Below are 57671 nucleotides of genomic sequence, written 5' to 3' on the forward strand. Positions count from 1 at the left end.
CACCCCGCGCTTCCGCGCGACCTCGGCGATCCGCGGCAGGTACTCGGCCGGCGGGATGAGGACGCCGTTCGTGCCCACGATCGGCTCGATCAGCACCGCCGCCACGTTCTCCTCGTGGTCGATCATGTAAGCCAGGTAGTCGGCGCACGCGACGCCGCACTCGGGGTAGCTCCGGCCGAGCGGGCATCGATAGCAGTTCACCTCCGGGCCGAACACCACGCCCGGGATCTTGCCCGCCGGCTCGATGAACCAGCGGCGGAAGTCGCCCGTCGCGGCGATCGAGCCCGCCGTCGAGCCGTGGTACGACGTGTAGCGCGCGATGATCTTGTGCTTGCCCGTGTAAAGCCGCGCCATCTTGAACGCCGCCTCGTTCGCCTCCGTGCCCGACGTCGCGAAGAAGAACTTGTCGAGCCCCTTCGGCATCACCTCCAGGAGCTTCTGCGCCGCCCTGACCCGCACCTCGCACGTATGCGCCGGGCTGATGTAGGCGAGCTGCCTCGCCTGCGCGCAGATCGCCTCGATCACGGCCTCGTTCTGGTGTCCGAGGTTCGAGCAGATGAGCTGCGAGGACAGGTCCAGGTAGCGCTTGCCGGACGCATCCCAGAACGCGCAGCCCTCCGCGCGGGTGACGTGGATCGGCTTCCAGCCGCGCTGGGCGCGCCAGGTACCGTACGTGTGCTTCGTGGTCAGCTCGACGATGTCATCGCTCATGGCAACCTTCGCGGTTCGAGGAGGTGCCCAGCGTAGTGGGTGATCCCGCCTCCCCGCACGCGAATTTCCCGGCGCCGCTCGCCCGGTTCCGCGCGGCGCATCCGCGATTCCGTGCGGCGCGTCGCCGTCGCCCCGCGATGTCCGGACCGCACGAGCGCGCTCGTGGCGCCTCGCGAGATCGCGTGAGCAAGGACGGTCGTGATCCGTCCTTGTCGCCTCGCCTGCACGTCGGTCTCCCTCTCGCTCGCGCTCCTCATCTTCCGCTCTTCCGCAGCCGGCGCCCAGATCGTCCATGTCCGCCCGCGGAGTCGCGCGGCGGCTTCAGCCCGCCGCGCCGCTCTCGGCGCGCGCCACGTCCCGCAGGCGCGCGACGCAGTACTCGAGCCGGGAGATGACCTCCTCCTTCGTCGCCCCCTCGCCCACATCCATCAGCACCTTCTGGCACATCGCGCACATCTGCAGGAGGTGGGACCGGAGCTCCTCCGGGGTGCACCGCCCACTCCTCAGCTCGTCGAGCCGCCGCGCGAGGCCCTCCCTCTCGTGGCCTGCCTCGGCAGGATCCCTGGCGGCCGCCGGATCGTTCCAGCGCGCCGCGCCGGTCTCGCACAGGAAACACGCGCCTTCGATGGGCTTTTGCAGCATGGCTCTCCTCGTACAGCGGGTATGGAAGGACAACCTGGAGCCGTTCGCCCGGATCACAAGCCGGCCCGGCCTCTCCGGGCCGGGATAGCCCGCGTCGGCCGGCCTTGACCGGCCTGGCGAGCTCAGCCCTCGGCGGCTCGCCTCATGCGCCTGGCAGGTCCAGCTGGCGTACCACGCGGCACGGGTTGCCGGCGGCGAACACGCCTCCCGGGATGTCGCGGGTGAAGACGCTGCCGGCGCCGATCACGGTGCCGGCGCCGAAGGGAGGAGCGGCTGCGCGAGTTGCGCGAGCGCTCGCGCAACTCGCGCGAAGGCGCGCGCAACGGGCCCCGCAAGGGCCGCCCCCATCGGCCATTTCGCGCGCCCGCGGCGCTGGCGCGGGACCTGCTCTGGGGATGCGAGACGACGGACCGCGCGCGGCACACCGCCGCCACGGTTCCGTGGCCTCAAGAGACCCTGAAGGAGGTCTTGCGCACATGGACGGACAACTCGCTACGACCGGTTTTTCGAGCATGAACCAGGGGCTGAGGGCAGGAGACGCGAAGAGGAGCGGCGCGCGCGCGTTCCTGGCGCAGGTCGAGGTGGACGAGCGCCTCGCGGAGAAGATGGCCGAGGCGGACGGGGACATGACGCGCATCCTCGCGATCGCCGCCGAGGCGGGCTGCGCGTGCACCGCGCAAGAGCTCACGAGGGCTTACGAGGAGCACGTGCGCGCGGAGCCCGGCGCCTCGGCCTATGACTTCGGGGTTCCGGTGGTCTATCTGAGCCTCCGCGCGCCCTCGGACCTGAGCCACGCGGCGGTGTACCTGAGCCTCCGCGCGCCCTCGGACCTGAGCCACGCGGCGGTGTACCTGAGCCTCCGCGCCCCCTCGGACGCCGGCGCTCTGCTGCCTTCCTGAACACCACGCGCGCTCTCGAGCGAGGAGAACTGGCCATGATCCGATCCCCCGGTCCGAAAGGGCACCCTTTGCACGGCTCCTGGCCGGAGTTCCGTGCGGATCCAGTCGCCTTCCTGCTCGACGGCACGCTGGCGCACGGCGATTTCTTCCGGTTCCGGCTGGGGCTACAGGCGTGCTTTGCCGTCTCGGATCCGGCCGCGATCCAGAGGGTGTTCTCGGACCGGGAAGGCTTCACGGACAAGACGCCGCCGCACCGGATGCAGGACGCCTATCCAAAGAGCGTCGCCCGCCTCGAGGGGAGCGAGCACCTGGAGCGCCGGCGAGCCCTCGCGCCGGCGTTTCAGCGGGAGGCGCTCCTCGCGCGCGCCGACGGCGCCGGGCGCGTCGTGCGCGAGGCGCTCGGGCGCCTGCGCGCAGGCGAGGCGCGCGCGGTGCTGCCGGTGCTCGAGGACGTCGCCCTGCGAAGCGCGTCGATGCTGCTCCTCGGGGATGCGGGAGAGCGGGTCGTGGAGCACATCGCGACCGAGCTGCCCCGGGTGGAGGCGTGGCTCGGGCACGCCGCGGACGACGAGGCGGCGTATGACCGGGCCAGGGAGGCGCTCGCGGCGTCCATCCTGAAAGCGGCGGAGCATCGCAGGGCCGCAGAGAACCTCGGCTCCATCGATCTGCTGGATCCGCTCGTGCGCGCGGTGGACGCCGGCCAGATGGACGAACAGGCCCTGATCGACGAGATCGTCATGATGCTGGTGACGCACGTGCCGACGGCCGCCGCATCGGCGTGGGCGCTCTGCGAGCTCGCGCAGCGCCCGGAGGTACGGAGTCGCCTCGAGGAGGAACTCGACGCGATCGGCGCGCGGGGAGCCGAGGTGGCGCGCGCCCCGCTGCTATCGGCGGTGGTGCAGGAGACGTTGCGGCTGCACCCGCCGGTATGGGTGCTGGCGCGCGAGGCGCGGAGGGCGTTCCGCCACGGGCCGCACGCGGTGAGCGCGGGAAACGAGGTCCTCGTGAGCCCCTATGTCGTGCAGCGGCTCCCTCAGTACTGGAAAGATCCAGAAACGTTTCTCCCGGAGCGCTTTCTGCCGGGCTCGCCGTGGCACGTGGAGCGCCCGTCGGCGGCGTACCTTCCGTTCGGGCTCGGGATGCGCAAGTGCATCGGCGAGCGGACCGCGGTTCTGCAGATGAAGCTCATGCTGGCGGCGCTGGTGCGGGATTTCCGGTTCAAGCTGCCGGCAGGGTACGAGGCGGGCGTCGGCGGCCGGCGGCCGCTCGTGCCGCGGGACGGATTGCCGCTCCTCGTGGAGCGGCGCCGCAGCGCGGGCCTTCGTGACCGGGACCCGGCGATCGTTCGATGAGCGTCGCGGCGCGCCCTCGGCCCGCGACGCGTGGGGGAGACCGACGAGCGGCGCTCAGGAGAAGCCCATGGGGCACCGCGCTCCAGACTGCGACACGCGCGCCGGCGATCGGTTCCGGGAGATCGCCGGCGCGCGCTCAGGCCTGCGGCTCACACCGCCGCACGACCTCGACGACCGCCTCGTCGAGCGGGAGCTCGCGCTGCTGTCCGCCCTCGCGCTCCCGGAGCGCCACGGAGCGGCGCTCGGCCTCGCGCTTGCCGACCACCGCCACGAGGGGGATCGAGGCCGCGTGCGCGAGGGCGATCTTCCGCGACAGCGTATCGTCGCCCGCGTCGAGGATCGCGCGCACCCCCTTCTGCTGGAGGCGCTGGAGGACCTCCTCGGCGTAAGCCCGCTGCGCGCCTGTCACCGGCGCGACGACGACCTGCTCGGGCGATAGCCAGAGCGGCAGCGCGCCCCGGTAATGTTCGAGCAGGATGCCGAGGAAGCGCTCCACGCTGCCGAACAACGCGCGGTGGAGGATGGCCGGTCGCCGGCGCGCGCCCGACGCGTCGACATAGGTGATATCGAAGCGCTCCGGCAGCACGAGATCGAGCTGGATCGTCCCGCATTGCCAGCTCCGCCCGAGCCGGTCGCGCAGCACGAACTCGAGCTTGGGCCCGTAGAAGGCCCCTTCCCCGGGCTGCAACCGGTACTCGAGCCCAGCGCTCCTCGCCGCGGCGGACAGCGCCGCCTCCGCCCGGTCCCACACGGCGTCGCTCCCGTGGCGCTCGGCGGGGCGCGTCGAGAAGCCGACGGCCATGTCGTGAAAGCCGAAGCCAGCATAGAAGTCGCGGAGCGCGCTCGCGAAGCGCACGACCTCGGCCTCGATCTGCTCCTCGACACAGAAGATGTGGCCGTCGTCCTGAGTGAACTGCCGCAGGCGGAAGAGGCCGTGCAGCGTGCCGCTCGGCTCGTCCCTGTGCACCATGCCGAGCTCGCCGATCCGCAGCGGCAGATCCCGGTACGACGGCGCCATGCGCGCCACGATCTGCATGTGACCCGGGCAGTTCACGGGCTTGATGGCGGCGGCGTGATCCTCCTCGGACAGCCGGAACATGTTGGAAGAGAAGTTGTCCCAGTGGCCGCTGATCTTCCAGATCGCCTGCCGCAGGATCAGCGGGGTGCGGACCTCTCGATAGCTGTCACGCATCATCTGGCGCCGGACCGCCTCCTCCAGGAGGCGATAGAGCGTGAAGCCGCGCGCGTGCCAGAACACCATGCCGGGCGCCTCCTCCTGCAGGTGGAACAGGTCGAGGCGCTGGCCCAGATAACGATGATCGTCTTCGTCGAGCATGTCAGTCTCCGTCGGCGGTGGCCGGCCAGACGGAGCGCTGCAAAGCGACGTGCCCCGTCCGGATCCCGGCGGGGCTTGGTTTCTCGTGTGTTCGTCAGCTCACCGCATGCACACGAGACCCAGCCCGCCGGTGCGGGTCGTGGTCGTCGTGGTCGCGGTGAGATGGTAGCTCACGAGGAGAGTCGTATCGCGGCGCGCCGAGCTCGTCAAGCGGGACGCACGCGCGGCTCCTCAGCGCGAGGGCGCCGGCGCATCCCGCGCGGCCTCGGGGCCGGCCGGCCGGCCGGCGAGGGCGCGGGACAGGAGCACCGCCCCGGTGAAGAGGTAACCCGAGCAGGACCGGAAGACATCGTAGGAGCGGCCGATCAGCGGGGCGTTCCGGAGGATGTCCCCGATGCGCCAGCTCTCCTCGTGGCGCGTGACCTTGAAGCTCTCGCCTCCATCGATCATGTCGAACTCGTAGGTCAGGATCATCCGCATGGCGTACGCGCATCGCGGGAACAGCCTCAGGTAGAGGGTGCTGTCCACGAGGGCGCGGCCCGCGCCGCGCCGCTCGCAGAGCCGGATGCTCAGCTGGGAGATGTCGAGGTCGAAACGGGCGCCGCCTCGAGCTCCGGAGAGGTCGACCTGGTACGTCTCGACGCCGCGCACTCGCCGCCACGGATTGACGAACTCGATGCCAGGGGCGAGGTAGGGATAGACCTCCTTCTCCAGCGTCGCGAGCGGAACGCTCGTGTCGTACATCAGGAGCGAAAGGCGCCTGAAGCGGTCCTCGAGGTCGGCGAGCCCGAGGCGCGGCATCGCGGGAATCGTGAACGGGATGCAGTTCCCTTTTGTCGCCATGTCGTGACTCTCCATCTCGGTGCGTTCCCCGCCGGGTGTGAAGCGACGGCTCGGACGGGGAAGATGAAGGCCAAGACGCAATGGACGGGCCGAGGCGGCGCGCGCTCCGGGCGTGGGCTCGGCGACGCATCGCTCCGCCTCACGCGCCGCGTGTGGTCCGCCGCGCAGGGCGCTCGAAAGGCCCTGATCTCCGCGCGGTTCAGGGCGAGAATCGGCGCGCTCGCCGCGGATTGGCCTGGTCCCGGGGGTGCACGCCGCTATCCTCCCGCGCCGTTCGGCTCGCCGAGGTGCGCGGCGCTTCGCGTCGTCTGCTGCCATCGGCTCACGAAGGAGAGGGAGTGTCACGGGTGCTGAAGCGCGCAGCGAAGGCCGCCGGGAGTTTCACGGGACCGCGCAGGGGGGCGGCGCGGCGGCTCGCCGCCGTCGCGGCGCTCGCCCTCGCCTCGGCGGGGTGCGCCGCGCAGGAAGCTCCGGCGCGCGCCGGCGGAGGCGCGGCCCCGGGCGCGCGCGCAGCCCCCGGCCCGGCCACGGCCCCGGGCGCGGGCGCGGCGGCGGAGCAGCTCTTCCGCGAAGCGGAGTCGCTGGCGAGCCGCCGCCGCGTGATCGGCGTGCAGCTCTTCGTGCTCGATGAAGCCGCGGAGGCCGGCGCCGCGGGCGAGCGCGCCGAGGCGCGGCGGGCGGCGCTCGAGGCAGAGGCGGCGCGGGTGCTGACGAGGACCGTGGCGGCCTACGCCGCGCTCGTCGACGCGCCGGCGCTGCGCGCGGCGAAGCAGCGGCCCCCGGCGCTCCTCGAGCTCGCGCTGACGCTCCAGGACAGCGGGGACCTGCGCGGCGCCGAGGCGCGGCTGCGCCAGCTCGCCCTCGAGCACCCGGCGTCGCGGGAGGCGCCCGAGGCCCACCTCGCGCTGGCCAACCTGGCGTTCGCGGCGGGGCGCCTCGACGAGGCCGTGGGCGCCTGCGACGGCGCGCTCGGCGGCGTCGCGGGCGCGGCGCTGCGAAAACGCGCGCTCTACGTGAAGTCGTGGAGCCTGCGGGGGCTCGGCGGCAGAGACGCCGTCGAGGAGGCCCTGGAGGCGCTGCGCGCGATCGTGCGGCTCGGCCCCGCGCCCGCGGGCTCGATCGAGGCGACGATCGACGAGGTCGCGGAGCGAGAGCTCGTCGAGCTCTACGCGGCGCACGGCGACCTCGCCCGCGCCCGCGCGTTCTTCGCAGGCGCGGGCGAGCGCGCGGGCCCGCGCCTGCTCGGCGAGGTGGAGGCCCGCGCCGCGCAGCGGAGGCGCCCCGAGCCGCTCGACCGGCCGGCGCTGTGAGCGCCGGGAGCGTCACCCGCCGCCGGCGTCGACCCGGAAACGCGGCGCCTCGATGCGCTCCCCCCGGCACGCCGGGCAGCGGCTCGGCTTCGCGAGCGAGCGCCGCTCGTCGAACGCGTAGCCGCACCGCAGGCAGTGCGCCGGCGTCACCGAGAGCCGCTCGCCGCGCGCGCGCAGCGAGCGCGCGAGGTGATCGAGGTGCGGCGTCACGTCGCGCTCGCGCAGCCCGAGTCGGGTGGAGAGCTCCCATGCGGTCACGGCGCCCCTGCGGAGCTCCTCCAGGAGTGTCTGCCGCACCGTCTCCGACCGCGGCGCAGGGCTCGGCGGTGCCTTCGGCTCGCTCATAGAATTCCGGATCGTGACACCCCGGCGGCGCCAGTCCACAGCCGACCCTCCCTGACGTGCGCTCCGCCAGCGCGATCCAGGGCCGGTCCGCGCCGCGCGTCGACACGGCGCGGCCGGGACAGACGGGCTCCGTCGCTCGACGGCAGCGGCGCGGCGCGGCAGAGGCCGCGCGGCCATTGCGCAGACCACGGCGCGCATGGAGAATGCCGCTCCGGAGAACCGCAGCAGATGAGCCCGTGCCCGTCCGAAGACGCCCTGGCCGCCTGGCTCGAGGGCAACCTCCCGCACGAGGCCGCGGAGGAGGTCCGCGGGCACGTGGACGGCTGCGCTGACTGCCGCGCCCTGATCGCGGTGCCCTCGAGCGAGAGCGACGTCGGCGCGGCGCTCCTCCCCACCACGCAGCGGTGCTCCGCCGAGGAGGAGCCGCCGCCGTCGTCCTCGGAGCCGTGGGCGCCGCCCTCCGCCTTCGGCGACTACCGCGTGATCAGGCCGCTCGGCCGCGGGGGCATGGGGCAGGTGTACCTCGCCCACGACGAGGTCCTCGACCGGCCCGTCGCGCTCAAGTTCGTCGCCGCGGACAACCCCGATCCGAAGACCATCGAGCGGCTGCGCGTCGAGGCCCGCGCGATCGCGCGCCTCCAGCACCCCAACGTCGTCGCCGTCTTCCGGATCGGCGAGGTGCGCGGGCGGCCGTACATCGCCTACGAGTTCGTCGAGGGCGAGCCGCTCGAGCTGCTCTCGAAGCCGGTCCCGTGGCCGGCCGCGCTGCGCATCGCGCTCGGCCTCGCGCGCGGGCTCGCCGCGGCGCACCGGCGGGGCGTCCTGCACCGCGACATCAAGCCGGCGAACGTGATGCTCGACGCGAGCGGCGAGGTGAAGCTGCTCGACTTCGGGCTCGCCAAGCTCGTCGACCAGCCCGCCGAAGGCGGCCTCGGCGCGGGCCGGCGCCCCGCGCCGGGGGTCCCCGCCGCGCCCGCGCGCTGGGCGCCCGCGGACGCATCGGCGGTGACGACCGCCATCCCCGTGGAGGCCCGCGCGTTCGGCGCGCTGGAGACCGTCGGCCTGACCGACGGCGGCATGATGATGGGCACGCCGCTCTACCTCGCGCCGGAGCTCTGGACCGGGACCGCCGGCACGCTCCACTCCGACGTCTACGCGCTCGGGCTGGTCCTCTACGAGCTGTGCGTGGGCCGGCTGCCCCACGCGGGGCTCGACGTGCACGCCATCGCCAGCTGGGTGACGGCGCGGGCGCTCCCGCCGCTGCGCTCGCTCTGCCCCGACATCCCGGAGATGCTCGCGGCGGTCATCGATCGCTGCGTCCTGCGCGAGCCCGGGGCGCGCTTCGCGTCGGCCGAGGAGGTGCAGGCCGCGCTCGAGGAGACCGAGGCGCTCTGCCGGGCGTTCCAGATCGTGCGCTCCGGGCCTGCGAGCGCGGGGGCGCGGGAGACGGACGCGGACGTCGTCAGCGCCTCCTTCGCGCGCCTCGCGCCGCGCGCCGAGGAGCTCGTGACGCGCTTCTACGAGCGGCTCTTCTCGGGCGAGCCGGCGCTCCGGGCGCTGTTCCCGTCGGACATGCGCGAGCAGCGGCTCAAGCTCGCCGCGGCCCTGCAGCTCGTGATCGCCAACCTGCGCGCGCCCGACAAGCTGGTCGAGATGCTCGAGGCGCTCGGCCGCCGCCACGCGTCCTACGCCGCGCTGCCGGAGCACTTCGACGCCGTGGGCCGGGCGCTGCTCGAGGCGCTCGAGGAGCTGGAGGGCGACGCGTGGGCGCCCGCGACCGCGCGGGCGTGGGCGGGCGCGTACGCGCAGCTCGCCGAGGCGATGCGGCGCGGGCTCGAGGTCGCGCGGGAGGCGGCCGTCTCCTCCACGCGGGCGCCGGCGCAGCTGCGCGCGGCGGAGACCCGGTTCGCCACGAGCGCGGACGCGAGCCTGGCCTACAGGGCCGTGGGCGACGGGCCGCTCGATCTGGTGCTCGTCCAGGGGTGGGTGACGCACGTGGAGGCCGCGTGGGAGGACGCGCGCATGTCCCGGTTCTTCGCCGAGCTCGGCGCGGGGGCGCGGCTCATCGTGCTCGATCAGCGCGGCACCGGCATGAGCGAGCGCGAGGGCGCCGGCGCGCCTGCCGAGCAGCAGGCGGAGGATCTGCTCGCCGTGCTGGACGCGGCCGGCGTGGAGCGGGCGGCGCTCCTCGGCGTCGGCGGCGGCTTCGCGCCGTGCGCGCTGCTCGCGGCGGCGCACCCGGCGCGGGCGCGCGCGCTTGTCGCGCTCGGGAGCGCGGCGCAGATGGCGGCCTGGCCCGGGTGCCTCTTCGGCCTCGCGGGCGACGGCGTCGAGGAGGCCGAGCGCGCGCTGCGGAGCGGCTGGGGCGAGCCGCTCTTCCTCGATCGCCTCGCCCCCTCGGCCGCGCAGGACGGCGCGTTCCGGCGCTCCTGGGCCGCGTACCTGCGCCACGGCGCGAGCCCGAGCGGGGCGGCGCGCATGCTCCGGGCCCACGCGGCGGCCGACATCCGGTCCGCGCTGGGCCAGGTGAGCGCCCCGTCGCTTGTGCTGCACCGGGCCGGCGACCGGGCCGTCCCCGCGGCGGCCGGGCGCGATCTCGCCGGCCGCCTCCGCGGCGCGCGCTACGTCGAGCTGCCGGGCGACGATCACCTGCCCTTCGTGGGCGCGTCGCGGCCGCTGCTCGCCGCGCTGCGGGCCTTCCTCGACGCGGAGGCCGCCGGGGGGAGCCCCGTCTCGAGCCTCGTGCCCGCCGCGGCGCTCGACACGGCCGGCGCGGCCTCAGGCGGTTGACGCGCTGTCCCGAGCACGTCGTGAGTCGCTGGACGGCCGCCGGCCGCGCGCCGCGGAGTTCGTGTGGGGGATACCCCGCTCGCACGACGCGCCACCGGGCCGGCGCTCGCGCCCGCTCAACGAGCGCTCACGCTTGCTCAACGAGTGTTCGAGCGCATTTGAGCGCCTCGCGGAGCGCTCGAGTTCAGCGCGCGGCGCTGCTGTCTCCGGTTTTGCCCGACGCCACTTGAGAGATCTCCTTATCTAACTATCTTGTTATTCAAATAGGGTATCCGCCTTGCCGCTGCAGGAATGGCCCGCTAACTTGAATAGATGATCCTGTGGACACGCGCATTGACCTGTGGCTGCGCCGTGATCGGCGCGCTCGCGAGCGCTTGCTCCGGGACGGAGCCGAGCGTCGCCGCCGCAGCGTCGGGCGCGGCGGGGGCCGGTGGTGAAGGCGGCGCCGAGAGCGCGGGCGACGGCGGCGCCGAGAGCGCGGGCGACGGCGGCGCCGAGGGCGCGGGCGACGGCGGCGCCGAGAGCGCGGGCGACGGCGGCGCCGAGGGCGCGGGCGGGGAGGCGGGCGGCGCGGGCTGCCCTCCCGGCGAGGAAAGCTGCCCGTGCGGGCCTCTGGATGGGTGCGACGGCGAGCTCCGCTGCGTGGACGGCGTGTGTATCTCGGGCTGTGCCTGCACCGATGGATACGCGATGGTCGAGGGCGAGTGCGTCTGGCAGGGCGGCCCGCTGGATCCCTCGTTCCAGAGCGCGGACACCTGGAGCACCACGGGCGCTGCGCTCGTCCACCCCGAGGCCGAGGGCAACGGCAACCCGGGTGCCGGTGTCATCGGGAGAGACGCGGTGTGCCAGATGGCGGGCTTCACTCAGCAGCTCACGATGCCGGACCTCGCGTGCGCCGAGCCGCTGCTCCTCACGTTCGCCGCGCGCATCGGGTGCGACGCCGCGATGGACTGCCTCGGCCCCCCGGGCGTCGGGGTCCGCATCAACGGGGGTTTCAGCAACCTCGATCTCATGCCCTCTTCGTCCTTCGCCCCGCAGCGCGTGTGCCTGGGGGAGCGCGCCTATGGCGGGCCGATCGAGCTGCTCCTCGGGCCGTCCCGGAGGTCTCCCCTGTGCGATGAGGCGGCCGGGCAGGGCTATACGCTGGCCTTCGATGACGTCGCGATTCGGCCGGATGAGATGAGCGAATGTCCCCTGCCGGGCCAGGTGCTGAACGGCGACTTCGAGGGAGGCGCCGCCGGCTGGACGGCCACGCCGGAGAACGGTGTTTCCGGGATCATGAGCGGCCTGGGCCAGGGCGGCGGCAAGGGCGGGCATATCGGCACCACGCTGTTCTGCCAGTATCCCTCGCTCGAGGGCGCGGCCTCGGCGCCGTTGCCCTCCGCCGCGCTGCCGAACCCGGCGCTCCGCATCTGGAGCCAGGGCAGCCCGGGCGCGGTCGTCAACGTGACGCTGAGCACGCACCAGCTCACAACCCTGTCGGGCACGGGCGAGGCGCAGGTCGCGCATGTCTGCTTGCCCCGGTGGGCGCTCGGCATGGCGCACCGGCTCGCCTTCACGTATCGGAACCGGAACAGCCAGCCGTGCACGGCCGAGAACAAGCGCGATTTCACGGTGGATGACCTCGCCTTCGTCTCTGACGATCGCTGCCCCGGCGACACACCGCTCTTCGACCCCGGCTTCGAGAACGCCAGCGCCGGCGCGAGCCTCTCGCCGACATGGGTCCTGACCGCGGACGATCCCGCGCGCGGCAGCGCAAAGCTCGCCGTCGACGCGGCGACCGCCCACTCCGGCGATGTCGCCCTCTCGCTCTCCGTGAAGAAGCCGTGCCGGGAGCCCTCGGCCTCCACCGTGTTCACGGTGCCCGAGCCCGAGGCGACGGCCGGCCCGGCGCTGAAGTTCTGGTACCGCACGAGCCACCTCCGCGAGGCGACCGCCTCCTCGACCCCGGGCGCCACCCTGCCTGCCAGTGAGCGCTGGGTGCAACAGACGATCTGCCTGGATCCGCGCACGGCGGGCAGACCCCAGCACCTCTCCTTCAAGATAGGAGCCAGCGGCGTCTGCGATGAGCCGCTCGACCATGAGACCTTGCACGTCGACGACGTCGAGGCGACGACCGACGCCTCCTGCCCGGCCGCGCCGCTCCCCTGAGCTGCGGAGCCCCCGCGTCATGAGCGCCAGGGGCAGCCGCGCGCCTGGCGGCCGAGACGCCGCTCGGCGCCGCGCTCTCCCTGCGGCGCGCGCTCTCCCTGCGGCGCGCGCCGCGCGATCCCGGGCTACTGCGTGATCGCCTTGAGGTCGAGCATCTCCTCGACGCTCGGGACCACGATGAGATCGCACCGGCGGTTCTTGCGCCGCCCCTCGTCCGTGTCGTTCGTCGCGACCGGGTCGGTCTCCGCGAAGCCCGCGGCGCTCCATTTCGCGACCGGGAGCGCGCCGCCGCCGCCCTTCACGTCGGGCGGGCTGACGAGGAACAGCAGCACCTCGCGGGCGCGCATCAGCGACAGGCCCCAGTTGTCGCGGAACTGGCCGCCCGCCAGCGGCTTGTTGTCCGTGTGGCCGGCGACCTGGTAGTCGCGCTGGAGCAGCGACTTGTCGTTCGTGATGACCGTCGCCACCTTGAGGAGGATCTCCTTACCCTCCTTCTTCAGCGACTCGCGCCCGGAGTCGAAGAGGACGTCCCCCGGCAGCGAGATGACCATCCGGTTGTTCCGGATGTTCACCGCCAGGCCGAGCTTCGTGAGCTCGTCCAGCTTCTTCCTGAGCGTCTCGAACCGCGCCTTGATCTGCTCCAGCTGGCGGGCGCGCGCCTTGAACTCGGCGAGCGCCTTCTCGCGCTCCTCGAGCGTCGAGCTCAGCTGCGACACCTGCGTGCTCGTCGCCTGGAGGTTCTCGCTCAGCTTGCCGATGTCGACGCCGGCCGCCTCGAGCTGCCTCGTCAGCTCCGCGATCTTCGCCTGGGCGGCCTCGAGCTCCTGCTGCGTCTGGGCGAGGCGGCCTTCCGTGGTCTGGTGCTGGCCCTGAAGGCGGTTGTACTTGTCGAGCTGGGCCTTCCACTCCTCCTCGGAGTAGCCGCACCCCAGCGAGGACGACGCGATCACGACAGGCAGGAAGGCCGCGAAAGCGGTTCGGCGACCTTTCAAGACACGAGGGTGCATGAGCACGCTCCTTCAATCTAGTTGGTGAACATGAGCGGGGGCCGGTGGCCCGGCCCGCGCCCGGTTCCGGGTGACAGCGGCCCGTCAGGCCGTGCGGGGGCGTACCCTAGCGAGGTCGCGCGCGGTTGTAAAAGGGCGCATCGCACCACGTTGCCCTCCCGCGCGCTTCCCCGGCGCCGCGCCTCTCTCTACCGGCGCGAACCGGCGCGCGGCGCGCGGCGCGCGTGCGCCCTCGCGCTCGAGCTCGCTTGCCCATTGTTCCCGCCCGCGCACCTGCTAAGGGGACGGCCCATGGCCTATCGCATCACGCTGATCCCCGGCGACGGCATCGGTCCGGAGGTCGTGAACGCGACTCAGGATGTGATCTCCGCCGCCGGCGTCACCGTCGACTGGGAGATCCACCACGCGGGCATCGAGGTCGCGAAGCTGACGGGCTCGCCGCTCCCCCTCCCCGTCCTCGACGCCGTGCGGAAGAACCGGATCGCCCTGAAGGGCCCGGTGACCACGCCGATCGGGGGCGGGTTCCGGTCGGTCAACGTGACGCTCCGGCAGACGCTCGACCTCTACGCGAACGTGCGGCCCATCCGCAGCCTGCCGGGCGTCGAGCCGCGGTTCGACGTCGACATGGTCATCGTGCGCGAGAACACCGAGGGGCTCTACGCCGGGCTCGAGCTCATGATCCTGCCCGGCGTGGCCCAGAGCATCAAGCTCACGACCGAGCGCAGCTCGACCCGCATCGCCGAGTTCGCGTTCCAGTACGCGAAGCAGCACGGCCGGAGCAAGGTGACGATCGTCCACAAGGCGAACATCATGAAGCTCTCCGACGGCCTCGCGCTCGACTGCGCGCGGCGCGTCGCCGTCAAGCACCCCGAGGTCCACCTCGGCGAGATGATCGTCGACGCGGCGGCCATGACGATGGTCCGCGATCCGAACAAGCTCGGGGTGCTCGTGACGGAGAACCTGTACGGCGATATCCTCTCGGATCTCGGCGCCGGCCTCGTCGGCGGGCTCGGGATCGTGCCCGGCGCGAACATCGGCGACGAGGCCGCGGTCTTCGAGGCGGTGCACGGGTCGGCGCCGGACATCGCGGGCAAGGGCTACGCGAACCCGACGGCGCTCGTGCAGAGCGCCGTGATGATGCTGCGGCACCTCGGCGAGCACGAGGCAGGCGACCGGATCGAGCGGGCGCTCACCTCGGTCTACCGGGCAGGCCAGGTGCGCACACGCGACCTCGGCGGCACCGCGAGCACCGACGACTTCACCCGGGCGCTCTGCGCCGAGATCGAAAGGCCTCGCGCGGAAGCGTAGCGCCAGGCATCCTGATCCTGCGGACGTGGGATCTGCCTGGACGTGGCTGCTCGAGCGGTGCGCCGAGGTCGTCGGCGCGACGGACGGTGCTGCCCGCTCGGCGGGCGGCGTCGCGAGGCGACGGCGTCGCCTGGTGCTCGTTCTCCTGCTCTCGCTCCTCGTCGCGGCGAGCTGCTTCCTCGGCGAGCTCTGGGGCGCGAAGGGCCTGCTCCCTGCGGTCGCGCTCTTCCTGCTCGCGGTGCAGGCCTCGCGCGCCGTCCTCGACGCGCGCGCGTCGCTGTGGCGCGCCGCCGCCCTCGATCTCGACGACCCCGCGCAGCGGCCGAGCGGGTGCGCGGATCCGTGGTTCTCACCGCCGACGGCGAGGGTCCTGCGCGCGCTGGCTGCCGTGGTCGACGCCGCGCGCCGCGAGCGGTACGCGCTCGCGCTGGAGCGGCTGCCGTCCGTGGATCGGGCCGCGCTCCGGCCCGACGAGGCGCGGCTGCTCGAGGCGGCGCGGGCGCTGCTCTCGCTCGGCCTCGGCGATCCGGCGCGCGCGGCGCAGCAGGCGATCGTCGCGCTGCCCACGGGGATCGACGCCATCGACGCGCGGCTCGGCCGCGTGGTGCTCGCCGACGCCTGGAAGAGCCCCGCGCGGCTCGAGGCGATCGATCACGCGTGGCGGAGGGAGCTCCAGAGCGGCGTGACGTCCGAGGCGCTGGAGCGCCTCCTGTCGCTGTCGCGGCTGCGCTTCGTGCCGCACGCGGTGGAGGCGCTCAAGCCCGCCGAGGCGCGCGAGCTGTCGGCCGAAGCGTGGTCGATCGGCGAGGAGGAGCTCGCCGCGGCGCTCGAGTCCCGCGCCCGCGGGGGCGTCTACCGCTGAGCCTGGGGTTCAGGGCGGCGGCTCGCGCGGCACGGCGGGCGCCATCTCGCGCACGAGGCGGAGGCCGCCGAGCGAGATCTCGACCACGGCGGCGAGCCGCTCGGCGACGAGCCGCTCGGCGGAGGGCCCCGCGGCGCGCGTCTCGGCGATGAAGGCGAAGCAGCGCCGGCCGGAGCCGCCGAAGGCGACCGCGAAGCCGTCGAGCGGCGCGCCGGGCGGGGCGTCGGCGACGCCGATCGCCACGACGGTGTCGAAGCCCTCGGGCACGTCGATCCGGCGCTCCACGGCGGTGAGGCGGAGGTCGGGGCGCGGCAGGTCGCGCCAGAGCCGCGCGCGCGCCTCGCACGCGGCGCGGCTCGCGCGGCCGTCCGCGCGCCAGGTGCGCACGAGCAGCGACGTCGACGACGCGGCGTGGGTCGCGACGAGCCAGGGGCCTCCGCCGTCCTCGACGCGGAAGCCGCGCGCGTCGGGCAACGGAAGCCGGAGATCGAAGCGCTCGGAGCGGTACTCGCCGAGCTCGCCGTCGCCGAGCGTCGACGGCGGCGGGGGCGGCGCGGGCCTCGGCGGCGGCGACGGCGCCGCGGCCGGGGCCGGCGCGCACGCGGGCAGCAGGGCGAGCAGCGCGGCGGCGGGCAAGAGACCGCGGCGCATCGCGCGCGCGGCCGGCACGAGGCCGCGGCAGACCGCGCGCACGGCGCGCAGCAGGGTGCAGCGCGGCGCGTGCCGCGGCGCCTCGGTGGGCTCGGCGCGCGCCTTCGGCATCATCGCGCGAGCAGCACGAGCACGGCGCCGGCGCCGCCCTCGACGTCCGGGGCCGTCGTGAACGCGGCGACGTGGCGGGCGACGCGGCCGTTGCCGAGCCAGGCGGCGATCTCGCCGCGGAGCACGGCGTGCCCGCCGGGCGAGTGGTTGCCCTTGCCGTGCACGATGGCGACGACGCGGTCGCCGTCGCGCTGGCGCTTGCAGACGAAGGCCTCGACGGCCTCGCGCGCCGCCTCGAGCCTCAGGCCGTGCAGATCGAGGGTGCCGTCGACGGCGTAGCGGGCGCGGCGGAGCCGCCTGAGCTCGCGCGGATCGACGTCGAGGCGCCTGCCTTCGATGCGCTCGCTGTCGTCCGTGGTCTCGAACTTGATGCCCTCGATGACGAGCGAGCGCATGCGCGAGCGCGCCTCCTCGTCCGGATCGGCGACGATCGTCGGGGGCGCGGCGCGCTCGACGCGGCTCGCGGTGATCGGGATCCGGTTCGCGCGGTCCTCGAGCACGCGGACGCCTGCCATGTAGATGGCGAAGGTCTCGGGGTCGACGGGCCGCGGCGCCGGCTCGGCGCCTGTCCGTGCCGCCGCGCCGGCGCCCGGCACCGCGGCCGCCTTCGCCCTGGCCTTCGCTTCGGGCGCCGCGGCCGCCCTGGCCTTCGCTTCGGGCGCCGCGGCCGCCCTGCCCTTCGCTTCGGGCGCCGCGGCCGGCTTGGGCTTCGTCAGCTGCCGGAGCGTGGCGAACGGCTGGTAGAACGCCTCACTCGCCTTGCGTGCCGCCGCCTTCGCGGCTCGCGCCGGGCTGGCCGCCGATTTCGGATCTCTCTCGCGCTTCGCGCCCTTCGCCATCCCCCAGAACATCGCTCGCGAGACCGCGGAGCGCAAACCGTACGGCCTCGATGCCGGCGAGCTGCCCGTCCTCGAAGTGCCAGTCGGGGTCGTCGAGGCCGGGAAAGTCGTGCGGGTTGCGGATGTCCTCGGCCGTGAGGGTGGGGATGATGCGCCGCGCGAGATCGATGACCTTGCCCCGCTGCGCCTCCTCCATGGCGGCGAGGAGCTCGAAAACGCGATGGAAGAGCTCGGCGGGCGAGTGGACGGCCTGCGGGGCGCCGGAGCCGGCGGCGTCGGGAGAGCGCATCGGGCGCAGGATACCTCATCCGACCGGAGCCGCCGCGCGCTCGGACGCCGGCGAGCCGGCGGCGCGGGAGGGCCCTGCCGCGCCGGCGACGCCGCTCACCCCGCTCACGGCGCGCCGCCCTTCTCCTGCGGAGCGGCCGGGGGCCTGCGCTGCCGGACGAGCTTCGCCTCGTAGATCAGGTTCCACGCTGGCCGCGTGCCGTCGCGGTATTCCTGCATCGAGGGGAGGTCACAGATCTCCACCCGGGCGACCACGCTCTCGTCAGCGACGGTCTCGGAGGTTCACGGCCGGCGTGGGGAGGTCTCCTGCCGGCGTTGCCTCGGACCGCCCGTGGTCATGCCCGTACGGATGGAAGGGACCGTGGGGCCCGAACGGCCTGTGCGGCCGGAAGTGCCCATACGGCCGGAAGGGCCTGTGCGGGATGAATGGCCTGTACGGCCGGAAGTCCCCATAGGGCCGGAAGGGCCGGTGATACGGGAGATCGTCCGGGGGGATCCTGGCGTCGGCGAGCGCCGGGCTCGTCGTCTCCTCGACGATCACGAGATCCTGGATGGGGATCGTGTCCTCCGCTGCAGCGAGCTGCACGGCGCCGAGCGCGAGCCCGAACAGCGCCAGCGCACCGAGCGCTTTCACCAGCTTCATCGCGGACTCCTTTCACGATGGGAGCGGCTTGCCGGGTGTCACCCCATGCAGGCTGCGTCCAGGGTGATGCAAGCGCGAGGCCCGTTCACGGCGGACCGCTCGGCTCAGGGGGTCGCGAGGACGCGCGACAGGTCGTCGACGACCCGGCCGACGTCAGCTCCCTCGAGGTTGACGAGCACGGTGATAGAAGCATCGCTGTCGATCGCGTAATAGGACGACGACGTGAATCCCCAGATACCGCCGTCGTGTCCGTGCTGGACGCCGAGCGGGGATTCGCGGCGGGACAGCCCGAGGCCGTACCCGTTGACCTGGCCGGGCGGCGTATCGACCCAGGTGGTCATCTCCGCGAGCTCGTCGGGGCGGAGCAGCGTGCCGTCGAGCAGCTTGCGGTAGAAGCGCGCGAGATCGCTCGAGGTCGAGACCAGCGCGCCCGCCGCGCCGGCCGCGGACGCGTGGAGCGCGGAGGTCATCTCGACGAGCTCCCCTCGGCTTCGCCCGTAGCCGTGCACGAGGCCGGGGAGGGCCGCCTCGGCGCCGTCGAGGTAGGAATGCGCGAGCCCCGCCGGCTCGAGGACGCGGGTGCGGAGCAGCTCGCCGATGGGCTCTCCCGAGGCCGCTTCGACGAGCAGGCCGGCGATGATGTAGTTCGTGTTGGAGTAGGCGAAGCCCTGCCCCGGCTCGAAATACGGCGGCCTCGACGCGGCGAGCTCGATGAGCTCCGCGGGCGTCCACGTGTGCGTCGGATCCTCGAGCGCCGCGGTCCAGAACTCGTCCATCCCGGTGTAATCGAAGATACCGCTCGTGTGGTTCAGGATCTGTCGCACGGAGATCTGCTCGCCGCGGGGGATGCCGTCCAGGTACGTGGAGACCGAGTCGTCGAGCGACAGCAGGCCTTCCGCGCGGAGCATCAGCGCCAGCGTGGCGACGAAGGACTTCGTGATGCTCCCTGCGCGGAAGAGATCTCCGGGCTGGACGGCCACGTCGGCCTCTGCGTCTGCCACCCCAGCGGCGCCGAGCCAGCTGCACCCGCCGATGGCGACGGCGGCGGCCGCGCCGGGGAGCCTCTGGGCGGCCACGGCCGCGTCGAGCGCTCCCTGGAGCTCGGCCGAGAGGGTGTCGCACGCCGCGTCCGGCGCGCCGCCTGCGCCCCCGGGCTCAGCGCCGCCTGCGCCCCCGGGCTCAGCGCCGCCTGCGCCGACGCTCCCGACTCCGTCGCTCCCGCCGCCGTCGTCGGGTGATTCGGTCACCCCGTCGAGCGGTGCGGCCGAGGAGCTGCTGCACCCCGTGAACAGGACGATGCCGGCGCAAGCAAAGAATGCTGTTCGCCGAAGAACACGGCTCATCGATAGATCTCCAGGTTCCCCCCCACGAGGACCACTGCTGCGCTCCGCCGCGTTGCTCCCGAGAGGCTCTCAGGGCTGCCCCGCGGAGGGCGCGCATCAAGACGCGAGAGATCCGATCGTGTCAACCAGCGCGCACGGCGGGAGTGCTCTCGCCTACACGATTGCCAGTCAAATCAGCCGTGCTCGGCGCTGGTGGAGTAGGCCGTGCTACTTCGGCGTGCGGCCCAAGGAGGCTGACGTGACCTTCACAGCCCTGGAACCAGCAACGCTCCGGGGAGCCTCACCTCGATGAACGCGCTCCGACGTGGGAGTCTTCTCCTACCGAGACTTCCTTGCCCCTCGTGCCGAGCTGCAGCACACGCTGCTCCGTGGCGAGCGCCTCCGCCGGCCGTCCAGCCGCCCGCAGCAGCTCCGCGAGCGACACCCCCACGGCAGCATACGAGGTCGTCCTCCGGGCGCCGGCGTCGAGCGACTCGGCGAACGCGAGCGCGTCCTCCCACGTCCGCTTGGCCAGCGCGGGCTGGCCTTCCAGGCGCGAGCACTCGCCGTGCATGCGCATCGCCTCGAGCACGAGCGCTGGGGCCTCCTCGCCCAGGCGCGCGGCCTGCGCGTACGCTTCGCGCGCTTCAGCCAGGCGCTTCGCCGCGAGGAGGACGCCCGCCTCGCCGAGCGCCGCGTGGGACCCGAGCAGCCGGTGCCCGGCGGCGAGGGCGAGCGCCTTGCCCTGACGAAACGCGGCCAGCGCGGCGCGCGGATCGCCTGCCGCGGTCGCGGCGCTCCCCAGCGCGATCGACGCTGCGGCTTCCTCCTGCCCGAGGCCGCTCAGGTGGCAGAGCATGCGCGCGGCCCGCAGCTTGCGAACCGCCAGCTTGAAGGCGCCGTCCTGCATCGCCTTGCCGCCGTCGAGCAGGAGCCGGCGCAAGGAAGCTCCGGCGTCTTCCGAGGCGATCCTCCGGCCGAGGGCCCGCTCCACCGCGTCCTTCTGCTGGGGAGCCAGCTTCGGCTGAGGCTCCCTGGATGCTGGTGCCCCATCGCCGCCGATCTGCTTCAAGGAATCGAGGAGCGCGGCCTGATCGATCTCGAACCTGGCGCTGCCGGGAAGCAGCGTGTCGAGATCGCCGCCGGGCACCTCGAGCACGGCGAGGCGCAGCGTGCTCCCGTTCGACGCCGTCGCGAGGCGCGCGATCAGATCGCGGTACGCCGCTGCATGCTCGACGCGGGCGGGAGCGAGCACCACGACGAGCCCGGCGAGCACACCGGCCGCGGTCCGCCCGGCTTCCATGAGGCGCCGCCGCAGCGCGGCTTCGTCGATGGGTCTTCTCGACGGAGGGAGCGGCGGGAACGCCACCCCATCTTCCGCGAGCCCCTCTCGGAGCGCGGCGAGGTCTCGTTCGAGCCGCTCGGCGACCGCCTCGACGTAAGCCGCTTCCCCGGTGAAGGGCGCCTCGACCACCACGAAGGGGTGCCGGTTGTCCGGCTGCCACTCCATCCACCGGAGCGTCTTCAGCCAGTCTCTCCGATCTGCCGGGCCTGTCCTGACACGCAGCGCTCTCGGCCCGCTCCGCTCGTGACCGGGCGGCGGAGACCAGAACGCCTGCCATTCTCTCCGGAAACGTTGCGCCGCGAGCGTGATCGGGTCCACGGCGGCTCCCTCAGTTCACCTTCACGACGCTGCCCGTGATATCCACGGTGCCCCCGGCGATCTTGATCGCGCCTCCGGTGATCTCGACGCCTCCCGCGGAGATCTTGATCGCGCTGCCCCCGCCCGAGAGCACGATCTCGCCTGCCGCCGTCGCTGTGATGATCGCGCCCTGAAGGGTGACCGGTCCGGTCGCCACGGCGCTCAGCACGGTGGAGTTGATCCCTGCCACGGTGGTCGCGTTGATCGTGGTGACCGTGCTGTTGATGGTCATCATCGTCGCATTGACCGTCTCCACCGGCGTGTTCAGCGTGTGCCGCGCCGCCGCGTTCACGGTCATCGGGGACGTCACCGAGAGGTCCAAGGTCGCGCCGATCGTCTCCGTCTTCGCGGCGGTCACGGTGACCGTTTGGGGCCCGTTCACCGTGTACGTCTCCGGGCCGGTGCTCACCTCGTGCGGGCCGGTCACCGTGAGCTTGCGGTCCGCGGTCACGGTCATCTCTTGTCCGCTCGTGATCGTGAGGGTCTGGCGCCCGCCGACGGTGATGCGCTCGTCTCCGTCCACCGCATCCTCGTTCTTGCCGCCCACGTGGGCCATTCGGTTCGATCCCGTCTCCTCGGTGCGGTTCACCTTCACGGTCGAGGTCGAGTCGTTGGTCACCGTCTCGCTGCGGTCGTGGCCGACGTCGGTGTTCATGTCCTTGCCGGCCGAGAGCTTGATCTGCTCCTTGCCGGCGGTGTCGTCGAACGACAGCTCGTTGTGCGTCTTGCCGCCCGGGCTCGACATCGACTTGAAGGTGCTCACGGTCGCCGCGCCTTTGCCCGCAGCGGGCGGCTTCTGCACCCCGTTATAGACGCGCCCTGTGACGAGGGGCCGATCTGGATCGCCGTCGATGAACTCGACGACGACCTCGGTCCCCACGCGCGGGTGGAGGACCGCGCCGCCGCCCGCCCCGGCGAAGCTCTGGCTGACGCGGACCCAGGAGCTCGCTGGCTCCTTCCGGTGCCGTTCCACCTCGGTGTCCCAGTGAAACTTCAGCCGCACGCACCCGTTCTCGTTGCCCGCGGGTCCTCCCACGTGGATCTCGGCGCCGCGCGCGCTCGGCTCGTCCACGACGAGCGCGGTCTGGGAGCCGTGGATCCGCGGCTTCTGCGTGCGCCGCGCGGGCCGGAACCTCGACTCTTCCGCGCGTCCGGCGACGCCGCGGCGCGCGCACTCCACACGCGCCCAGAACGGCGCGCCGTCCGGGGTGCCGGGGTCCCTTCGCACGCCGAAGCCGCCCGCGAGCTCGCCCTCGGCGGCGCCGCGCAGCTCGGCGCGGGTGACGAGGTACTCGCCGTCGTAGCGGTCCACCGGGTGATCCATCGCGAAGACGGTGCCCGCGCCGAGGAGCCGGCAGGCCCCTTCGGCCGTGGCGAAGCGCGCCTCGGTCTGGAGCCGCTCCAGCAGCGCCCGCGCGATCGGCTTGCCTTGTTTGGGCGCGTCGGCGTACCGGCCGGGGTACGCCGCAACGAAGAGATCGCCGTCGCCGGCGCTCGCCTCGGCGGCCATGTCGAGGTTCGGCTTCTCCCAGTTGTAGTCCGTCAGCCTGACGCGCGTGGGGCGCAGGCGGCTGCCGAGCCGGACGTTGTCCAGGTGGCGGCCCTTGGTGTGCGGCGTGAGCGGCTCGAACGGGGAGAGCTTGAAGCGCCCCTCGTCGCTGTCGGACAGCACCAGCACGACGGCGCGGTCGGTGTGCTCGAAGTGGTAGGTGATGCCGTCTTCTTCGAGCAGGCGGGCGACGAAATCGAAGTCGCTCTCCTCGTACTGCACGCAGTAGGGTCGCGCGTTCGGGTCGTCGAGCCGCCCCGGGTCGCGGATGCGGAAGGCGAACGTCTCGCTGGGCGCCACGAAAGGGTCGGCTGGTTCGGCTGCCCCTGGCGGCGGATCTCCGGGCTGCATCCGCGGATCGCCGGTGAGGACCGCGTGCACGATCTGGCGTGTCGTCTTGCTCAGGAAGATGCGGCTCCGGCGGCGGTGCATGGCGCGGACCAGCGGCGGCATGAGCACGACCTCGTAAGTCATGCCGAGGACCGAGGGGCCCAGCTCGACCGCCTCGACGATAAGGCCGTGGACGTAGCGGAGCAGCGGCTCGACGCCGGTCAGGATCCGCAGGGTCGCGAGCTTGCCGATGAGGTCCGCCGGATCGACCTCATCGTCCTGCCCGCGAGCCTGCAGGGTAATCCGCGCCTGGTACGGCGTGCTCAGGGCCTCTTCGATGACGAAGCCAACGACGTGAAGGTGGCTCCACGACAGGCCGCCGCCGTCCCAGTGGAACGTGAAATCATTTGGGTGTAGATCCTTGGCGACGACAAAAGTCCGTGCGCTTTCATGGTGTTGCGCCGAAGGCGCGGTCCCTGGGACCGCGCCCCTATCACATCGACGCAGACGCCCGTCGACGTAGCCGGTGGACTTGGCCCCCCTGCGACGTTGATGCCGTGCACTTATCCGCCGGCCCAAGCGCGAAGCCGCAGCCCAGGTTCGGCCGCGAGAGGTGAAAGAATCCGGGCGCGGGCGAGGCCACATTCGACGGATTGACGATCGTATACTTCGCCACAGGTGATAATTCCGGGCGCGAAAATGCAACGCGTTGAAATTCCACGAATCTGACGTATCCATGGCCTCTGCAAGAGGCCGGTCCCGACAGGCAGGTTGGACCGGCAGGAGGACTTGGTCGTGAGCGCCGCGTACGCCGTTGCAGCAGGTCAGGACCCTTTCGAGAGCGCCCGGGAGCAGGCAGAAGCCATGGAGAAGCATCTTCGGTCATCCGAGTCGATGGAGAGCACGCATGCCGAGCTGGAGGGGTTCGTCGTCGACGAGGGGCGCGAGTACCAGCGGCGGCTCCTCCAGGCCCACCTCGAGCTTCGGGCCGAGCGCGAAAGGCCCGTGGAGGTCAAGGGCGCGGACGGCGTTCAGCGCAAGCATCGACGTCTCAGCAGCAGAGCGCTCATGTCGGTCGTCGGAGAGGTCGATGTGCCACGCGCGGCCTATCAGGCGCCGGGCGTCCCCGGTCTTCATCCGATGGATGCGGCGCTGAGCCTCCCGGACGAGCTCTACTCGCACAGCGTCCGTCGCTACGTCGCCGAGAGCGCCGCCCGCAGCTCGTTCGATGAGGTCGTTGAGGGATTGAGAAAATCGACCGGCGCCGCGGTGCCGAAGCGCCAGGTGGAGGAGCTCGCGGAGCGCGCCGCGCAGGACTTCGATGCGTTCTACTCCACCCGCGCCGTCGAAGTCGAGGACACTCAGGCGCTGCTGGTACTCAGCTTCGACGGCAAGGGGATCGCGATGCGGCGCGAAGACCTCCGACCTGCGACGCGGAAGGCTGCGGAAGCGGGGAAACACAAGCTCACGAAGCGCCTCGCCAAGGGCGAGAAGCGCAACCGGAAGCGAATGGCCGAGGTCGCCACCCTCTACACGATAGACCCCTGGGTCCGCACGCCTGACGACATCGTGAACGACTTGCGCCCTGTGCATGACGTCGCCGCGCAACGGCCGCGGCCGGTGAACAAACGGGTCTGGGCGAGCGTGGAGAAGTCATCGCGAGAGGTGATCTCGGCGGCGTTTGCTGAAGGCCTGCGTCGCGATCCGGAACGCCTTCGGCGGTGGGTGGTGCTGGTCGACGGCAACAAGGACCAGATCACCCTGGTCAAGCGCGCCGCGAAGAAGGCATGCGTCGAGATCACAATAGTCCTCGATATCATCCACGTGCTTGAATATCTCTGGAAGGCCGCGCACTGCTTCTTCGCCGACGGGACCAAGGAGGTCGAGCAGTGGGTGACGTGCCGGCTGCACGAGCTGCTCGCGGGGCGCACGGCCGGAGCCATTGCCAGCACCATCCGGCGCCATGCCAGCAGCCGCGTGGTGGACATGGGGACAGCGGTGACGCTCGATACCTGCATCGGCTACCTCGTGAAGCATCGGACGCTCTTGCACTACGATCGCGCGCTCGCAGCGGGGCTGCCCATCGCCACGGGGGTGATCGAGGGCGCATGCCGCCATCTCGTCAAGGATCGCATGGACCGCACCGGGGCTCGCTGGTCGCTCCAAGGCGCAGAGGCGGTGCTGCGCCTCCGCTCGCTGCGCTCGAGCGGCGACTTCGAAGCCTACTGGGCGTTCCACCTGCAGCAGGAGCATGACCGAACGCACCGTGCACGTTATGCAGGAGGCGATGTCCCCTCACCGCTGCCGCCGCCTCGACCCAAACTGCGCCGGGTGAAATGAGCAAAACGCCCTCGTTCCAGAAGAGCCGCACCCAAATCATTTTGTTGCAGCACCATCAATCACAGCCTCTCTGGCATACATATTTCGCGCGCACGTCCGACCACGATCACATCTCGCACGGCATGCAACGCCTCACAAACTATGGGTAAAGCATAACTAGCTTCTCGTGCAAGCGATCCAGCTCATCGCTTGGGAAACGGTACCGCCAGCCGGGAGCACCGGCAGCCATTCGCGACTCCAACTCTCTCAACCCTCGCCAAAAGCTCAACAGAACCTTGCTCTTGACAACCAGCACGTCCAACGCCACCACCAACGTCACACCAGAGCCTCGACGAATGAGCCGCGTGCGCACGAGCCCATTTTCCATTTCAAATAGCAGTCGACACTCGGTTGCCTCTGCGGAAATTGCCACACCCGCACAGTCGTGTCCACAAGCGAGCGCATCGAGTGTCCACACGAGCTCAGCAATCCAGTCCGCAGGCGTGTCCGAACCCTCAAAATCAACAGCGTCATCATCAGCGATAAGGGTTCCCCTCAACCAGCCGTGACGCGGCGCCCCAAAGCGGAGCCGCATACGATTCACGAGTCGCGGGATCATCGCGTCACTTGCATCCGATGCGTGACTTCGTTGGATACGCAGTCTCAAGCATACCCGTCTCCTTGTTGAACCACATTTCGATCCGGCCGGACCATAGCCTACTCGACACGTATGCCTCGTATTTGATTCGATCTCCCTGCGTCTGTAGCTTTTTCCTGAGCTCCCATGCCTCGTTCACAACCTGCATAATCTCATTTTTACCTAAGGAGCCAAATATACCATTGTTTCCACGAATTTTTTCTGGGCTTCCAATCCAGTGCCCCTCAAAAATATGCCCCCAATCCGTGCCGCGCCTCGCGGGGCCACGAAATACGAGACCGAGAGGATCGATCCAACAGTTCGGGTCTGCAACATATCCGTACTGTGAAACACCATTACGAAGACCGATAGGGTCTTGACTTATATATCTCCCACCCTCCGGGTCGTAGTACCTGAACCTGTTGTAATACAGCCCCGTCTCCGGATCCTCGTACTGCCCCGGATACCTCCACGGACACTCCGTCTTTTTCCCAGCGAGCTCTTCGCGCGGCACCCCGTACAAATCGAGCTGCGCCTTCCACGCCACCTGCCCCGCCTCGGTCATGAGCATCGCAGGGGTGCCGAGGTGGTCAGTGACCACGCTGTACCGCTGCCTCCCCTCGAACTTGGCCACCGGCGCGAACGCCCCCGGCTCGAAGATCCACGTCACCAGAGGCTCCAGCGTCCCATCCGTCCTCCGGACGCGCTCGTGCACGAGGTCGTCCCCATCCCAGACGTACTCGGTGACGGCCCCGTCGAACTCCTTCCGCACGCGCCTCCCCAGCGCATCGTAAGCGAACGCCACCGTCTTGCCGTCCGGCCGCTCGACCTCCCGCAACCTACCCGTCGGATCCCAGCGGTAGGTCCACCGGCTCCCATCGGCGAGCCGCTTCTCGATCAGGTTCCCCGCCCCGTCATACCGGTACTCGGTCCCGCCCGCCCGCAGCAGCACGCCCCCGCGCCCGTAACTCCGGTCATCCCGATCCGGGCTCCGGAACAGGTTGCTCACCGCGTCGCTCTGCCGGTGCTGCGTCGTCCCGTCCGGGAACAGCGCCGCGATCAGGTGCCCCCGCGGATCGTGCGTGAACCGCGTCGCGCCCTTCCGCGTGTCGATGAGCGCCGCGATCTGCTCCGGCCCCTCCCACTGGTACCCGACGCGCATCACGTCGGTCCCCGGGCTCGCCGCCTTCGCCCCGGCGAGCACCTGCCGCAGCGCCGGCCTCCCCAACGCGTCGCGCTTCCACGTCGCGACCACCCCTCCCGGCAGCCGCCGCGCGAGCTCCAGCCCGAGCGGGTCGCGCTCGATCTTCATCTCCCAGTCCGGCATCTCGAGCAGCGGTAACCGCAAGCTCACGATCGCCGGCGAGAGCAGCCGCGCGCTCGGCCCTGCCCGCACGCCGGCCAGCTCCCCCGCCTTGTTCCACACGTACTCGGCGCGGTGCCCCAGATCCGTCTGCCGCTCGACCCGCAAGCCCGCGTCGTCGTACCGGCTCTCCACCTCGTACCGTGTCTCGCCCACCTCGTGCCGCTCGCGGACCACCTGCCCCAGCGCATCGCGCTCCAGGCCCACCTTCACGTCACCCGACCGGGCGCCCACGAGCTCGCCCAGCGCGCTGTACGCGAACGTCTCCTCCAGCGGCGCGCCCCCGCCCAGCGGCGCGCGCAGCGTCCTCCGCGTGATCCTCCCGAGCGCGTCGCGCTCGATCTGCGTCACGCCGTAGTCCGGCCCCAGCACACGCAGCGTCCGCCCGGCCTTGTCGTACAGGTACCGGTGCCTGCGCCCGTCAAAGCCGATCTCCGCCTCCACGCGCCCCGCCCGATCCAGCTCGAACCGGTACTGCTCGCCGTGCTGGTTCTCCACCGCGACGAGGTCCTCCTCCTTGTCGTAGTGCAGCCGCACCGTGTGCTTCATCGGATCGGTGTGCTCCACGAGCCGGTTCATGCCGGCGTACCGCATCGCCACCCGCCGCCCCTGCGCGTCCACCTGCTCGACGACGTTCCCCTCGGCGTCCCGCGCCATCGACAGCCGCTCTCCGTCTGCGCGCTCCAGGTACGTGATGCGCCCCAGCTTGTCCCGTGCGGCGCGCGACACCCGCCCCCCCGCATCGACGACCTTCACGAGCCGCCCCCGCGTGTCGTGCTCGAACCGCGTCGTCCGCCCTTCCCCGTCGGTCATCTCGGCGAGGTCGTGCCGCGGAGTCCAGCGCATCCGCGCCCGCCGCCCCGCCGAGTCGTCCAGGCCCACCAGCCGCCCCTGCTCGTCGTGCGCGTACCACGTCATGGCCCCCGCCGGGTTGCGCGCCCACACCGGCCTGCCGCGCGCGTCGTACCCAGCAGCCCATTCGCCGCCCGCCGCGTCGACGAGCCGCACGAGCTGGTCCTCGCGATCGTACTCCATCCGCGTCTCGGTCCCGAGCGGATCGCGGTGCAGCACGCAGCTCCCCCGCGCGTCATACACCCACGCGTTCTTGCTCCCGAGCCCGTCGGTCTCCGACGTCTTCCGGCAGTACGCATCCCACGTGTACTCCGTCACGGCGCCCATCGGATCCACCATCCTGTCGACGAGCCCGAGCGCATTGCCCCAGTACTGGGTGATCCCACCGCGCCCGTCCTCGACCGACGTGAAGTGCCGGTGCTCGTCGTACGTGATGCGGCGATCGTAGATGCCCCCGTCCCCCCAGGTGCGCACGCACCAGCCCTCCGGGTGGTACCAGCTCCACGCGAAGTGAAACGAGAGCCCGCCCTTGTGGGTCTCCTTCACCATCACCCCGCCGCGGTACTCGTACCGCAGCGCATGCCCCAGCGGGTCCGTCGCGGCCGACAACCGACCTTCGGCATCGAAGCTGTAGCGGACGAGCGGCTCGCCCTCGAAGTACACCCCCTCCATGCGCCCTTCCCGCGTCCAGCGCACCTCGAGCGCGCGGCCCGCCGTGTCGAGGATCTCGCGCAGGAACCCGCGCTCGTACTTCAGCACGACCGCATTCCCCGACCGATCGACGAGCCGCGACAGCACGAACCGCCGCGCCCCCGAGGCCTTCGTGAACACCGCGCACACCCCGTCCGCGCTGCGCTTCTCGTATCCGCCGTCCGTGCGCGTCAGCGTGTACCGGTCCTCGCCGTCCCAGTCCGAGGCCCCAGCGCGCAGCGGCGGGTGCTCCTTCGGCCGTCCGTCCGCGAGCCGCAGCACGACGCCGCTCGCCGTCTCCTCCACGCTCTCCTCGAACGGATGGCTCCACCCGGGGCCGAGCGCCCCCTCCTCCATCTGGCGGCTGCGGTAGTTGCGCTCCCACACGATCGGGATCATCCCCGGCAGCTCGAAGTCGACCGCCTCCGCGATCAGCTCGCCGGTCATCACATCCACCGGGTGCCCTGTCAAAAAGCAGATCACCTTGCTGCGCCACGAGCCCTTCGTCGCTCCCGTGAGCGCGTGCAGCTTGTTCGACACCCACTTCGTGCGGATCGCCTGTGTCGCCGCCGCCGCGAAGTCCACCGCCTCGGGTCCGCCGATCAGCACCGGCGCGCCCATCGGCACGGCGAGGCAGACGCTCGTCGGCAGGTTGATCGGGAAGTTGCAGCTCATCACGACGGATGCCGTCCGGCTCTGGCTCGACCCCTCGAAGTCCACCGTCTTCGAGCCCGTGATCAACGTGCCGTCGTTGCCAGGAATATCGTTCGGCGCGAAGGACACGCCCGGCGGCGTGGGGAAATGGGGCACCCCCTTCACCTCGGTGCCCGTGTTCCCGACGCGCATGCCGTTGACGCGCACCGCGCCCCCTCCGCCGAAGACAGCCCCGATCACGGCGCTCATCGCCGCGCCCATCGGATCGAACACCACGCCGATGAACGGGTGCGGCAGCGGCGTCGGCACAGGGCCGGCGGGAGTCGGCACCATCACCATGTGAAGGTCGATGCCGAGGACGGGATCACCCCACTTCGCTGCGATCATTCTTGAACCTCTCCGGCTGCTCTCTCAAGCTCGATGCCGCCCGGTAACACCGCGACACGACCGTCCGGGAGCTACGGAGCGCGTCGGAACGGCACGGCGGCGGCCGGCAGCGCCGTCGCCGCCGAGAGCGGCAGCGTCTCCTCTTCCGGGAGCGGCCGGGCGCTGGCAGCGAGCAGCTGCGTGGCGCCAGGATCTGCCACGTCGCCGGCCTCCGGAGCCTGAGGACCAGCGCCCGGCTCCTCGAACGCACCGGGCCGCTGCGCCTCTCCAGCCGCCTTGAAGGGGAGCGCCTCCTTCGGAGCGAACGCCGAAGCGTTCAGCAGCGCAGTCGATGTCGCCTCGGATTCGCTCTCGGGCTCCTCTCCCAGCGCGCCGTCCGGCGCTGTCGCGGGGCCCGGATCGCGCGATCCCAGTTGCCCCCATGCGACACGATAAGCCCCTTCGAACACGCGCAAGCCCGAGGACTCGCCGCGCTCCACGTTATCCGCCAGAGAAGCGAGCCATTCCTCCTCGATCTCGTCCCAGCGGCGCGCGTCGAGCCCGAGGGCTGCTAGCACCTCGTGCTTCGCTTGACCCGCGTCGAGCAGGGCTCGCACGCGCGCGAACTCCTCCAGCGAGATACCCCCATCCCTCGCCATCGCACAACCTCCTGCCCGCGCGCCGACCGATCCCTCCACGCCACCTCACCGGCGCCACGTCGCGGAGATTCAAGTCGAGCCCTCCTCGTCCTACAGGATGAGAACGCGTCTCGTCAAGACCGACGTGAGGGGCCTCACCTCGCTCCGGTGGGACGCGCTTGGGAGGGAGCACGATTCGGCTGGTCAGAGGCTGTTGCGTCCCAGCGAGGAGCTCCGTTACCGTCGCCAGCACCGGAGGAACATCCCATGGCCAAGTCCAAATCCCCGAAGAAGTCACCCGTGAAATCCGCGCCGGCCGGCACGGCCGAGGAGATGCCGCCGCCGCTCGTCCTGACGGCCGCGGAGCAGGATCTTCTGGAGCGCTCCCTCAAGCTGCTGGTCAACATCCAGACCACGCCCTTCAGCGAGCGTGCCCGTCGCGAGGGCTATACCGCCGACGAGCATCGCGAAGGCTGGCGGCTCCTCAGGGTCGCTTCGGGCGAGGAGAAGCCGCTGGAGCACCTCTTCGTCGAGGTCGCGAACGGCGGCGTGCTGCAAGGCGCGGAGCGGCTCCGCCTGCTCCAGGACGTCGACGCCTTCGAAAATATGTGGTTCCCCCGCACCCACGTCGTCATTCGCCGCGTCGTCCCGCGCGCCCGCCGCGACGCCTTCGAGGCCGCATTCTTCAAGAACCTCGAGCAACAGCCCCTCGGGCCGGCTGTCATCGTGTCGGTCCGGACGTTCCTCTCCCGCCTCGACGGCCTCTCCCAGAGCAGCGACGAGGACGCGAAGAAGGTCCGGCAGACCCTCGTAAGGCGTGGCCTGACGGAGGAGAAGCTCAAGGACGTCCGCGATCTGCTCGGCAAGCTCGAGGTCGGCGGAGGCCCGCTGCCCCAGCGCAAGGTGTCCGCCGCCGAGCTCGCGAAGGCCCAGCAAGCACAGCGAGAAGCCCTCGACGATCTCCGCGACTGGTTCAACGACTGGGCAACCACCTTCCGGCAGGTGTTCGGTACCAAGGCCCAGCTCAAGCTCGGCCTCACCTCGGCCAAACGCGCATCGACCGGCAAGAAGGAGGTGGTCGAGGAAGAGGAAGAGGACGACGGCGAGGAGACCGGAGACGAGGAGACGGGCGAGGAGGAGCTCGACGAGGAGGAGGTCAGCGACGACGAGTCCGAGCTCGATGAGGACGAGTAGCCGGAACCGTCCACTGCGACGCGGCGCGCCGTAGCTGGCGTTCGGGGCGTGTCACCCCGCGGCGCTCCACCGATTCAGCGGCGACTCGGCAACCTCGGTCCGCGTTGAGCGGACGCTCCGGCGCCAGACAATAAGCCGATCTCCTGCAAGCCCGCACGCGATGCCTACCAGCAGGACGGGCAGTCGCTCTCCCGCAGTCGATCTCCTCCTCGTCGCCGTTCTGTCCGACTAGCCTGGATTTTCACCGAGATAGTTCGCCTAACGGCGCAGCATGAGACCGTCCCTCCGGCTAGGTAACCCGAGGACGCGGTTTCACACGGAACGGCGTGAGCCAGGCAAGCGGTGGCATCAAGGGGGCCGTGAGGGAAAAGGGTGCGCTATGGGCGAATTTCTCATCCGTCAGCTTCTCCCCCTCGGTGGACGTAGATGATGCGCCGGCAGCGCAGATCATCCTTGAAATCCAGCAAAAATCGGCTTCATTGCCTCTCGACACCGCTCTCCTTGCCTTGACGAGATCCCTTATGTGTGGGTCACGTTTTTCGCGATGAGCGCACCCACTCCACTAACTGACCCCGCTCGCTTCTTTCTGGCACCCACCCAGGCGCGGCACCGCCAGTACGAGGCGCTGCGCGCCTACTTTGTGGAGCGTCGATCGAGCACCGAGGTCGCGCAGACCTTCGGCTACACGCCCGGCTCGTTCCGCGTGCTCTGCCATCAGTTTCGGCACGATCCTGACCGTGCCTTCTTCACCCAGCCGATGCGCGGCCCGCACGAGCAGCCGAAGAAGTCCCGCGCCCGGCGCCTGATCATCGCGATGCGCAAGCGCAACCTGTCGATCTACGACATCGCCGAGGAGCTCCGAAGCCAGCACATCGAGCTCAGCCCCACGGCCATCACCGAGGTGTTGCGTGAGGAAGGCTTCTCCAGGCTGCCGCGTCGCAAGGACGACGAGCGCCCCGCCAGGACGCGTCCCGAGCGCGCCAGCCGCGCGGATGTCCGCAACTTTCAGCTCGTCCCTGCGACGTTCGAGACCCATGTCGGCGGGTTGTTCGTGCTCCTGCCGCTGCTCGTCAAGCTGGGCCTCGATCGGCTCGCCGACGACGCAGCCCTGCCTGGCTCGAAGGCGATCCCGGCAGCCCACGCGCTGCTCGCGGCCCTCGCGTTGAAGCTGACGTCCATCGAGCGCAAGAGCCACGTGATGGACCTGGTCTTCGACCAAGGCCTGTCGCTCTTCGCGGGGCTCAACGTCATCCCGAAGACGACCTTCCTCGCGCAGTACTCCGATCGTCTGGGACGCTCCAGCTCTGTACGACTGCTGCGCGGCTGGCTCGACCACCTGCGCGCTCATCTCGCGCTCGCGGGCGCGTCGTTCAATCTCGACTTTCACGCCGTTCCCTTCTTCGGGCAGGACGAGTTCGTCGAGCGCCACTACCTTTCCAAGCGCAGCCGCCGCGACAAGGCCGTGCTCACCTTCATCGCCCAGGACGCCGACACCGATGTGCTCTGCTACGCCAACGCCGACCTGCGCAAGGGAGAGGAGAGCGATGAGGTCCTGCGCTTCGTCGACTTCCGGCAGAAGACGTGCGGCAAGGTGCCGCCGCACCTCGTGTTCGATTCGAAGCTCACCACCTACAAGAATCTGAGCCGCCTGGATGCCCAGGGGATCACCTTCGTCACGCTGCGCCGCCGCACGGATGTCCTGAAGCGACACGTGCTAAACGCACCGGCCGCAGCCTGGCGCCGAGTGGAGCTCGATGTACCGCATCGCAAGTTTCGAAACCCGAAGGTCCTCGACGAAACGATCCGGCTGGGCAAGGACTATCCCGCGCCGATCCGACAGATCTGCGCGCGCGATCTCGGTCACGACGAGCCCACGATCCTGCTGACCAACGACACCCGCTCGACGCCGCGCACGATCCTTGAGCGCTACGCTCGGCGCATGCTGATCGAGAACAACCTCGAGGACCAGGTCCACTTCTTCCACGTCGCTGCGCTGTCGTCCGCGGTGGCCATGAAGGTCGACTTCGACGTGACCTTGACCGTCATCGCCACCGGTCTCTACCGGCTGCTCGGCAAGCACCTGCACGGCTTCGAGCACGCCAAGGCGCGGCAAATCTTCCGCCGCTTCCTCGACACGACGGCAAGGGTCGAGGTCAGCCCGCAGCGCGTTCACGTGCGCCTCCCTCGTCGGGCTCACAACCCCATGCTGCTCGAGTCCGGCTTGCTCGCGACGCCCGTCGCTGTCCCCTGGTGGGGAGGAGCTTCGCTCGAGGTCGCGTTCCCCTGACCGCTGTCAGTGGCCATTGTGTTAACCGATCTTCTGCTGTGAAAATCCAGGCTAGTCGAGCTCCGTGTCGCCCCTGTGCTGCGGCGCGGGGCGCCGCGGCCCGCTTCGCCGAGCTCGGAGTAACCGGAGTCGATGTCCAGCAGGGCGAGTGCGTGCGGCCCACGTCGAGGTGGACGTGGGCGAGCTCGAGGGCGCCCTTCTACGGCGGCCGTGGGCCGTCTACCGCGGCTGCCTCGTCGGTGAGCTCGGTGCCGCTCCGCTTCGGCTCGGCGCTCTTGCCCATGTGGCCGCCCGCCAACCATCTGGTCGACGAACAGCGCCCGCGCTGAACAGCCGCTCGTCGTCCTCCACGACGGGCACGTCCTCGTCGCCGAGCCGCAGGAAGCACAGCTCGCCCGCTCATCCTTACGAGTTTCTTCCCAGGGAGGGACTACATCGGATCGACCCAAGTCCACACGTCCGAGAACAGGCAGACATAGATCGTCGCCTCCCCCATGAACGCCCAATCCATCGACACGTCTGGCACCACCTCATTGCCAAGCTCTGGTGGGATCGTCTGGTAGCCGGGGTACGTGGCCTCGATCTCCCCGGTGATCTCGCGCGCCACCGGCTCCTCCTCGGGGATGCCGGGGAGGTGAATCCCGTAGTATGGCCCGAGCAGGGACACGTGGAAGCTGAGCGCCGTTTCGTCGGTGAGCCAGATGCGGGCCGAGTACGCCGGGTCGCTCCCCCTCGCCACCAGGCTGAGCGACTCGTTTTGAAGGCCGTATCGGTCCCCCAGTCGGCGGATCATCGCTTTCCACGTCGGGTACTCCGCTCGGCCGCGGTTTGCGGCTTCCACCAGGCGGCGGTGCTCCTCCGTGTCGTCGTAGACGGGCTCGTTGGGAGGTACGTGGATGCGCTCGAAGCAATGTACGCCCCGCGGGTAGAAGCGGTAGACGACATCGAGCAGCTCGGAGCGAGTTATCATCGTCATTTCATCACCTTGGCGCCGAGCCACTTGTACTTGGACTTGAACGCCGCCCGCGCCGCGAGGATCAACCTTTCGCAGAAGATCCCCGGCGGGAGGTTATAGTCCATGCGGCGTGCGACGCCCTCTGCGATCTCTACGCTGAGCATGGCCGCACGGGTTGGCCGGATTCGCCCCATACGCTGAGTCCGCAGCGGCATCCCTATCCTGAAAGAACACCTCCAGGTGCGCACCGGGCGCAGGTTATGCAATTTCGAAAATTCCAGGTTGGCCTTGGCCTCCTGCCATCCACCGGCATCGTCCTTGCCGTCATCTTTGACAATGGTGACGAAGGGGAATTCCTTCCGTGAGAAGGAGACGATGGGGAACTGCTGCTGAGCTTCGCCAGTCGGATCGCCTGCGTTCGTCGGCTCGGCATCCAGAATGCACGAGACTCCGAACAGTGAGCAAAACAGAACGAGAATGACAGCGGACAGGCTCTTCATGCGCGAAACCTAACGTCCGCTCTCAAGCCATCCAGTCCGGCGATTCCGCGGAGCATCGGTAGTGGCTCTGCCTAAGCGTGGATTTCGCGTCCAGGGGGCACGAGCGAGCCGAAGGCGTCGTGCGAGCGGCGCTCGGCCAAGAGCGTGCGGTTTAAACTACAATTGGCTGACGCCAAGAGCGTCACGAAGGCGCACGCCCCCCTTACCCCCTACGATCATTTCGTCTGGTTCCATGCTCAATTGAGCCAGCGGGCGAGCTGCGAGCACTCCGGCACGTGCAGGGTCGTGCCCCGAGCCGACCGGGCCAATCTTCCCGGAACGAGGATCAGCGCGCGGCGCAGCCACGGCGTTCGCCAGCTCGCCAAGTGCGGAACGTGCTCCAGCACATAGCGGCGCATCAGGTTGGCCGTCAGCAGCTTCAGCAGCAGCGCGGCATGATTGGCGTTGAAGCAGTGGCTCGGCACGCGACCGCATCCCCACCCGTGCTTGAGCTCGCCAATGAGCGGCTCGATGCCCGCGCGCAGGTCATACCGCGCCGCGACGTCTTCCGGCGCTTCGACCGGCTCGTTGGTCAAAAAGACCTGCACCGTGTAGTCGAGCCCCTCCCAAAGGTAGATCCGCTTTCCATTCTCCCGGTCGCGTGTGCGTACGGCGATGACGCGGACTCCATCGGGCCAATCGCGGCGCCGGAAGAGCACCTCGGTCACCTGCCGTCGAGGACGACCATCGGCATCTCGGTCGATGGTCCGCCATCCGGTAGCGTACGCGACCCTGCCCACCAGATCGGGGCTCATCCGCGCCTTGGTCAGGAAAAAGCATCCCTTCGAAGCAACGGCGTGCATCAAGGCGCTGCAATCCCCCGCGCCATCGATCCGTACGTAGATGGCCGCGCTCGGAGCTGCGGCGCGCGCGCGATCAATGCACTCCTCGACGAAGGGCACATCGGCTTCGCCGAAGCTCGTGTCGCCCGGTCGCAGCTTGGCCCCGACGATGGCGTCGGCCTCGGCGATCCGCGCCAGGATCGGATGATAGCTCGGCCGGCCGTGGTAGCGCGGGTTCGGGCCCGGCCGCCCCCCTCCTGCATTCCGAAGAGCGGCTCCACGGTGGTGTCGACGTCGATATGCACGAATCGGTGCTTTCGGCGAGCAACCAGGGCAAGCCCGTGATCGACGACCATGCTGTGCAGCGCCTCGAGCGCATCGTCGTCGAAGCGGCACAGGTCCCGGTAGACGGTGTCGATGCTCGGGACGACCCCGTCGGCGAGGCGTACGAAGAGCGGATCGACGGCGAGCGCCTCGATGCCGAAGACGCGCTCCTCGCCGGCGAGCGCGCCGTCCATCAGCAGGCGCATCCAGCAGGCGCATTTGCGCGGCCATCGGGTAGATAACCGAGCGACCCGACTTCAGCCGGAAGAACCTGCGGCTCAAGGCCGCGTCGACGCCAAGCTCCCGGATGAAGGCGCCGAATGGGGCAAGCCCTGCGATGCCCGTCAGGTTCTTCTCCGTGGGCGCGATGTGAATCATGGCAGGGTTTGGCCGCCGGATTCGCTCCTGGTGCCGCCCGTCGCCTTTCCGCTTGAGCCCGAGCTCGTGCCGGCGCACCTTGGAGGTGCTCGGCGTGTGCCTTCGTTTGGTCATAGCAACCCGGACGGGTCGCCACGCCGAGCCTTTCTTTCAAGGCGTTCCTTTTACTGCGCCGGATCTCTCACGCCCAGGATCGGATTTTTAGGCGCGAAATCCACGTTGAAGCCGACGAAGTGTCGCTCCTCCGGTCGCGCGACCGCGCTCTTGGCCGCGTTCACCTTGAGCCGCAACCGGCTCTCGATGAACCGGACCACGCTCGCCATCACACGCTCGCCGCTCCGCTCGCTTCGGACGTAGATGTTCACGTCGTCGGCGTAGCGGACGAAGCGGTGGCCGCGCCGTTCGAGCTCCCAATCGAGCTCGTCGAGCACGATGTTGCTGAGCAGTGGCGAAAGTGGACCGCCTTGCGGCGCCCCCTCCTCCGTGCTCACCACCACCCCGTTCGGCAGGATCACCTTGGCCTTGAGCATCCTTCGGATCAGGTCGATGAGCCGTCGGTCCTTGACCCGCAGCTCGATCCTGGCCAGCAAGCGGTCGTGGTGGACTCGATCAAAGAAGCTCTTCAGATCGAGATCGACCATCCACTCGTGACCCTCCTCCAGATGCCCCACGGCCTCCGCGATCGCCGTGTGACAGCTCCTCCCCGGCCGGAAGCCGTGGCTGCTCCCGTGGAAGGTCGGCTCGTAGTGCGGGCTGAGCACCTGGTGCACCGCCTGCTGTACGGTTCGATCGACCACATTGGGAATGCCAAGGCCGCGCTGGCCGCCCCCTGCTTTCGGGATCCACACCCGGCGGATCAGGCCGGGACGATAGTTCCCTTCCAGCAGCTCGCGACGCAGCACCGGCAGCACGCTGCCGAGGTGCGCGCGCACCTCGTCCACGCTCTGCCGATCCGGTCCAGGGGCGCCGTCGTTCTGCGCCACCTTCTCGAACGCACGCATCAGGTTGTCCTCGGACGCCACCTCCTCCATCGTCATCGCCGGCAGGGCGATTCCCTTCGTGTTCCGAGCCTTCGGCACCGCGCGCGGCGCAGGCACGGGCCGGCCCGTGTCCACCCCACCGTCGGCCCCTCGCGGGCTGTCGGCTGTCGCTCGGAACAGTTCGAGCTGTCCTGCCTGTTCACTGGCCGTGGTCGCCTTCCCTCCCCGCGTCGCCGCGGTTGGGACCGCCTTTCGGCGGCCTTCTGGTAGTACGCGACCATCTGGCTCCTCCCGTCCCTTCACCACTTTGTCCTTTCGTTCTCCATGGTTACCGCCCGCGGTCGCCCGTGGCGGAGGCCGGGAGGTCTCCCCGGGTAAGAACGCGAAACTTCGTGCCGAGCCCGTCGCCTATACGCACGCCGCCCGACGGACATTTGGGCTTCGCCGCCGTTGGCCGGCTCACCCCGCGGTACGTGCGCCTCGTCAGCGCTTCGCTTTTCGCTCGGTTCGGCACTGCACCTTAGACTTCCACCAGACGAGACCTCGCGGGCTCGCCCTTGTCGCTTCGGTGTTGGGTTCCTTTCCGCCTGGGTCCCAAGAGGACTTTCACCTCCAGTTCCGCGCCCATGCCGGGCGCACCAATGGGGCCGCCGCCTTTCAGCGGCGGAGAGGGCCCATTAGGCGCCGTGAAGCAGCCGAGGTTGAAGGTGCTTCAATGGGGCCGCCGCCTTTCAGCGGCGGAGAGGAGTGTGCCTGGCCGGCCGGCCGTGACGTCGTGCTGCACCGCTTCAATGGGGCCGCCGCCTTTCAGCGGCGGAGAGCATTCTTGGCCGGGTGATCGCCGGCATCGTTCCCGGGCTTCAATGGGGCCGCCGCCTTTCAGCGGCGGAGAGGCCTGGTCGGTGTGGAACGCGGCCCGGGCGGGCCCCGAGCTTCAATGGGGCCGCCGCCTTTCAGCGGCGGAGAGCTCCTTCAGCATCTGCCGCATCCGCGCGTTCTCCTCCCTGCTTCAATGGGGCCGCCGCCTTTCAGCGGCGGAGAGGCAGCGCAAGAGCGCCTCCGAGGACGCCGCCGCGAAGCTTCAATGGGGCCGCCGCCTTTCAGCGGCGGAGAGTTGCTGGAGCATCACGCTCACTCCGCTAGGCAAAGCGCTTCAATGGGGCCGCCGCCTTTCAGCGGCGGAGAGTCAACGCGCCCGTACCGCCGCCCGCTCGCCGTCGCCGGCTTCAATGGGGCCGCCGCCTTTCAGCGGCGGAGAGTGGGGGGTACGCCCTTCATCGTGCGCGATCACCACGGCGCTTCAATGGGGCCGCCGCCTTTCAGCGGCGGAGAGATCGAGCGGCCCGCGGCCGCCGAGTAGGGGAAGTCGATGCTTCAATGGGGCCGCCGCCTTTCAGCGGCGGAGAGCGAGCGCCGCCGGCGTCTCGGCCCCGCTCCGCTCCACGCTTCAATGGGGCCGCCGCCTTTCAGCGGCGGAGAGGGTGCTTGGCGATGTCCCCGCTCTCCTCGAGGGCGTGCTTCAATGGGGCCGCCGCCTTTCAGCGGCGGAGAGCCCGACGGACCTTGAGGTGCGTGGCGTCAAGGGGGCCGCTTCAATGGGGCCGCCGCCTTTCAGCGGCGGAGAGCGGTGACAGCGCTGCGGGTCGACGCAGAAGCACGTCAGCTTCAATGGGGCCGCCGCCTTTCAGCGGCGGAGAGAGGCCTCCCAAGCCTAGCTAACATTTCGCGCACTTGCAACCCGGTTTGCGAGAGGTCCCCGTTCCACCCCCCGCTCCGGCCACCCGGGGGCGCCCCGCGCGCCCCCGGCCATCTCGAAATCCATCGTCTTTTCAAACACCTGCCGGCCTTGCGAGCGCCCCCCGGGTTTTCCGCGTCACTCCACCGCTCGCAGCCGGTGCTCCCGCCCTCTTCTACCACCCCCCCTCCTCTCCTCGCCCAGCCCTTCCGTTCTCCCCGGCCGCCTTGCCGCTCCCTGCCCCACCTCGCCCGACTCATCCCCCACCTCGCCCGACTCATCCCCCACCTCGCCCGACTCATCCCCCACCTCGCCCGCCTCATCCCCCTCGGGACGCTCACCTCCCGAGCCGGGGACGACCCCCGCCGCCCCGGGGTCCCGCCCGCCGACCCCCGCGACCCACCGCCCGCGCCGGGGCTTCGTCCCCCCGACCGCCGGCGCCCTTGTACTCCAGCCACACGTCGCGGGATCTCCGTGGATCTCGATGAGCGGGCGGACGATCGGGACGCTTGCCTCGTTCGCACACGGGTGGAGCCCAGCTCGTTCGGTGCTCACCGATGTGGGGCTGGAGTACGAGCGTGCGGACAGCGATCGCCATGGGAGTCGTCGCTGCGCTCGCCGTCCTCGTCCCGGCGTTCGTCCGCGTTGCCGTCCGCGTCGCCTGCGGAGGACGTTCTCGATGGTTTTTTTATAGACACCGGAACCACCCCGGGTGTCTCTATCACCAGCACTGCTTCCGCATGGACTGTCCGCCTCCCCGGCTCCAAGCATGTTGGGTCGACAGCTTGACTTCACGTCAGGGGGCTTCGGACATCCTGGATGGAGAAGTTAATTTCACGATCGTGACAATTTTTTTTCTACCTATGTGAAGAACATTCTCGCAAATAGGTCTAAAGAATCGGCGAGCCAATACAGCCGGCCTCACCTGGAGCACCGACCAGTTTGATTTGCCGGTAATTTGGGGCGATTCGATGGAAGGCTCGACGGAGTCGCCGGGCCATGATCTCGTCCGCGTCCGGAGGTGCACGGATGGAACGATGGTCGCCGCCGGTGGGGCTGTCGCGGCAGGAACAGGCGCTCATGAAGCGGTTGACACGGGTGCGACCCCTATTCGGCTTTCTCAGGCTGCACCGGTACGAACTGCTTGATGAGACGTTCCAAGAGCAGCTGGAGAGCATGTACCGGACCACGGGAGCAGGTGAACCGCCGCATCCGCCCGCGCTGATGTGCATGGTCGCGCTGCTCCAGGGTTACGTCGGCGCATCGGATGCCGGACGCTGGGACGAGCCGGCCGGATCACGAAAGGCAGCACCGCGCGGGCCACCAACGCGGGCAGGCGGTCGGGGATGCGCGGGCCACGAAAAGGCCCATGAACGAAGGGGCCGCTGGCATGCGGGTCGAGCTGCGGGCAGAGGTTGGCCAACGGCCACGTGCGAGCGGCACGCGGAGGGACGTGGCCAAGAGGCTCAAGCCGCGTCGAACGACGGGTCTCTGGCCCTGGCGATGGGCGGCGGCACGGTGAGGATGCCGAGATGGGTCAGGATCGCCACGATGGCTTCGCGCTCGGAGATGTCGGCGACGAGCCGCCGGCGCCCACCGCACGGACACGCGAGCACATCCTCCAAATAGACGAGGCGGAGGAGGGAAGCCCAGGCGATGCGTGCATAGACCGGCAGGACGACACTTGGCGCCACACGCGATCGCGCTCGCCTACCAGCAGGTCGGGCAGTCGCTCCCCCGGGGTCGAACTCCTCCTCGTCGCCGTTCCCTCGCTAGGGAGCCTGGCCTGACCGTCTTCGCAATGGGTGTCTGTCACGTCCCCATCTCCCCCCCGCCCGGACGTCGCCCTCGTCGCACCGCGGTTCCCGATCTCGGCCCGCGCGCACGCCCGGCTGGCTCCGGCGCTCGAAAAATTCGGTCCGCTGAACGGCGCCGGCGGTCATGCGAACGAAAAATCCACTCTCGCGAACCTCCGGCGGGGGTCTCGCGAACGCAAAGCGGGGCCTCGAGATCCGCCAAGGGGGGTCCCGAGAACGGAAAGTTGGGTCTCGAGGTCCGCCGAGGGGGTCTCGAGAACGAGATCCTGGCTCTCGAGAACGAGATCCTGGCCCTCGAGAACGAAATCTTGGCTCTCGAGAACCGCGCGCGGGGTCTCGAGGTGGGCCTCGACCCCGCCGCGCGACCTCGAGACGTCCGGTCCCGTGGACCGGAGGCATTTTTCTGGAGCCGCGACGCGAGATCCCGGTCCAGAGACGCGAAACCTCGTTCCGCAGAGCGCCGGTCCCGTTCCGCCGCCCTGAAGATTCGATCCCCGGACCTCGGGAGCGGTTCCCATCGCCGCCGAACGGCACCGGCTGACCGCCTTGCAGGCGCCGCGGTCAGCGCGGGGCCGAGGTCGCGGCAGCGAGCGCCCGCAACAGGGTGACCACGGCGATCACGTGGCTGATCCGGCCGTCCTGCATCGCTGCCGTCACCTCGTCAGCGCTCATCACGACCGCCTCGGTGCTCTCGTGCTCGTCGCCCAAGGGCTCGCCGACCCGCCGCACGCCGCGCGCCAGGTAAAGGAAGCAGCGATTCGCCTGGAGCGCCGGATTCGGGTGCACCCATCCGAGCGTCTCGAGCGACTCCGCGGCATATCCCGTCTCTTCCAGGAGCTCGCGCGGCGCCGCGGCCGCCGGCTCCTCCCCGGGATCGACGATGCCGCCGGCGGTCTCGATGGTCACCGCGTCGAGCCCGTGCCGGTGCTGCCGCACAAGGACGAACTCCCCAGCATCGGTGATCGCGGCCACCGAGATCCAGTCGGCGAGCTCCAGCGTGAAGACGGGGTATGGCGCGCCCGCGGCCACGACCTCATGGCGATGCACCGCCAGCGGACCGAATGAACCGGCGACCGCCGAGGCGTGCCGGCGGGGGATCGTGATGCCCATTGCGCCTCCCTACTACAGCGCGCCGCCCGCCGCCTTCTCCGCCGCGCCGCCCGCCGCCTTCTCCGCCGCGCCGCCCGCCGCCTTCTCCGCCGCGCCGCCCGCCGCCTTCTCCGCCGCGCCGCCCGCCGCCTTCTCCGCCGCGCCGCTCGCCGCCTTCTCCGCCGCGCCGCCCGCCGCCTTCTCCGCCGCGCCGCTCGCCGCCTTCTCCGCCGCGCCGCCCGACGCCTTCTCCGGCACAGCGCTCGCCGCCTTCTCCACCACGGCGCTCGCCGCCCTCTCCAGCACGGCGCTCTCGACCGCCGCCGGCGCCGCGCTCGCCACCTTCTCCGGCGCGGCCGCGGGCTTCTCGCGGCGCTCCCGCCGGAGCACCTCCTCCGCATCCTCGCCGGACACCCCTCCCGTCGCCGCCCGCAGGTCGTCCTGCGGCGGCGGCCACGCGGCGACGTAGCGGGGCACCTCGCCGGGCCCGGACGCGTCGATCCACGACACGCTCCCCGTCCCGGGGGCGCGCACGTCGACGTGCACGAACGAGCTGTTCGGATAGTACCCGCAGCCCGTGTCCACGAGCTTGCGGCAAGCCGCCGCGAGCTCGTCGTTGAGCACCCCGGCGATGCGCAGATCGAGCGCCCGCCCCGTCTGGTGGAGGCTGCCCTGGCTCTGCGGCCGGTACCCGCTCACGAGCGACACGAGCCGGCCCGGATACCGCCGCGCGAGCGCGTCGATGCGCGAGAGCAGCCCGGGGTCGAGCAGCCGCACGCCGGGCGCGATCTCCCCCACCTGCACCCCGCTTGCCTTGCTCGCCTTGCCCCCAGCGGCCCCCGACTTCTTGCCGCCCGCCGACTGCCCCTTGCGGCTGGACGCCTCCGGCTTCCGCGCAGGCGCGCGCTCGTCGGAGTCGGACAGGATCGGCCGCGGCGTGCCCCACGGGCGCGCGAGCAGCGAGAGGGCGCGCCGGGCCTCCTCGCGCGGCTTCCCCTTGCAGTCGACGAGCTCGAGGCGCTCCGGCTCGATCCCGCTCCGATCCATCGAGAGCACCGGCCCATGGCACGGCTTCGGAGGAGCCTCCCTGTCCAACCCCTTCTTCGCCCCGCGACGCTTGCTCTCGGCCGTCCGCGCCGCCCGCTTCTTCTTCTCCTTCTTCTTCTTGACCGCCTTCGCCGCGCCCCCCTCCTTCGCAGCCGCGCTCTCGGCCGCCTGCGGCGCCTTCGCGCGGCTGCGGACCTTCTGGCGACCCGCTCCGCTCGTCTTCTCGTCGCCGGTCGCCACGGAGGCGGTCTTCCCCCGGCCGCGGAGCGGGCTCTCCCGCGTCTCCGCCCGCTGCGCGCGCTCCGCGCCCGGCGGTGAGGCGGGAGAAGCCGGCGCACGATCGCGACGATCCCGCTTGCCCGTCTTCGCCTCGGCCTTCTCGGCGGCATGCGCCCTGGGCAGCGGCTCCGCGCACAACCGCCCCGCCGGGACGGCCGGCACCGCCATGCTCACAAGCACCGCAAGCGCGGCAGCGCGAGCACGCCTCAGACGCGCTCGAGGCTCCGCGCTGCGCACAGCCCCGCCTGCGTCCCGCGGCGCCTGGCCTGCACTGCTCACGGATCGAAGGCTCATCATGGAAAGCTCCAGTCGGGTCGGGTGCGAGTGGCATCCACCACGGATCGGATCTCCCGGGCACGGCGTCGCCGCCCGCCCGCAGGATGTGGGGTTGGGAGAGGCAGTCGGCGGTCCGCTTCTTGAATCAACCTGGAACGAGGTCAGCGGCCTCGACATAGCGTCTCCGAGACGCCCCTCGCGGAAGCTCGGAAGGGTCGAGGAGCCCTGAGGACACGAATGTCATGAAGTGCGGAGGGCAGCCCAATTTTCTGCGGCGCTGACCAAAGGCTGTGGTAGGAACCAGCTGCCTCGCGACTGCGGTCGGGTCGTGAGCGCGGTTCCGGGGTGCATGGGGGCACAGCCCCTCGTCACCCGGTCCGCGGCCGGGTATCGCCCGGCGCGCTACGCACTGCGGCGGGACCCTGCCTTCACGATCAGCGCGACCAGCGTGATCAGCGCGGAGACAGGTGTCGCGCCCCTTGCGCAACACGTCCGGGCCATCGCAAATCGCGGGGGAAGCCCGGCCAAGCACGCACCAGCCTCATTCACCACACCATCAATGCAAGCGGGGCGCCACACGCGGGACGCGGAAGCCGAACCCGGTGGCGCGTCCATGATCGCTCCGAGGTCAGCAGGGGCACGACATGCGCCGAATTCGTAGAGACGCAACCAAGGTCTGGCACAATCCCGAGCTCCACACCGCCTATGGCCCTGGCCAGCCCAACAGCGCAGGGCTACCGCGCCCGACGCAGACCGGCGAGGACCGGCGGGCAGCGAAGCAACACCGCGCCGCGCTCGAGGCGCTCTTCACGCCGCGCAAGGAGCCGGAGGTCGACGACGGCAAGGGCGGGCGGGTCAAGTCCGGGCGCGACGCCGCGTCCAAGGCGCCCGGGCGCATCGTCCTCGCGCCGCCTCCGCAGAGCGACCCGAAGGCCATCGAGCGCCAGCGGCTCCTGTCGAAGCTGCTCTGCGCGTCGGGCCGACCCAACATCTCCAAGGCCGCGAACGATTTCCTCCGCGCCGGCCACACCTTCCCCGCCGAGCAGGACGTGTACCTGCAGCTGCTCGAGCACAGCGACGAGCAGCGCATCCAGCACGCGATCGACGAGCTCTCGGGCATCCTCGTCGGCGAGCTGCCGAAGCGGCGCGCCGTGCTCGAGTCGCGGCTCCGGCGCATCGAGGAGTTCGCGGAGGAGCCCGCGACGCGCGAGGCCGCCGAGCGCCTGCGCCGCCAGGTGAGCGGCAGGCTCGAGGCCCCGAGCGCGGGCTCCGCCGAGCCGAGCTCCCAGGCGCGGCCGTCGAGCCCCCAGGCCGCCCCGCCCTGCGCGGCGAACGGCGCGGCCCAGCGCGGCGAGGACGGCGCCCTCTCCGAGGCGAGCGTCGAGGCGGAATGACGCGCGCAGAATTCGAGGCCGAGCTCCGCAAGCTGATCCAGGCGTTCGAGACGGGTACGGACAACGAGCGGTGCGTCGCGTGCGTCGCGTGCGAGCGCTGCGTCGACTGCACGTTCTGCCGCAACGCGAAGGCGCTGCAGAGGTGCCACTACTGCGTCGACTCCCAGCGCTGCTCGGACAGCACGCACTGCCGCGGCTGCCGCGATCTCATCGCGTGCAGCCACTGCGTCGCGTCCGAGCGATGCACGCAGTCGTCGTACCTCGTGCGCTCGGTCGACTGCACCGGCTGCACCTACTGCTTCGGCTGCGTGGGGCTCGTGCGCAAGGACTTCCACATCCTCAACCAGCCGTACGATCGCAGCACGTACTTCAAGCTCACGGCGAAGCTGATGCGCGAGCTCGGGCTCAGCGCGGGCGGCGGGGCGGAGCCCGCCCCCGCGCCGCGCGTGGCGCAGCGTTAGCGATGCGCGCGGTCGTGCAGCGCGCGCTCGCCGCGCGGGTCGAGGTCGAAGGCCAGGTGGTCGGCGCGATCGAGCGCGGCCTCGTGGCCTTCGTCGGCGCCGCGAAGGACGACGACGAGGCCGACGCCGACCACATCGCCAGCAAGATCGCGGGCCTCCGGGTGTTCAGCGACGAGGCCGGCAAGATGTCGCGGGCGCTCGCGGACGTGCGCGGCGGCGTGCTCGCGATCAGCCAGTTCACGCTCTTCGGCGACGTCCGGCGCGGCCTCCGGCCGAGCTTCGACGGCGCCATGGAGCCCGTGCGCGCCGAGGCGCTGTACGAGCGCGTCGTCGCCGCCCTGCGGGCGCGCGGCCTCGAGGTGGCCACGGGCCGCTTCCGCGCCGACATGCGCGTGTTCGTCGAGAACGACGGGCCGGTCACCGTCCTCATCGACTCGAAGCGGACGTTCTGACGCGGTCCGCCGCGCCCGGCAGCGACCGCCGCCCCCCTTCCCTCGCGGTGTCGCGCAGGCTACGTGGGACGCCATGCGGATCAGCATCGTGGGTGCGGGCGCGCTCGGGCGGGTCTACGGCGTGCGCCTCGCCGCCCAGGGAGACGACGTCACGTTCGTGGTCCGCCCCGAGCGCGTCGCGGACGTGCGGCCATTCGTCATCGAGCAGGTCAACAGCGCCGATCGACGCGACACGCTAGAGCGCCCGCGCCTCGCGGCCGACATCCCGGCCGACGCGGAGGTCGTCCTGATCACCGTGCGCTTCGATCAGCTCGCTCCCGGCCCCGGTGTCGACGGCGCCGCGGGGGGCAGGACGGTCGCAGACCTCCTCCGCGGCGGACCGGCCGCCCCCGTCGTCGTGCTCACACCGCTCCTGCCCCCGCAGCGCGCGGGCCTGGAGGAGGCCGCCCTGCGCCGGATCACCCCCGCGATGCCGAGCGTCTCGGGCTACGTCGACGAGCGCGGCGTGGTCCGCTACTGGCTCGTCGGGTTCGCGTCGACGCTCATCGACGAAGAGGGAGGCGCCCCCGCCGAGCAACCGCTGCTCGAGGAGCTCGCGCGTCGCCTCACGAGCGCCGATCTCCCGGCGCGGCTCGAGCCGGACGTGGGCGCGCAGAACGCCGCCACGACGACCGCGTTCTTCCCGCTGATCGCCGCCATCGACGCGGGCGGCGGCGTGAGCGCTCTCCTCGAGAACGAGGGCGTGCTCGGCACCGCGCTCGAGGCCACCAGGGAGTGCGTGGCGCTCGCGGACCGCGTGGGCAGAGTGGCCCCCTGGACGAAGCTCCTCACCCGGGCGCTCGGACCGTCCACGCTGAAACCGAGTGTCGCGCTCGTGCGCCTGGTGGCCCCCGAGGCGCTGCGGTTCCTCGACGCTCACTTCGGCCCGAAGCTCCATGCGCAGCACCTCGCGATGGGCGCCACCGTGCTCTCGATGGGCCGCGAGCACGGCGTGAGCCTGCCGGCGCTCGAGCGGCTGATGACCTGGATCGGGGGCCGCGCCGGAGCGCGCTGATCCGCGCCCGGGAACGCCGGCGCGTCAGCGCGCCGACGCGAGCTGCGCCGCGAGCGCGATCGCCTCGCGCATGCCGCGCGGGTCGGCGCGCCCTGTGCCCGCGAGATCGTACGCCGTGCCGTGGTCGACGCTCGTGCGCACGATCGGCAGGCCGAGCGTGACGTTCACCGCCTCGCCGAAGCCGAGGAGCTTGCTCGGGATCGTGGCCTGGTCGTGGTACATCGCGACGACCCCGTCGAGCGCGCCCCGCGCCGCGAGCCGGAACGCCGTCTCCGCGCCGAGGGGCCCGCTCAGCTCCGCCGCCGGACCCGACCGCGCGAGCCGCCGCGCCGCGAGGCGGATGCCCGGCGCGATCCGCAGCTTCTCCTCGTCGCCGAGGAGCCCGCCCTCGCCGGCGTGCGGGTTCAGCGCGGCGACGGCCACGCGCGGCCTCTCGCGGCCGAGGTCGGCGAGCAGCCGCGCGAGCCACACCGAGGCGCGCGCCACCTCGCGCGGGCTCACCGCCTCGGGCACGTCGCGCAGCGGCATGTGGGTCGTCACGAGGGCGGTCACGAGCTTGCCCGAGGCGAAGGCCATCGTGACCTCGCGCGCGCGGAGCCGCCGGCCGAGGTGCTCGGTGTGTCCGAGGAAATCCGCGGACCCCGGCGCGCCGCTGGTGGCGATCGCGTGCTTCGACGCGGGCCCCGTGACCAGCGCCGCCGCGACCCCCTCGCGGACCAGATCCGTCGCCGTGTCGATCCACGCGAGCTGCGCCGCGCCGTCCTCGGCCTCGGGTCGACCGAAAGCGCTCGGCCGCGAGAGCCGCGCGCTGCCCGCCCAGAGCCCGATCGCGCCGGGCGCGAGCTGCTCGATGGCGGCGCGCCCATCGACCACGACGAGCCGGCGGGCCGCGACCCGGACGAGCCGCGCGGCGCGCCGGAGGACCGCCTCGTCGCCGACGAGCACGCAGCGCACTCCCTCGACGGACGCCGCGCCGGCCACGGCGACCTCGGGGCCCACGCCGCTGGGGCACCCGACGCTGATCGCGACGATCGGCGCCGCGGCGCTGCGCGAACGGCCGCCGCTGTGCCCCGCGCCCCCGCGCCCCGCGCCCCCGCGCCCCGCGCCGGCGGCCGTTCGCGCAGCGCCGCGGCGGTCCGGCGACGTCATCGGGTGATGCGCCGCTCGCGCCCGGGGGTCGCGACGTCGTGCGCCGACGGTCCCGACCGCCGCTCTCCTTGCGCGGGCTCCTCGGCCTCGCCTTCGCCGTCCTCGCCCTCGTCCTCGTCGCCCTCGTCGCCCTCGTCGTCCTCGTCCTCGTCGCGCGGCTCCTCGCCGTGGGCCTCCGCGCCGGCGCCGCCCCGCTGCTGCGCTCGGCTCGCGTCGCTTCCCTCGGGACCACCGGAGCCGGAGAGCGGCGATTCGAGCCGGTACCCTGCCCCGCGCAGCGTGACGAGCGGCAGCGCCGCGCCGAGCTTCGCCCGGAGGCGCCTCACGTGGATATCGACGGTCCGCGCGCCGCCCTCGTACTGGCTGCCCCAGACGCGCCGGAGCAGCTCTGTCCGCGACACGACCTTCCCGCGGCGCTCGCACACGTACGAGAGCAGCGCGAACTCCTTCGCGGTGAGCGGCACGTGCATGCCGCCGACCGACACGTCGTGGGCCGCGCGGTCGATGACGATCGCGCCCACCTTCACCCGCTCCTCGGTCGCGAACTCGCTGCGGCGCCATTCGACGAGGCGCACACGCGCGTAGAGCTCGGCCGGCACGTACGGCACGAGCAGGAAGTCGTCGAAGCCGCTCGACGGCTCGATCCGCGCGATCTGCGCGACGCTCACCGCGACCAGCGCGCCGACCTCCTCGAGGCGGGGCTCGCGGCGCAGCGCGCGCAGCGCTGCCGCGGCCAGGTCCGGCCGATCGAGCGCCTCGACGACGATCGCTCGCGCCTTGCTCTCATCGTCGTGGAAGAGCCGCGGTGGATCGTCCCAGAGGTCCAGGGTCCGAACGTCAGCGCCCAGCGAACGTAAGACCGATGCAGCGCCCTCCTCTCGTTCCAGGTCAGGTCCATGTCCGACGATGGCTATGAACGAACGACGCGCCATGGACGCCCCGTATACGGGTGTCACGACGGGCCCGCAAGACGCACCGCGCAAAACCTACCAACACCGGCGCAGGGCTCACCGTCCCCCCGGCACTCCAGCCTTGAAAATCAGCCGATCCGCGTTCCGCCGACCGTGATGAGATCGATCTTGATTGTAGGGCACCCAACACCCACCGGAACGCTCTGTCCGTCCTTGCCGCACGTCCAGATGCCGTCGGAGGTGGCGACGTCGTGGCCGAGCATGGTGACGCGCCGGAGCACCTCGGGGCCATTCCCGATGAGGTTCACGCCCTTCAGCGGCGCGGTCAGCTTTCCGTCCTCGATGAGGTAGCTCTCGGTCAGCGAGAAGACGAAGTCGCCGTTCGAGATGTCGACCTGGCCACCGCCGAACTTCTTCGCGAAGACGCCCCGCTTCACCGACTTCACGATCTCCTCGGGATCATGGGGGCCGGCGAGCAGGATGGTGTTGGTCATGCGGGGCATCGGCGCGGAGGCGAAGCTCTCGCGCCGCCCGTTGCCGGTCGGCGTGAGCCCGTAGTGCCGTGCCGAGAGCCGGTCGTGCATGTACCCGACGAGCTTGCCGTTCTCGATGAGCGTGCTGCGCTCGGGCTCGTTGCCCTCGTCGTCCACGTTGATCGCGCCGCGCGACTGGAGGAGGGTCGCGTCGTCCACCACCGTGCAGAGCGGGCTCGCGACGTCCTTGCCGACCTGTCCTGCGTAGTTGCTGGTCCCCTTGCGGTTGAAGTCGGCCTCCAGCCCGTGCCCGACGGCCTCGTGCAGCAGGATGCCGCTGTCGCCCGGGGCGAGCACGACGTTCATCTCGCCGGCGGGCGCCTCGCGCGCGTCGAGCATCACGACCGCCTGCCGCGCCGCCTCCCTGGCGTGCCACTCCGGCGACCTGTCCTCGAAGTAGGCCGTCGTCATGCGCCCGCCGCCGCCGCTCGAGCCTTCCTGGCGCTTGCCGCTGCGCTCGGCGATCGCCCGCACGCCGAAGCGGATGAGCGGCTGGACGTCGTGCGACATCCGCCCGTCGCTCGTGGCCACGAGGACCTCGCGCACCTCCTCGACGAAGCTGGCCTCCGCCTTGATGATGCTGGGATCGTAGGCGAGCGCCGCGGCGCTCGCGCGCTCGAGCAGGGCGCGCTTGGCGAGCCCGGGGGCGTCGAGCGAGATGCTGGGCAGCTCGTAGCGGCTCGGCAGCTCGCGGCGCCGGAGCTCGATCTTCTCCGTCCCGCCGGAGCCCGTCGCGATCTGCGCCGCCGTCTCGGCCGCGCGACGCATCGCGTCCCACGTGAGGTCCTCGGTGTAGGCGTATCCGGTCGCGTCCCCCCGCTGGACGCGGACGCCGACCCCCATCGATACCCCGCGCGACGCCGCCTTGAGGATGCCCTCGTCGAAGGTGAACCCGCCCGCCGCCCGGTACTCGAAGAAGAGGTCGGCGTAGTCGCCCCCCTTGGACAGGGCGACCGAGAGGAGCCGCTCGCAAAGCGCGGCGTCGACTGCATTTTCCTCTCCGGGAGCGAACGGGGCACGGTAGGCCTGGCTGCGCGACATGGTGCCCAACTCTAGGTCCATTCGCCGGGGCGGTCGAGAAGCGGCAGCGCTTCGGGGCGCCATCCCGCCCACCGCTCGGCCCGGCGCTGGCGGTCGTCGCGGCCAGCGCGGCCCGCGCCGGCCGCGACGACCGCCAGCGCGGCTGCGGAGATGTATGCAGAAATGTGCAAGAACGCCGCTCGACTGCTATGCTTCCAGTCGTCCTCGCGTCGATGGCGGCGGTCGCCGCCTTCTCCGCGATCTTCGCGAATCCCCGGCTGATCAGCGCGCTTCTACGTTGTAGGGCGCGCTCTTCAACGCGCCTCGATCGGACCGTCCAGCGTCCGACCGGGGCGGGGGCTCGCGGCAGCCGCTCCGGCGGTCGCCGCGTCCCCGGGCGAGCCCGCGGGGAGCGCACGCTGCAAACAAGCACCTTGGCGGTAGCTTCGGAACTTCCGATGCCGCGCGCTTGTACGTGGTGGCGGGATTGGCTAGGTGTTTTTAGATGGCGAGGCGAGGGATGCCGACGGGCGCCCGAGCCACGCCTCGCTGTCCTCAGCAGGAGATTCCCATCGCCGTGGCGGTCGATCGCGACAAGGTGCTCCAGACCGCGCAGAAGCTTGTCGAGCGGAAGCGCTTCGACAGGGCGATCGTCGAGTACCAGAAGCTGGTCGCGGAGGATCCGAAGGACGTCCGGACGCTGCTCAAGATCGGCGACCTCTACCTGAAGACGGAGGAGTACGTCGAGGCGATCACCACCTACGAGCGCGTCGGCCAGTTCTACTCCCTTCAGGGCTTCGCGCTCAAAGCGATCGCCGTTTACAAGCAGATCCGCGAGATCATCCACAAGCACGTCCCGCAGTACGAGGACCGCTTCGGCCACATCGTCCCGCGCCTCGCCGAGATCTACACGCACCTCGGGCTCACGAGCGACGCGCTCGCCGCCTACGACGAGGTGGCGACGCGCCTCCTCCGCGCGGGGCGCGACCGCGACGCGATCGACATCTTCAAGCGGGTCGTCGACCTCGACCCGAACAACCCGCTTGCCTATCTCCGCCTCGCGGAGGCGCTGATCCGGGTCCGCGACTACGACGGCGCGATCCAGCGCTTCGGGACGGCGGCCGAGCTCCTGCTCAAGCTCGGCCGGTACGACGATGCGCTGAAGGTTGTCGAGCGCCTGCTGCAGCACCGCCCGGATGCCCGCTTCGCCCGCATGGCCGCCGAGATCTACCTCGACCGCGGCGATCCGAGCGACGGGATGTCGGCCCTCACCAAGCTGCAGATCGCGTTCAAGGAGAACCCGCGGGACCTGGAGACGCTCGCGCTCCTCGCCCGCGCCTTCGACCTGCTCGGGCAGCCGGCCAAGGCGATCGAGGTGCAGAAGGAGTCGGCGCGCATCGCCAAGGAGGCCGGGCGGGTCGACCACTTCACCGCCCTCATCTCCTCCCTGGTGGCGCGCGCCCCGAACGACGAGGGTGTGCGCCAGCTCGCCGCCCAGCTCGTGCCCTCCTCGAGGAGCACACGCGCGTCGATCGACGTCGAGATCGACGAGGACGACGAGGACGACGAGGCGGAGGAGCTCGAGATCGAGGACGCCGAGCCCTCGTCCGCGGCGCCGATCCCGCTGCGCGCCTCGCAGCCGTCGACGACCCCGGTCGCGAGCCCGCGGCAGCTCGTCGCGCACGCCGAGAGCTTCCGGCGCGACCGCCAGTACGACAAGGCGGTCGCCCTCCTCAAGGGCGGCATCGCCCGGCTGCCGTCCGCGCGCGAGCTGCGCGAGAAGCTCTGCGACGTCCTCATCGAGGCGGGCGACCAGGACGGCGCCGTCGAGCAGATGCTCGCGTTCGCGCAGCAGCTGTCCGGCGAGGGCGCCGTCGACGACGCCGCGCGGCTCCTCGACGAGGTGCTGCTCCTCGAGCCCGGCCACGCCCAGGCCACGGAGATGCTCAACCTCCTCGGCTACGCCGTGCCGCAGGAGGACGAGCTCGCCGACGAGGAGCACACCGGGCCGGAGGTCTCGCCGATGTCCGGCGAGAACGACGCGTACGCGTCCGAGGTGCCGAGCCAGGATCTCTACGATCCCGACGCGCCGCTGCCCGCGTACACCCTCGACGAGGACGGCGTCGTCGAGGCGCTCCCCCGGCGGCCGCAGCTCGTCACTCACCTCGACGATCCGTTCGCGAACGAGCCGCCGCTGCCGAGCTTCCCGATCGAGGACGTCGAGGAGGTCGAGGACGTCGACGACGTCGAGCCGCTCGAGGAGCTGGAGGAGATCCTCGACGACGAGGAGGAGACGGCGTCGGTCAGCCCGAGCCGCTCGCCCGAGCACCCCCTGGCGGTCGCCGCCTCCCAGGCGCCGCCACCGCCCTCCTCGATGCCGCCGCCGCCCGTGCTCGCCGCGCCGCCGGCCCTGTACAGCCCGGCGTCGGCCCGGCCGGGGTCGGTCCGACCGGCGTCGGGGCGCTCCGTGCCGCCGGGGTCCCTGCGGCGCGCCGACGCGCTCGACGAGGACGCCCTCGAGGAGGTCGAGTTCTTCGCGCAGCACGGGATGTTCGAGGAGGCGCGGAACATCCTCGAGGAGCAGCTCGCGCGGCTGCCGAACCACCCGCTCCTGATGGAGCGGCTGCGCGAGGTCACCGAGCTTTCGTCGGATGCGCGCGTGGCGCGCGCGGCGACCGACAACGAGAGCGGCACGCGGGTCGTCCCGCGCGGCAGCGAGCGGCCGGACGAGGACCGCGCGTTCGACATCGCCGAGTCGCTCAAGCTGATCGACGAGCTCGAGGTCGCGCCGGGCTCGGTGACGGGCGTCCAGGACGATCCTCGGCAGGTCAGCGTCGAGAGCGTCTTCGAGCAGTTCAAGGCCGGCGTCGCGGCGCAGATCTCCGAGTCCGACGCGTCGACGCACTACGATCTCGGGGTCGCGTACAAGGAGATGGGCCTCTACGCGGACGCCATCGCCGAGTTCGAGCTCGCCGCCCGCGACCCCGGGCGCGAGTGCGTCTGCCAGTCGATGATCGGCGTCACCTACCTCCAGATGGGCAACATCGAGGGGGGCGTCGACGCGCTCATCCGGGGGCTGCACGCCTCGCACAAGACGGTCGAGCAGGAGCTCGCGCTGACGTACGAGATCGCGAACGCCTACGAGGTGCGCGGCATCCCCGAGCAGGCGCACTACTACTTCCAGCGCGTCGCCCGGATGAGCCCGAGCTACAGCGACCCGCGCGGCAGCGTCGCGGAGCGGCTGCGCCGCATCGACGTCCCGAAGCCGGCCGCGCGCGCGGTCGGCGCCGAGATGATCGCGGACGAGTTCGACGCCGCCTTCGACGATCTCCTCCCGAGCGGCAAGCTGCCCTGAGCGCAGCCGGCGCGCAGCCGCCTCGCACGCGGCCCGGCGCGTCCATGGAAATGCCAGAAATTGGGCCGTGGCCAGCGCCCTCCTGTACCGGAGGTGCATGAACCGACCGCTGCTCTTCGCCGTCCTCACCTCGGTCCTGGCCGCCGGCTGCGGCGCCGGGATCGGAACGAACGCTCGAGCCGACCGCCCCCAGGACGCCTCCGCCAGGGCAACGGCGCAGGCGCAGCGCGAGGTCCCGCGGCGCGCGAAGGGCTCGACCGAGGCGAGCGGCCCGGTCGCGGACGAGGCGGTCCGCGCGCGCGCGCCCGGCGATTACGTGGCCTACCGGTTCTCGGGCAGCTTCAGGAAGACGCCGCTGCTCCTCACGCAGCGGGTCGTCGCGCGCGAGGGGGACGTCCTCGTTGTCGACGTGACCCTCGAGGACGGCAAGGAGACCGAGGCGCTGCGCGTCCGCATGAGCGACGCGCCCAGCCGGCGCGGCGAGATCCTCAGCGCGGCGTGGGTCGACGACGGCGCCGAGCGGCCCGCGACCCTTGCGGCCTACGACGCGATGATGGCCAAGACCGCGCTCGCCGCCGACGAGAACGAGGAAGTGCTCGGCAGCGAGGCGGTGAACGTCGAGGTCGGCGGCGCCTCCATCGCGTGCCAGAAGACCAGCTTCCGCGTGCGCATCGGCAGGACGAAGGCGACGATGCGCACGCTCCAGAGCGACGACTTCGCCTGGGGCGACGTGGGCGGCGAGATCACCTCCGAGGACGGGCGCGTGCTCTACCGCGCCGAGCTGATCGACCGGGGGCAAGCGGACACGCATCGGCCCGCGGCCGCCGGCGCGGAGCCCGGCCTCGCGCCGCGGCCGGCGACGGTGGCGCGGTCCGCCGACGAGAGCGACGGCGAGTACGACGACTACGCAGATTGAGCCGGCAGGGGCGCGTCGCCCTGGTTCCCCTTGCGGTCGAGGATCTCGCCCGAGCGCACGGCAGCCGCCTTGACCAGGTGACCCATCTTCGGGTGCTCGGGCTCGAAGTCGGGCTCGATCCCCTCGGCGCGCAGCGCCTCCGAGCAGACCGGCCCGATCGACGCCACCACGCCCCGCGCGAGCCCGGCGCGCAGCCGCTCGACGAGCCCCTCCTCGGCCGCCACGAGGAGCGCGTGCTCGACCTGCGCGCGGCTCGTGAAGAGCGTGATCGCCGCGCCGCCGTCGGCCAGGAGACGGAGCGCTTGCCGGAGCGCCGCGGTGTCCTCCGGGAGCGCCCAGCGGTACACGGGCACCGGCGTGACCCGGGCGCCGGCCGCCTCGAGCCCGGCGTAGAGCTCGTGGCTCGGCGCGCCGTGCTCCTGGACAGCGATGCGCTTTCCGCTGAGGTCGCCGAGCCCGCGGACGACCTCGATGATCTCTCGCCAGGTGTTCGGCTCCGGGACGGTGATGAAGCGGCTCACGCCCAGCTCGCGCAGCGCCGCGGCCGGCTTGGGGCCGCGCACGACGAGCTGCACGGAAGAGAGCGCCGCCGTCATGAGGGATACGCCCTGGGCGCCTGCGTCCCCGTCGCCGGGCGCCGCGCCGCCGCCCTGGCTCGGCTCCAGCGCGGGGGCCGCCTCGGCCACGAGTGCCCGGGTCCCGGCGCCGGTCATCAGGACCACGAGGTCGAGCTCGGCGGCCGCGAGGCGCCGCGCGAAGTCGAGCGCGCGCTCGTTCCGCTCGATGGGCACCTCGCGGAGCGTCGGCGCCGTGACGGGGACACCGCCATTCCGCTGGATCAACGAGGCCATCTCGGCGGCCCGGCGGCTCTCGAAGGTGATGACGCGGCGCCCGGCGAAATCAGGCGACACGGGGCGGGGAGGACGGTCGTTCAGGGGGTGCGTGGGCGTGCTCACCCGCGCAGCATAGCCCGGGTACGGCGCTGGCGGGTTTCGGCCGGTTGACCAGTTTGCTAAGCTCCCCCTGTGAGCCATCCGATGAGCAACGAGGCTGGCGGCGGGGTCCAGGGGAGCGGGCTCTCGCGTGCGACTTCGGAGAACGACGTCGGCCCCGATCCCGTCATCGGCGCGGGCACCGCGCTGCTCGGCATCTTCCTGATGGGGGTGGGCGGCGCGCAGGGCGCGCACTACCTCTTCAACTTCGGCGTGCTCGTGGCGGTGCTCGGGGCCGTCCTGTTCGTCCTCTTCGTGACGCTCACGGCGCTGAAGCAGCGCCGGGCGAGCCGCGCATCGAGCCCTGAGGCCGGCGCAGAGCCGCGCGACGCGCGCGACTGATCAGCCGCGCGGCGCCGCGGCTCGGCTCACGCCGAGGGCTCGCCGCGATCGTCCGCCGGGGCCGGGGAGCCGGCCTGATCGCCGGTCTCGCCGGAGAGGTCCGGCTCGATGTCGGCGAGCGAGACGCCGAGCTCCTCGGCGATGCGCTCGATCTCGGCCCGCTCGGCCGGCGTGGGCGCGCCGTCCGCCGCCGCGAGCCGGATCAGGAGGCGCACGACCTCCACCCGCTCGCTCGCGTTGCAGAGCGCCTTGAGCTCGCGGTAGCAGCGGTCGACCTCGCCCTCCTGGAGCGCGGGCAGCTTGCCCTGGAGGGCGTTGAACACCGCCTCGACCCCGCTCGGCGCGAGCCCGTCGACGTGCGTGAGCAGCTCGCGGAGCAGCTCGTCTTCCTTGTCGGAGAACCGGCCGTCGACGCAGGCGACCTTGCCGAGCAGGACGATGACGGTCGCGATGTAGCGGAGGACCACCGCTTCGTCGTCCGGGAGCGCCGTGCGGAGCTCCTGCAGGAGGGCGTCGAGGTTCGGGAACGAACCCCCCTGCTTCAGGCCCAGCCAGGCGAGGAGTCCCACGTGAAGAGGCTACCAGATCCTCGCCGGGCAGGGCAGCCCGGCGGAGCACCGTCCTCGACGACCGTCATCCAACCCCTTCATGCCGGGCGCCTTAGTCCTCGCCCCCGCGCTCCGCAATCCAGTCGTCCACCGGATTGTCGGACTTCGGGGTCTTCAGGATCGAGCCGTCAGGCCCGTCCTTGCGCACCACGAGCGTGCGCCGCGTGGTGGTGTCGGGCGTCTCGCGCGCGACCACCGTGATGACGTTCACCCCCGGCCGGAGCGGCGCCTCGAACGAGAACTCGGTCCTCTTCGGGTCCGCGCCGTCGCGGTTCGACTTGTAGTAGAGCTT

General features: G+C 71.2%; 45 protein-coding genes, 2 pseudogenes and 1 CRISPR repeat array (2 of these 48 running past the window's edge). Of the genes and pseudogenes, 18 read left to right on the forward strand and 29 right to left on the reverse strand.

What is annotated here, in order from left to right:
* Together WMF17_RS33245 and WMF17_RS33250 are read right to left on the reverse strand one after the other, a co-directional pair.
* A protein-coding gene (locus WMF17_RS33245; RefSeq protein WP_437597254.1) for an aminotransferase family protein crosses the window boundary here: on the reverse strand, nt 1-711 show its 5' portion. It extends 621 nt beyond the left edge of the window; the window shows 711 of its 1332 coding nt (coding positions 1-711); its start codon is at nt 709-711; the stop codon falls past the left edge of the window.
* A 321-nt stretch (nt 712-1032) separates the two neighbouring features.
* Nucleotides 1033-1353: a hypothetical protein gene (locus WMF17_RS33250; protein ID WP_437597256.1), complete on the reverse strand. Its 321-nt coding sequence runs from the start codon at nt 1351-1353 to the stop codon at nt 1033-1035.
* Between the two features lie 476 nt (nt 1354-1829).
* Here WMF17_RS33250 and WMF17_RS33255 point away from each other — a divergent pair, with 476 nt between their 5' ends.
* Together WMF17_RS33255 and WMF17_RS33260 are read left to right on the forward strand one after the other, a co-directional pair.
* A complete protein-coding gene (locus WMF17_RS33255; protein ID WP_437645024.1) occupies nt 1830-2252 on the forward strand; it encodes a Nif11 family protein in 423 nt (140 codons plus the stop codon).
* Between the two features lie 35 nt (nt 2253-2287).
* The gene (locus WMF17_RS33260) at nt 2288-3604 is read left to right on the forward strand and encodes a cytochrome P450 (protein ID WP_437645026.1); all 1317 of its coding nucleotides are present in this window, start codon (nt 2288-2290) and stop codon (nt 3602-3604) included.
* A gap of 136 nt (nt 3605-3740) precedes the next feature.
* Here the strand turns inward: WMF17_RS33260 and thrS are convergent, their stop codons facing one another.
* Nucleotides 3741-4940 (reverse strand): threonine--tRNA ligase, encoded by a 1200-nt coding sequence (gene thrS / locus WMF17_RS33265; RefSeq protein ID WP_437645028.1) that lies wholly within the window; start codon nt 4938-4940, stop codon nt 3741-3743.
* A 231-nt stretch (nt 4941-5171) separates the two neighbouring features.
* Nucleotides 5172-5783 (reverse strand): hypothetical protein, encoded by a 612-nt coding sequence (locus WMF17_RS33270; RefSeq protein ID WP_437597265.1) that lies wholly within the window; start codon nt 5781-5783, stop codon nt 5172-5174.
* 347 nt (nt 5784-6130) lie between these two features.
* Between WMF17_RS33270 and WMF17_RS33275 the strand changes: the two genes are divergently transcribed.
* A complete protein-coding gene (locus WMF17_RS33275) occupies nt 6131-7093 on the forward strand; it encodes a hypothetical protein (protein ID WP_437645030.1) in 963 nt (320 codons plus the stop codon).
* 12 nt (nt 7094-7105) lie between these two features.
* On the opposite strand, the gene WMF17_RS33280 is transcribed toward WMF17_RS33275, so the two are convergent.
* A complete protein-coding gene (locus WMF17_RS33280) occupies nt 7106-7438 on the reverse strand; it encodes a transcriptional regulator (RefSeq protein WP_437597267.1) in 333 nt (110 codons plus the stop codon).
* Nucleotides 7439-7666: 228 nt separating this feature from the next.
* Between WMF17_RS33280 and WMF17_RS33285 the strand changes: the two genes are divergently transcribed.
* Nucleotides 7667-10228, forward strand: coding sequence for an alpha/beta fold hydrolase (locus WMF17_RS33285; RefSeq protein ID WP_437597269.1), 2562 nt, complete (start codon nt 7667-7669; stop codon nt 10226-10228).
* A 312-nt stretch (nt 10229-10540) separates the two neighbouring features.
* Nucleotides 10541-12379 (forward strand): hypothetical protein, encoded by a 1839-nt coding sequence (locus WMF17_RS33290; RefSeq protein WP_437645032.1) that lies wholly within the window; start codon nt 10541-10543, stop codon nt 12377-12379.
* Nucleotides 12380-12504: 125 nt separating this feature from the next.
* Here WMF17_RS33290 and WMF17_RS33295 read toward each other — a convergent pair whose 3' ends face one another.
* Nucleotides 12505-13329: an OmpA family protein gene (locus tag WMF17_RS33295; protein WP_437597271.1), complete on the reverse strand. Its 825-nt coding sequence runs from the start codon at nt 13327-13329 to the stop codon at nt 12505-12507.
* Between the two features lie 348 nt (nt 13330-13677).
* On the opposite strand from WMF17_RS33295, the gene WMF17_RS33300 reads away from it, so the two are divergent.
* On the forward strand, nt 13678-14694 hold the full coding sequence (locus tag WMF17_RS33300) for an isocitrate/isopropylmalate dehydrogenase family protein (protein WP_437645034.1): 1017 nt from the start codon (nt 13678-13680) through the stop codon (nt 14692-14694).
* A gap of 25 nt (nt 14695-14719) precedes the next feature.
* A complete protein-coding gene (locus WMF17_RS33305; protein WP_437645036.1) occupies nt 14720-15556 on the forward strand; it encodes a hypothetical protein in 837 nt (278 codons plus the stop codon).
* A gap of 9 nt (nt 15557-15565) precedes the next feature.
* On the opposite strand, the gene WMF17_RS33310 is transcribed toward WMF17_RS33305, so the two are convergent.
* The 7 genes from WMF17_RS33310 to WMF17_RS33340 all read right to left on the reverse strand — a co-directional run bounded on the left by WMF17_RS33310 (nt 15566) and on the right by WMF17_RS33340 (nt 23366).
* Complete coding sequence (locus WMF17_RS33310) at nt 15566-16321, reverse strand: hypothetical protein (RefSeq protein ID WP_437645037.1); 756 nt, start codon at nt 16319-16321, stop codon at nt 15566-15568.
* Nucleotides 16318-17157 carry a Smr/MutS family protein gene (locus WMF17_RS33315; RefSeq protein ID WP_437645039.1) on the reverse strand — a complete coding sequence of 280 codons (840 nt, stop codon included), beginning with the start codon at nt 17155-17157 and terminating at the stop codon, nt 16318-16320. The genes WMF17_RS33310 and WMF17_RS33315 overlap by 4 nt, the downstream gene beginning before the upstream one ends.
* Nucleotides 17069-17446, reverse strand: coding sequence for a hypothetical protein (locus WMF17_RS33320; RefSeq protein WP_437645040.1), 378 nt, complete (start codon nt 17444-17446; stop codon nt 17069-17071). Before WMF17_RS33320 ends, WMF17_RS33315 begins: the two co-directional genes overlap by 89 nt.
* Nucleotides 17447-17707: 261 nt before the next feature.
* On the reverse strand, nt 17708-18088 hold the full coding sequence (locus WMF17_RS33325; RefSeq protein WP_437645042.1) for a hypothetical protein: 381 nt from the start codon (nt 18086-18088) through the stop codon (nt 17708-17710).
* 104 nt (nt 18089-18192) lie between these two features.
* Entirely contained in the window at nt 18193-19431 is a 1239-nt protein-coding gene (locus WMF17_RS33330; RefSeq protein WP_437645044.1) for a serine hydrolase domain-containing protein, read from the reverse strand.
* A 280-nt stretch (nt 19432-19711) separates the two neighbouring features.
* The gene (locus WMF17_RS33335) at nt 19712-21073 is read right to left on the reverse strand and encodes a hypothetical protein (protein WP_437645046.1); all 1362 of its coding nucleotides are present in this window, start codon (nt 21071-21073) and stop codon (nt 19712-19714) included.
* Between the two features lie 10 nt (nt 21074-21083).
* Entirely contained in the window at nt 21084-23366 is a 2283-nt protein-coding gene (locus WMF17_RS33340; protein WP_437651424.1) for a type VI secretion system Vgr family protein, read from the reverse strand.
* 420 nt (nt 23367-23786) lie between these two features.
* Here WMF17_RS33340 and WMF17_RS33345 point away from each other — a divergent pair, with 420 nt between their 5' ends.
* The gene (locus WMF17_RS33345; protein ID WP_437643636.1) at nt 23787-25331 is read left to right on the forward strand and encodes an ISKra4 family transposase; all 1545 of its coding nucleotides are present in this window, start codon (nt 23787-23789) and stop codon (nt 25329-25331) included.
* Between the two features lie 139 nt (nt 25332-25470).
* Here WMF17_RS33345 and WMF17_RS33350 read toward each other — a convergent pair whose 3' ends face one another.
* The 3 genes from WMF17_RS33350 to WMF17_RS33360 form a co-directional block, all read right to left on the reverse strand.
* The gene (locus WMF17_RS33350) at nt 25471-25929 is read right to left on the reverse strand and encodes a hypothetical protein (protein ID WP_437645048.1); all 459 of its coding nucleotides are present in this window, start codon (nt 25927-25929) and stop codon (nt 25471-25473) included.
* Nucleotides 25930-25933: 4 nt separating this feature from the next.
* On the reverse strand, nt 25934-29893 hold the full coding sequence (locus WMF17_RS33355; RefSeq protein ID WP_437645050.1) for a DUF6531 domain-containing protein: 3960 nt from the start codon (nt 29891-29893) through the stop codon (nt 25934-25936).
* A gap of 71 nt (nt 29894-29964) precedes the next feature.
* The gene (locus WMF17_RS33360) at nt 29965-30531 is read right to left on the reverse strand and encodes a hypothetical protein (protein ID WP_437645052.1); all 567 of its coding nucleotides are present in this window, start codon (nt 30529-30531) and stop codon (nt 29965-29967) included.
* A 246-nt stretch (nt 30532-30777) separates the two neighbouring features.
* Here WMF17_RS33360 and WMF17_RS33365 point away from each other — a divergent pair, with 246 nt between their 5' ends.
* Together WMF17_RS33365 and WMF17_RS33370 are read left to right on the forward strand one after the other, a co-directional pair.
* The gene (locus WMF17_RS33365; protein ID WP_437645054.1) at nt 30778-31704 is read left to right on the forward strand and encodes a hypothetical protein; all 927 of its coding nucleotides are present in this window, start codon (nt 30778-30780) and stop codon (nt 31702-31704) included.
* A gap of 544 nt (nt 31705-32248) precedes the next feature.
* Entirely contained in the window at nt 32249-33991 is a 1743-nt protein-coding gene (locus tag WMF17_RS33370) for a transposase (RefSeq protein WP_437645055.1), read from the forward strand.
* Between the two features lie 430 nt (nt 33992-34421).
* Here WMF17_RS33370 and WMF17_RS33375 read toward each other — a convergent pair whose 3' ends face one another.
* From WMF17_RS33375 to ltrA, 4 genes and pseudogenes are all read right to left on the reverse strand, one after another.
* Complete coding sequence (locus WMF17_RS33375) at nt 34422-34961, reverse strand: hypothetical protein (RefSeq protein WP_437645057.1); 540 nt, start codon at nt 34959-34961, stop codon at nt 34422-34424.
* A 2-nt stretch (nt 34962-34963) separates the two neighbouring features.
* Nucleotides 34964-35446 (reverse strand): hypothetical protein, encoded by a 483-nt coding sequence (locus WMF17_RS33380; RefSeq protein WP_437645059.1) that lies wholly within the window; start codon nt 35444-35446, stop codon nt 34964-34966.
* 236 nt (nt 35447-35682) lie between these two features.
* Nucleotides 35683-37083 (reverse strand): annotated as a pseudogene (locus tag WMF17_RS33385) (IS1380 family transposase).
* A 50-nt stretch (nt 37084-37133) separates the two neighbouring features.
* Nucleotides 37134-38084 (reverse strand): group II intron reverse transcriptase/maturase, encoded by a 951-nt coding sequence (gene ltrA / locus WMF17_RS33390; protein ID WP_437645061.1) that lies wholly within the window; start codon nt 38082-38084, stop codon nt 37134-37136.
* Between the two features lie 500 nt (nt 38085-38584).
* A CRISPR array of direct repeats spans nt 38585-39647; the repeat unit is 36 nt; unit sequence GCTTCAATGGGGCCGCCGCCTTTCAGCGGCGGAGAG.
* 1066 nt (nt 39648-40713) lie between these two features.
* Between ltrA and WMF17_RS33395 the strand changes: the two are divergent.
* Nucleotides 40714-40956 (forward strand): annotated as a pseudogene (locus WMF17_RS33395) (IS1182-like element ISStau8 family transposase); the annotation flags it as partial.
* 194 nt (nt 40957-41150) lie between these two features.
* Here WMF17_RS33395 and WMF17_RS33400 read toward each other — a convergent pair.
* From WMF17_RS33400 to WMF17_RS33410, 3 genes are all read right to left on the reverse strand, one after another.
* Nucleotides 41151-41378, reverse strand: a complete 228-nt coding sequence (locus WMF17_RS33400; RefSeq protein ID WP_437651489.1) for a hypothetical protein — start codon at nt 41376-41378, stop codon at nt 41151-41153.
* A 684-nt stretch (nt 41379-42062) separates the two neighbouring features.
* Entirely contained in the window at nt 42063-42611 is a 549-nt protein-coding gene (locus tag WMF17_RS33405; protein WP_437645063.1) for an NUDIX hydrolase, read from the reverse strand.
* Nucleotides 42612-42623: 12 nt separating this feature from the next.
* Nucleotides 42624-44084, reverse strand: coding sequence for a YcbK family protein (locus WMF17_RS33410; protein WP_437645065.1), 1461 nt, complete (start codon nt 44082-44084; stop codon nt 42624-42626).
* A 752-nt stretch (nt 44085-44836) separates the two neighbouring features.
* Between WMF17_RS33410 and WMF17_RS33415 the strand changes: the two genes are divergently transcribed.
* The 4 genes from WMF17_RS33415 to WMF17_RS33430 all read left to right on the forward strand — a co-directional run bounded on the left by WMF17_RS33415 (nt 44837) and on the right by WMF17_RS33430 (nt 47553).
* A complete protein-coding gene (locus tag WMF17_RS33415) occupies nt 44837-45586 on the forward strand; it encodes a hypothetical protein (RefSeq protein WP_437597284.1) in 750 nt (249 codons plus the stop codon).
* Nucleotides 45583-46047, forward strand: coding sequence for a hypothetical protein (locus WMF17_RS33420; RefSeq protein ID WP_437597285.1), 465 nt, complete (start codon nt 45583-45585; stop codon nt 46045-46047). Before WMF17_RS33415 ends, WMF17_RS33420 begins: the two co-directional genes overlap by 4 nt.
* Nucleotides 46048-46049: 2 nt before the next feature.
* Nucleotides 46050-46499, forward strand: a complete 450-nt coding sequence (gene dtd / locus WMF17_RS33425) for a D-aminoacyl-tRNA deacylase (RefSeq protein ID WP_437597286.1) — start codon at nt 46050-46052, stop codon at nt 46497-46499.
* A gap of 73 nt (nt 46500-46572) precedes the next feature.
* Complete coding sequence (locus WMF17_RS33430; RefSeq protein ID WP_437597287.1) at nt 46573-47553, forward strand: ketopantoate reductase family protein; 981 nt, start codon at nt 46573-46575, stop codon at nt 47551-47553.
* 24 nt (nt 47554-47577) lie between these two features.
* Here WMF17_RS33430 and pdxA read toward each other — a convergent pair whose 3' ends face one another.
* The 3 genes from pdxA to WMF17_RS33445 form a co-directional block, all read right to left on the reverse strand.
* Nucleotides 47578-48702 carry a 4-hydroxythreonine-4-phosphate dehydrogenase PdxA gene (gene pdxA / locus WMF17_RS33435; protein WP_437597289.1) on the reverse strand — a complete coding sequence of 375 codons (1125 nt, stop codon included), beginning with the start codon at nt 48700-48702 and terminating at the stop codon, nt 47578-47580.
* Nucleotides 48699-49634 (reverse strand): winged helix-turn-helix domain-containing protein, encoded by a 936-nt coding sequence (locus tag WMF17_RS33440; protein WP_437645066.1) that lies wholly within the window; start codon nt 49632-49634, stop codon nt 48699-48701. Before WMF17_RS33440 ends, pdxA begins: the two co-directional genes overlap by 4 nt.
* 107 nt (nt 49635-49741) lie before the next feature.
* Nucleotides 49742-51187 carry a TldD/PmbA family protein gene (locus WMF17_RS33445; RefSeq protein WP_437597291.1) on the reverse strand — a complete coding sequence of 482 codons (1446 nt, stop codon included), beginning with the start codon at nt 51185-51187 and terminating at the stop codon, nt 49742-49744.
* A gap of 556 nt (nt 51188-51743) precedes the next feature.
* Here WMF17_RS33445 and WMF17_RS33450 point away from each other — a divergent pair.
* Both WMF17_RS33450 and WMF17_RS33455 read left to right on the forward strand, forming a co-directional pair.
* A complete protein-coding gene (locus WMF17_RS33450; protein WP_437597292.1) occupies nt 51744-54521 on the forward strand; it encodes a tetratricopeptide repeat protein in 2778 nt (925 codons plus the stop codon).
* Between the two features lie 97 nt (nt 54522-54618).
* Complete coding sequence (locus WMF17_RS33455; RefSeq protein ID WP_437645068.1) at nt 54619-55437, forward strand: hypothetical protein; 819 nt, start codon at nt 54619-54621, stop codon at nt 55435-55437.
* Here the strand turns inward: WMF17_RS33455 and WMF17_RS33460 are convergent.
* Nucleotides 55425-56393: a uroporphyrinogen-III synthase gene (locus WMF17_RS33460; RefSeq protein WP_437645070.1), complete on the reverse strand. Its 969-nt coding sequence runs from the start codon at nt 56391-56393 to the stop codon at nt 55425-55427. The two genes, WMF17_RS33455 and WMF17_RS33460, sit on opposite strands and share 13 nt — an antisense overlap.
* Nucleotides 56394-56462: 69 nt before the next feature.
* Between WMF17_RS33460 and WMF17_RS33465 the strand changes: the two genes are divergently transcribed.
* On the forward strand, nt 56463-56771 hold the full coding sequence (locus tag WMF17_RS33465; protein ID WP_437597295.1) for a hypothetical protein: 309 nt from the start codon (nt 56463-56465) through the stop codon (nt 56769-56771).
* A 26-nt stretch (nt 56772-56797) separates the two neighbouring features.
* On the opposite strand, the gene WMF17_RS33470 is transcribed toward WMF17_RS33465, so the two are convergent.
* Entirely contained in the window at nt 56798-57340 is a 543-nt protein-coding gene (locus WMF17_RS33470) for a TerB family tellurite resistance protein (RefSeq protein ID WP_437597296.1), read from the reverse strand.
* A gap of 91 nt (nt 57341-57431) precedes the next feature.
* Nucleotides 57432-57671: the 3' portion of an MXAN_5808 family serine peptidase gene (locus WMF17_RS33475; protein ID WP_437645072.1), read on the reverse strand. 2907 nt of this gene lie beyond the right edge of the window; the window shows 240 of its 3147 coding nt (coding positions 2908-3147); its start codon lies beyond the right edge, outside the window; its stop codon occupies nt 57432-57434.

This window comes from Sorangium sp. So ce362, from assembly GCF_051519845.1.
Classification (GTDB): Bacteria; Myxococcota_A; Polyangia; order Polyangiales; family Polyangiaceae; genus Sorangium.

Coding starts and splice junctions, on each gene's coding strand:
- WMF17_RS33360 (WP_437645052.1), bottom strand. CDS start 30,531: ATGGCGAGGGATGGGGGTATCTCGCTGGAGGAGTTCGCGCGCGTGCGA.
- WMF17_RS33315 (WP_437645039.1), bottom strand. CDS start 17,157: ATGGCGAAGGGCGCGAAGCGCGAGAGAGATCCGAAATCGGCGGCCAGC.
- WMF17_RS33355 (WP_437645050.1), bottom strand. CDS start 29,893: ATGATCGCAGCGAAGTGGGGTGATCCCGTCCTCGGCATCGACCTTCAC.
- WMF17_RS33290 (WP_437645032.1), top strand. CDS start 10,541: ATGATCCTGTGGACACGCGCATTGACCTGTGGCTGCGCCGTGATCGGC.
- WMF17_RS33250 (WP_437597256.1), bottom strand. CDS start 1,353: ATGCTGCAAAAGCCCATCGAAGGCGCGTGTTTCCTGTGCGAGACCGGC.
- WMF17_RS33350 (WP_437645048.1), bottom strand. CDS start 25,929: ATGATCCCGCGACTCGTGAATCGTATGCGGCTCCGCTTTGGGGCGCCG.
- WMF17_RS33430 (WP_437597287.1), top strand. CDS start 46,573: ATGCGGATCAGCATCGTGGGTGCGGGCGCGCTCGGGCGGGTCTACGGC.
- WMF17_RS33310 (WP_437645037.1), bottom strand. CDS start 16,321: ATGATGCCGAAGGCGCGCGCCGAGCCCACCGAGGCGCCGCGGCACGCG.
- WMF17_RS33280 (WP_437597267.1), bottom strand. CDS start 7,438: ATGAGCGAGCCGAAGGCACCGCCGAGCCCTGCGCCGCGGTCGGAGACG.
- WMF17_RS33445 (WP_437597291.1), bottom strand. CDS start 51,187: ATGTCGCGCAGCCAGGCCTACCGTGCCCCGTTCGCTCCCGGAGAGGAA.
- WMF17_RS33405 (WP_437645063.1), bottom strand. CDS start 42,611: ATGGGCATCACGATCCCCCGCCGGCACGCCTCGGCGGTCGCCGGTTCA.
- WMF17_RS33365 (WP_437645054.1), top strand. CDS start 30,778: ATGGCCAAGTCCAAATCCCCGAAGAAGTCACCCGTGAAATCCGCGCCG.
- WMF17_RS33370 (WP_437645055.1), top strand. CDS start 32,249: ATGAGCGCACCCACTCCACTAACTGACCCCGCTCGCTTCTTTCTGGCA.
- WMF17_RS33325 (WP_437645042.1), bottom strand. CDS start 18,088: ATGAAGCTGGTGAAAGCGCTCGGTGCGCTGGCGCTGTTCGGGCTCGCG.
- WMF17_RS33260 (WP_437645026.1), top strand. CDS start 2,288: ATGATCCGATCCCCCGGTCCGAAAGGGCACCCTTTGCACGGCTCCTGG.
- WMF17_RS33440 (WP_437645066.1), bottom strand. CDS start 49,634: ATGGCGCGTCGTTCGTTCATAGCCATCGTCGGACATGGACCTGACCTG.
- WMF17_RS33415 (WP_437597284.1), top strand. CDS start 44,837: ATGCGCCGAATTCGTAGAGACGCAACCAAGGTCTGGCACAATCCCGAG.
- WMF17_RS33330 (WP_437645044.1), bottom strand. CDS start 19,431: ATGAGCCGTGTTCTTCGGCGAACAGCATTCTTTGCTTGCGCCGGCATC.
- dtd (WP_437597286.1), top strand. CDS start 46,050: ATGCGCGCGGTCGTGCAGCGCGCGCTCGCCGCGCGGGTCGAGGTCGAA.
- WMF17_RS33270 (WP_437597265.1), bottom strand. CDS start 5,783: ATGGCGACAAAAGGGAACTGCATCCCGTTCACGATTCCCGCGATGCCG.
- WMF17_RS33380 (WP_437645059.1), bottom strand. CDS start 35,446: ATGAAGAGCCTGTCCGCTGTCATTCTCGTTCTGTTTTGCTCACTGTTC.
- pdxA (WP_437597289.1), bottom strand. CDS start 48,702: ATGACGTCGCCGGACCGCCGCGGCGCTGCGCGAACGGCCGCCGGCGCG.
- WMF17_RS33410 (WP_437645065.1), bottom strand. CDS start 44,084: ATGGCGGTGCCGGCCGTCCCGGCGGGGCGGTTGTGCGCGGAGCCGCTG.
- thrS (WP_437645028.1), bottom strand. CDS start 4,940: ATGCTCGACGAAGACGATCATCGTTATCTGGGCCAGCGCCTCGACCTG.
- WMF17_RS33420 (WP_437597285.1), top strand. CDS start 45,583: ATGACGCGCGCAGAATTCGAGGCCGAGCTCCGCAAGCTGATCCAGGCG.
- WMF17_RS33320 (WP_437645040.1), bottom strand. CDS start 17,446: ATGCGCTCTCCCGACGCCGCCGGCTCCGGCGCCCCGCAGGCCGTCCAC.
- WMF17_RS33300 (WP_437645034.1), top strand. CDS start 13,678: ATGGCCTATCGCATCACGCTGATCCCCGGCGACGGCATCGGTCCGGAG.
- WMF17_RS33285 (WP_437597269.1), top strand. CDS start 7,667: ATGAGCCCGTGCCCGTCCGAAGACGCCCTGGCCGCCTGGCTCGAGGGC.
- WMF17_RS33255 (WP_437645024.1), top strand. CDS start 1,830: ATGGACGGACAACTCGCTACGACCGGTTTTTCGAGCATGAACCAGGGG.
- WMF17_RS33375 (WP_437645057.1), bottom strand. CDS start 34,961: ATGATAACTCGCTCCGAGCTGCTCGATGTCGTCTACCGCTTCTACCCG.
- WMF17_RS33455 (WP_437645068.1), top strand. CDS start 54,619: ATGAACCGACCGCTGCTCTTCGCCGTCCTCACCTCGGTCCTGGCCGCC.